The sequence below is a fragment of the Frigidibacter sp. MR17.24 genome (genome assembly GCF_037095655.1).
Classification (GTDB): domain Bacteria; phylum Pseudomonadota; class Alphaproteobacteria; order Rhodobacterales; family Rhodobacteraceae; genus Frigidibacter.
Map to the genome: position 1 here is coordinate 1 of NZ_JBAWKE010000001.1, position 53756 is coordinate 53756.

Sequence of the window (53756 nt, forward strand, 5' to 3'; positions counted from 1 at the left end):
GCAGGGCGCGGTCTCGCGGGCATGCTCGAAGGATCTGCGCATCTCGCGCAGGAGGTCTCCGAGATGTCCGGCCGCCTGCCACTCGCCATAGGAGGCCTGGACGCAGCTGATCCCGGCGGCATTCGCCATGGCGCGCGCGAGCCATGTCTTGCCAGTGCCGGGCGGGCCGTAAAGGAGGAGCGAGCGGCTCAGCTCCGACCAGGCGACCTCGCCCCGCTGCCAGCCCTGCAGGTCGCTCACCATCCGGCGCGCGGTGGTCAGTGCCTTTGATGTGCCGGTCATCGCGTCGAGATCGGGCCCGGATCGCGGTGCGGTCGGCGCGGAGTTCCGCAGGAGTTGCGCGATGCGTTCGGCCACGGTGTGTGCGGTCTCGGCGCGCAATGCGATCTGCAATGCGCCGGGCGTGAGGGTCGCAAGTGCCGCGTCATCGGGCAGGGCCGCACGCACCGTGACCTCGTCGATGCGGCCCGTTGCGGAATGGGTGTGCCGAAGCAGTGTGATCAGGATGTCTGTGTCGAGATCGGGAAGTTCCTGAACCGGGGGAAGAAGTTCTGCGACCTTGTTCGGGATCCTGTAGCCGGAGGGCAGGGTGATCAGCACCGGGCCGGCCTCTTCCAGCACGCGGCCGATGGCGGCGGTGAAGCGAGCCTCTGCGGGAGTCGTCACATGGCCCGAGCCCTGCACCTCGGGCGCGGCCACGAAGAGCGTCGGCTTCGTCGGATCGCCGTCGTCCTGATAGCGGCTCGCCCGCCAGGTCTCTGGTAGGAAGGCCTGGCGCAGAAGCTTCTTCAGCGCGCCTGCGTCGTCGATCCCGGCAAGGATCGTCACCGCGCCCGGGGCGAGCCACCGGGCCAGCGCGCCTTGCGTGCCGATCAGGGCCGCGATCCGGATCGCGAGCAGCAGCCGGTGCGGATGCACCCAGACGCCCGGGCGATGTGCGCCCGAGGTGAGATCGATCGCCTCGGGATCGGCCCCGCTCTCGCGCAGCGCCGCGCGGTCGTCGGGGTGATGGCGGTCGATGGCGCCGCTGGTCACCAGCATCTCGGTCAGCAGGCGGCCACGGGGCGTCAGTTGGTAAGGCGGGCGCTCGCCGTCATCCTCATCGGTGTCCCTGTCTCCGTTGGCGTCCTTGTCCTTGTCGGTGCCGCGCAGCGGCTCGTGCCGGCGCAGCCGCGCGATGGCGCTTTCCGCGAGCGGCAGCCAGATCGGCGGCGGAAGGGAAGTCTGTTCGGGCATGGGCAGTCTCACTCTCTGTCAGGGGGCATCTTCGAAGAGGTCGGGGCATCTGTTCCCGTCAGCGGGTGAGCCCGGAGTTCTCGAGGGCATCCAGCATCTGCAGGATCACCTGGCCGAGGCGGGCGTCGTAGATCTCCGATCCGACGCGCAGGACGTCGCGGTAGCGCTCGGGTGCGACGACGGCCTCGGGCGAATGCTGGCGCAGCTTGCGGTGCATGCGCTTCTCGATCTGCAGCGCCCGGTGGCCGGTGCGGACCGGGATCCGACGCAGGATCTCGGCGTCGAGGTCGGGCCGGCGCTTCAGCTGGTAGTGCAGCCGCGAATGGGGATTGCGGCTGTAGCCGAGCTTCACGAACTCGGCCCCGTCCGGGTGGCGGATGCGCATCGCGTAGATCCAGCTTGGCGAGGCGGACCATCCGGTGCTGCAGGACGTGCACTGCACGCGCTGGGACTGCATGTTCGCGCGGGCGATCCGCTGGCGATGGCCACAGCGTTCGGGCCCCTCTCCGACATGGGTGTAGATGCGGTAGTTCGGGTCCTTGTCAGGGTCCGCGCCGACGAGCTCCCAGCCGTGCACCTGCGCCTCGGCGGCCTCCTTCGCGTCGTGGCAGGTCTCGCATCGGAGGCCGGTCTCGCCGCGGGCGGCGCGGCCGACCAGCTCGAACTGGCGGCGGGCCGTGTGGCCGCAGGGCATGCGGTAGTGGCCATAGTGGCGGTCGTCGGGATCGCGGTGCAGCCAGGTCAGGCCCGCGGCGTCGGCCTCGGTCCGCCACGCGCTCTCGAGGCAGTTCGGGCAGAGCGGCTGGGCCGTCCGCAGCGTGAAGATCTTCGAGACGCTGAGAGCCGCGCAGGTGTGGCAGCGCAGGGCAAGGTGGAAGCGGTCGCGGACCCGTGCGGTGATCTCGAAACCCTTGTCATGGGCGATGTCGATCCAGCTCGGCGTGAGCGGCATGTCGAGGATGGGGAGGATCTCGCCGTTGATGGTGAGCGTCTGGGGCAGGGGGATCTTGGTCATGGGCCTAGGGCTCCTGAAGAGGATGCGGGCGATCCGTGCAGGCATGGGGGTGCCGTCGCGCGGGCAGGGGATGCGGGCGCGGTTCGGATGGCCGGGGTCTGGCTCCCGCGCATGCGCGCGGGAGGGACCGGGTCGGCGGGCTGTCAGGGAAAGAGCGAGCCGGGGTTAGCCGCGCGGCAGCTTGGGTGCGCTGACCGTGTCGGCCTCAAACAGCTCGGTGATCGCCGGCGAGAGCGCGTCGGGGAGGTAGATGTCGAGCGAGGCCATCGTCTCGAGCCGTTGCGCCGCCGTCAGCAGCATCCGGTCGACGCGCAGCGCTGTGGCAGTGGTGCCTTCGCAGCGGAACAGGTGCTCGTAGTGCACGACCATTGGGTGCAGGCGTTGGAACGTCCCGGGTTCTTCGGATCCGGTCATGCCCTCGATCAGCATCGCCATCCGCCGCAGGGGCTCGTCCTCGTCGCGGGTCTCCTCGGCATCGGTCAGCGCGAGGACCTGGCGCGAGAGCCTGGTCTGGATCTCCTCGGCGTCGCGCAGCCAGTTGGCGAAGGCCGGGTCCCAGATGTCGACATCCTCGATGTCGCGTTCGGCCTCGATATGCAGCGCGAGCGTGCCGAGCAGCGCGCTGAACGCGATCGAGATCGGCGAGGGCACGTAGCGGTCTTCCGAGCCGGGCGTGATGGTGGTAGCGGTGAGCGTAGCCATTGGTCGATCTCCGGATACGAGATGGGTCTTGGTCAGAGCGGGGCAGGGTGCTCGAACACCTTGCCTTCGCTCGCTCAATGTGGCATTGAAGCATTATGATGTCAACATCAAAATGCAAGGAAGTTGCCATGGCTCCCCCGAAGAAGGACACCGAGGCCCTAACTCTCAGGCTGCCGCGCGAGATAATTGAAGCGATCGACGACCAGCGTCGTGAAGAAAAGGATCTGCCGACCCGTCCTGAAATGATACGCCGCGCGCTGGTGGAATGGCTCGCGGGGCGGGGCGTTCAGGTCTGAGAGCAGGCCGACAAGCGAGGGGTGGCGGGTGTTCTCGGTGGAGACGGAGGGCCAGCGCTGTCGGGTTCTCTGTGGGGCGTCAGGGCTTCATTGCGAGGCAAAGTGATCCCCTTGCCTCGTCAGTGGGGCGGTAATCTCTCAGATCGCCCATACCCCAAGAATCGTTGACCTTTCCGCGTGTCGTCAGCTGCCCGATAAAATGAACTGGGGTCACTTACTCCATATTATCGGGCAGGTCCTGCGCGTGACGGCCTGCCCGATAATATGGCAGCGGCTGAGGGCACCGGGCGGTGGTCATGGTCCGCGATCAGACTTCCAGCGACATCTTGGCGGCGGACGATGAGACGACGCTGGAGGCGGTTGGCCCACCCGTTGTGCGAGCCTCGAACCCGGCATGACTGCCGCAGGTGACCCCGGCAGGGTGGGCTAGGACCGAGACCTGTTCGTCGCTGGAAGACAGGCAGAGGGGGAAGGGTGGCTCCGGCCGAGAAGGCAGGCCCGGAGTGCCAGGTGATGTCTCCGTCGAGGAGGGCTGCCTTAGGCTCAAGGTGCTGATGACCATCTCAGTCCGAAAGGCCCTCCTCTGGGCAGGTTGAAGAGATGCCGAACCGGCGACCGGGATCTGGTTCTGTGCGTCTTCCTCTGTTCTTTGGTTATCTGGAATGGTCAGGCCGCCTATCGGCCTCTGGTTTGCCTGATGAAGGATCGTGGTCGCGTTCCGGCCGCGCCGGCTGGCTGGGCCGACGGTGTGGGTTCGGGCCGGCGGCATGTTGCTGCGGCGGGTTCCGGGCGTGGCGAGGATCGTCTCAGCGTCCGGGGCGGGCATTCGATGCATCTGGCGGGTGTCTCTCGCGCACCGCCGCGGGGTTGCTCTCCGTATCGTGGGCAGTCGCCCCTGCATTTGTGGGAGATATCTCAGGGCGTTGAAGCCGGGCGTCGCCAGAAACTCCGCCCAAATGGCGAACCGCAGCCAGACAGTGTCGGTCGGGCTGCGGTTCGGAGAGCCGGTAGGCGTGTGGCCCTTCCGGGCCGTGCCGTCGGTCAGTGTGCGAGGGGTTGCGCCTGCATCGGGGACGCATTCCTCTCGTCATTCGCGCTGTCTGCGTCGGTCCCGTCCGGTGCCATCGTTACGGGCGTGCGTTCCGCGTTGCGTGCGACCTTCCGGTCCATCGTCTTCAACTCGCGCAGGTAGCTCGCCAGCGTCCCGGCGGTGATCTTCATGCCGTTGGCGGCGAGGCGCTCCGCGATGTCCGAGAGGCTGTAGCCGAGTTCGGTGGCGGCGCGGATGTCGTCTGCCACGGCGTGCACCGTCTCACGTGCGGTGAAGGCGGTCTTCGGCTTCGGCTTCAGCGAGGTCAGCATCTCGCGGATGGAGGTGACGGTCTCGATCGAGACCTGCAGCGGTGGCGTCTTCATGTCGGCATTCCTTCTGTTAGGGCCGACAGTATTAGTAATCAGGTTTGCACCGGGTGTCGCAGCAAGGTTCGCGTAATCCACAGGTATGGGGGGCCGGAGGCGTCGAGGCATTCGGCGCAATGCATTCGCTCGCCGGCGGCAGGTGCCGGGGATGGTGTTCGGGTTCGGCAGGCCACGGTGGCATTCTTCAATCAGGATCGGCCACAGGGTAGGTGCCTTGCCGGGTCATTGCCGAGGGGCTGACACGCTGTATGAGCCCTGCATCCCATCTATAGCGAACCGATCCTGTCCGCAGCGCGCTTGACCCCTCAGCCCGGGTCAAATGTAGACGCCGAACTCCATCCTCACGAGCAGGTCTGAGACCTCTTTGAGACCTTCGGCGGTCTCGAGCATGTTCGCAGGACTGCGCCCGCCCAATGCCAGAGCGGGCTCTGCGAGCCAATCATCGGCGGCCTGAGGTGATCCAAGAGCCGAAGCCGCTTGCTCGCGGATGCATGCGATATTGATATCGTGGGGGGCACTCATGAGGCCGAGACTGCGTGCAACGACGTGCGAAGTCAAAGGGGCAAGCAGCGAACTCTGAGATGCCTGGTCAACGTCGAGGATAGTCGCCCTGATCTGAGACGGTCTGCTGCCAAGCAATAGCGAGCAACTTATGACGTATGGTGGATGATCTTTCGTTAGCGGATCGCGGCGAAAACGCATAGCCGCGTCAATTTTCCAGATCGCGTGGACACACAGGCCGTTGCTGGGTCGTGGCACCGGCCAAGATCAGCCCTGCCACAAAAGGCTACAATCTTTGCGAAAGCCGTAGCAGACTCGAGGCAGAGAGCATAGGTTTCGTTTCCAATGATGCGCGGAAGGTGGATTGTTATCATGATGCTTGCGCCGCTTGCCCTGCCTGCAGCGTCGAAGCCCCTCGTTTGCACCCATTAATGGCGTGCTGTGATCGATCCTTGTGATCCGAAACTGACAGGCGAAACGGCGAATGCGTGCGCCCGCCGAACACGGTAGGACCTTTCGGCCTGATGCCTTGGTTCGTGGCATTTGTGCGTTCCGGGCACGCGGCAGGCTCAGAAATCGTCCTGCCGGCCACGCAGGCGGATCTGCATCAGCGTGCCCTCGCGCCGGGCACGCGCGGTGCGGCCGCGCTGGAGGAACCAGCGTCGCAAATGTAGAAAGGCCATTCCGCCACCTGCCAGCAGGCCAAGCGTCGGCGCCCAGCGATCCAGTCGGCTGGCGCCGCCATCGGCCATCGCGTAGCCCATCAGGGCCGTCGCAGCGGCGAGTCCGAGACACCAGGCGAGGTGCCTGTCGCCCACGGCGCGACGAAGAATCGGCACACTGCCAAGGCCGTAGCCGAGACCCGAAGGGGCGAGGAGAACCACGAATTCATCGGTCATGGCGGCGATCTAGCATCCCGCGACGCAGACCGGGAGTGGGTTCTCGACGGCCGTCGCCCTGATCACGCGAACTCGACGGAACTGCGCCAGCGCCCTCTGCGCTGTCTACGGAAGCGCAGTGCGGTGCCTTTGTTGAGAAAGGCGCGACCGATCCCCATCGAAGGAGTCCAGCCATGTCCGATGACAAGCCCGATCTGGCAAAAGGTGTGAAGGCCGAAGATCTGCGTGAGGCAAGCCCGATGATCGGGCTCTATGAGGGGCAGGAGGTGATCCTGGTCCGTCACGGGCGCGAGCTTTCGGCACTCTCCGCGAAATGCACCCATCTCGGAGCCTCCCTCGAAAAGGGGCTCGTCGTGGAAGGGCAGGTCAGGTGCCCGTGGCACCATGCGCGCTTTTCGCTGGCGGACGGGACTGCCGAAGGTGGACCTGCAATCCAGTCGCTGTCGTGTTTCCGGGTCGAGGAGACCGATGGGCTGATCCGCGTGCTTGGCAAGAAGGCCGCGCCCTCGCCAAAGTCCAAGGCCAACGCAGAGCGGATCGTCGTCGTGGGCACCGGAGCCGGCGGACATGCACTTGCCGCTGCGCTCGGCCGCGCTGGCCGCGGCGCCGACGTGACGCTCATCGGTGCAGAACCGGACGCGCCCTATGACCGGACCTTCTGCTCGAAGCAATATCTTCAAGGCGGTAAGAGCCGCGACGAATGTTTCCTGCCCGTGGAAGGGTTGGACCAGGTGAAAATCCGGACCGGCACCGAGATCACGGGAGTCGATGTTCAAAGCCGTGAACTCGAGACCGCGCTGAGCGCATAGGTTACGACCGGCTGGTGCTGGCCACCGGCGCCTCGCCGAAAAGACCCGACTTCCCGGGCGCGGAACAGGGGCACCTCCTGCGCAGCCTCGCCGATGCGGATGCCCTCATCGCCGCTGCGACGGCCGCGCGCACGGCGGTCGTTCTTGGGGCAAGTTTCATCGGGCTCGAGGTGGCCGCGGCGCTGCGTGCCCGCGACATCGAGGTGACAGTGGTCGCACAGGGCACGTTGCCATTGGCCCGGATCCTCGGCGATGAGGCGGGGCGCCACATCATGAACCTGCACATCGACAAGGGCGTCCGCTTCCGGATGGGCGAGACGGTCGCCTCCTTCGAAGATGGCACGGTCGTCACCGACACAGGCGCGCGGATCCCCACGGATCTTCTGGTGCTGGGCACCGGTGTCGCGCCGCGGATCGGTCTGGCAGAGGCGGCCGGGCTGGATATGGCCGAGGGCGGCGTCGCGGTCGACGCGACGCTGCGCAGCTCGGATCCGGCGATCTGGGCAATCGGCGACATCGCCGCCGTGCCCGTTCCCCTGTCCGGGCAGCGGCAACGGATCGAGCACTGGGTTCATGCGCAGCGCATGGGCGAACATCTCGCGCAAGACTTCCTTGCCGGGACTGCGACCCCATTCCGGGCGGCGCCGTTCTTCTGGACAGGCTTTTACGGAAAGCAATTCCGCTATGTTGGCCATGCCCGACCCGAGCAGGTCGAGGTCGACGGCGACGTTCAGGGCGGAACCTTCGCAATCCGTTACCGGGACGCATCGGACTCGGCCCTTCTGACGAGCGGGCGCGACATGCTCGCCCTGGAGGACGAACGGGCCCGCGAAGTCGCGGCGCGGTCGTGATCCAAACATGCCTCGGACAGGTGGTTAGGAACCAACCGCGTCCCGGCGGGTTCGCTCGGCAGCATCCGCGGTAGGTTGCCTGTCGGTCGGGTCACCGGCGATCTGGGGGGATCATGGACATCTCGGAACTTGCGCATGCAACGCCAGATCGGGCGGCGCCGGAATGGTGGCTGAACAAGGTCAGGGCGGCGAGGATGCGTCTCGACCAACCCCGGGTTCTGTCTTCCTCTATCCGTCCGTCTGGGTCCGACGCCGCCGCGGAACCACCGGAAGAGGTGTGAGGTCAGCGGTAGTCATAGGGTCGGCGCCTTCGGCCGGATCGGTCCGTGGCGCTGATCACCATCCCATGCGAGGCTAGCAGATGACCGACAGTGAAAAGCGCATCCACACCCCGACCGGCCACGACAAGGGCACCCCGGTCTACGACCATCCGACCGGCGGCTGGGGATCGCTGCGCGGCGTGTCGCAGGTGTTCCGCGAGGCGGAGGCCGGCAGCGAGGCGATCGGCATCCTCGGCGGGCTGAACAAACCCAAGGGCGTGATGTGCCCCTCCTGCGCCTGGGCCAAGCCCGCGAAGGCCAAGACCTTCGAATTCTGCGAGAACGGCGCGAAATCCGTCCTGTGGGAGCTGATGCGCGACCGCGTCGGCGCAGAGTTCTTCGACGCGCATCCGCTGTCCGAGCTGCGCGGCTGGCATGACCATGACCTCGAAAAGGCCGGCCGCCTGACCGAACCGGTGCGCTACGATCCCGCCTCGGACCGCTATCGTCCCGTCGCCTGGGCGGATGCATTCGCCGAGATCGGCGCTCATCTGCGGGCCCATGATCCCAAGACCTCGGTCTTCTACGCCTCGGGTCACGCCGGGCTCGAGGCCTCGTATCTCTATGCGCTTTTCGCGCGTGCCATGGGGCACCAGAACCTGCCGCAATCGTCGAACATGTGCCACGAGACGACCTCGGTGAACCTCAAGCGCGTGATCGGCACGCCGGTCGGCACCTGCACGCTCGAGGATTTCGAAGTCTGCGACGCGATCTTCTTCTTCGGCCAGAACACCGGCACCAATTCGCCCCGCTTCCTGCACCAGCTGAAGGCGGCGGTGGATCGCGGCTGCCGGATCGTCACCTTCAATCCGCTGCGCGAGCGCGGGCTGATCGAATTCGCCGATCCGCAGAACCCGGTGCAGATGACCTTCGGAAAGCCCACGCGGATTTCCGAGAAATACTACCAGCTGCGTCCGGGCGGCGACGTGGCGGTGCTGGCGGGCATGATCAAGCACGTTCTCGCCGCCGAGGACGCCGCCCCGGGGACCGTGCTCGACCACGCGTTCCTTGACGCCGAGACGCACGGCGGCGGCGCGGCGATGGCGGCGATCCGCACCATGGGCTGGGACGAGATCGAGACGGTCTCGGGTCTCACGCGGGCGATGATCGAGGAGGCTGCCGACATCTATCTGGGCGCCGAGCGGGTCATCGGCATCTACGGCATGGGCCTGACCCAGCATGTGCACGGCTGGCTGAACATCGGCATGCTGGTGAACCTGCTTCTCTTGCGTGGCCACATGGGGCGGCCCGGCACCGGCATCTCGCCGGTGCGCGGCCATTCCAACGTGCAAGGTCAACGCACCGTCGGCATCGGCGAAAAGTCCGACCACATGCCCGCCGACCGGCTGCGCGCGCTCTTCGGGATCGAGGCGCCGAACGAGGACGGCATGAACGCGGTCGAGGCCTGCGAGGCCTTGTTGGAGGGCCGGCTGACGTCGATGATCTGTCTGGGTGGCAATCTCGTGCGGGCGCTGCCCGACAGCGAGCGGATCGAGGCCGCGTGGTCCACGCTTGGCCTGACGGTGCAGGTGGCGACCAAGCTCAACCGCTCGCATCTGGTGCCGGGGAAAGTGGCCTATCTGCTGCCCTGCCTCGGGCGCAGCGACGCCGACCTGCAGGACGGCATCGAGCAGGCGGTCTCGGTCGAGGATTCGCTGAGCCACATCTACGGCTCGATCGGCACCGCGACGCCCCCCGGCGAGCGGGTGCTGTCGGAGCTTGCGATCGTGGCCGGAATCGCGGCGGCGACGCTCGATCCCGATCCCCGGCTCGACTGGGACGGCTGGCGGCGCGACTACGCCCGCGTGCGCGACCTGATCGAGCAAACCTTCCCCGACCAGTTTGACCGGTTCAACGAGCGCCTGTTCCAGCCGGGCGGCTTCTACCGCGGCAGCCCGGTAAAGGACCGGATCTGGAAGACCGAAAGCCGCCGGGCCGAATTCACCACGCCCGACCGTGTCAGCGCCTTGGGCGTGGCACTGCCGGCGCGGGATCCGTCGCGGGCGATGACCCTCATCACCCTGCGCTCGAACGACCAGTTCAACACCACGATCTACGGCTTCTCCGACCGTCTGCGGGGTCTCGAGGGCAGCCGCGAGGTGGTGCTGATCAACCGCGACGAGATCGCGCGGCTGGGTCTGTCGGAGGGTCAACGCGTGGCGCTGGTCTCGACGGTCGAGGATGGTGTGCAGCGCCGGGTCGACGGATTGGCGGTCACGGCCTTCGACCTGCCGGAGGGCTGCGTGGCGGGATACTACCCCGAACTCAATCCGCTCATCCCGCTGGACCTGCACGAGCGGCATTCGAAAACGCCCGCCTACAAGGGCGCACCGGTTCGGATCGTCGCAGAATGATCCAGAGGAATTCACGGCAGGATCCGCGCCCCTTCCATCCGCAGACGCGCGGATGAGGCGCAAATCCGATCTGCCGAGCAAGCATTGCCCCGTCTGCGGCAGGCCGTTTCTCTGGCGCAGGAAATGGGCGCGCGACTGGCAGAATGTCATCTACTGTTCAGAGCGCTGCCGGCGCGCGGGGAAGCGGCCTCAGGCGGAAGGCGGGCAGGGAACGTCGCGACCGCCAGGCTCCAGCCATCCCTCGTAACGCACGATGAGGCCCCCGGTCACCGGAGCCTTCAGCGTCACGTCGAAATGGAAACGCCCGTCGCGGGCGCGTTCGCTGGCGTCGGAACCGGGCAGGAACGGTAATCATCCCCGTTTTTGACGGGACGATTTCGTAGAACTCACGCGACGAGTTTCAGCTTCTGGGCGGGTGTGATGCCGCCGATGCCCATGTTGGGGCGTTCATTGTTGTAGGTCCAGAGCCATTCGGTGGCTGCCATCTGGACCTCCTCGGGGCTGTCGAAGATGTAGAGGTCCAGCCACTCGTGACGGACCGTCCGGTTGTAGCGCTCGACATAGGCGTTCTGCTGGGGCTTGCCGGGCTGGATGTAGGTCAGCGCGACGCTGTTCTTCTCGGCCCACTCCATCAGCGTCGAGCTGACGTATTCGGGTCCGTTGTCGACCCGGATCGACAGCGGCTTGCCCCGCCACTCAATGATCTGGTTCAGGGCCCGGACGACGCGCTCGGCCGGAAGCGAGAGGTCGACTTCGATGCCGAGCCCCTCTCTGTTGAAGTCGTCGAGGACGTTCAGAAGCCGGAACTGACGGCCATCCGCCAGGCGGTCTGCCATGAAGTCCATAGACCAGACCTGATTGGGCATATCGGGAACGCTCAGGGCCTCAGGCTTCTCGCGTCGGATGCACCGCCTCGGCTTTATCCGGAGGTTCAGCTCCAGCTCGCAGTAGATCCGACGGACCCGCTTGTGGTTCCACGGATGCCCCTGGACATTGCGCAGGTAGAGAAAGCAGAGCCCGAAACCCCAAGTCCTGTGCGCCCGCGTCAGGCCCACCAGCAGGTCGGCGATCACATCGTTCTCTTCATCGCGCTTCGGACTGTAACGAAAGCAGGTCTCGCTGACGCCGAAGGCACGACATGCCAGCGCGATGCTGACCCCTCGTGTCGCCACAGCCTTCACGGCCAACTCGCGGCGTTGAGCTGGCCGCACTACTTTTTTCTCAACGCTTCCTTCAACAGGTCGGCCTGCATGCTGAGATCCGCGAACATGCGCTTCAGCCGACGGTTCTCGTCCTCGAGCGCCTTCATCTGGCTCATCATCGAGGCATCCATGCCGCCATACCTGGACCGCCACTTGTAGAAACTGGCCGTGCTGATCCCGTGCTCGCGGCACAGCTCGGGCACGGCCACTCCGTTCTCAGCCTGGCGCAACACCGCCATGATCTGCGGCTCAGTGAAACGGCTCTTCCTCATCCGAATCTCCTCGGCTTGCGACGCGAGAAAATTCTATGATCAAAGCCCCTTAACCGTGGGGATGATTACCGAACCACCCGGGCAGAGGCAGCGGCCCGAGCCGGCCGGCGATGACCGGATATTGCAACGCGCCATCGGTCGTCACATGCGGGCCAAGTCGGAACGTGAACGGCCCGAACCGTTCGGTCATTCCGGCCGGGGTCGCGGAAAGTTGGGATCGGAGGGTTTTTTCGCCGAACCGACGGTCCCAGATCTCACCCCTTGGCACCGCCGTCTTGACAACCCTGACCTCCACATCCGGCGCTTGCCGGGGAAATCCGAAGATTCGCGCGATCAGCCGGGACCAGGGCCCGCCACCGCGTTCCACCGACCCGCGACCGACCCATTCGCTGCGGTCGCGCGTGAGATGCGTCTCGCGCACCTCACGCGGCAGCGTCGCGAAGGCGGGTCCGAGGACGCGCGGGAACGGATGGCGCCCCACGGCCATGTGCATTGGCGCCATTGCCTTCAGCGCGGCACATCCTCGTCGCGCCCCTGGCCGGACGCCGGCGGGCCGAGGGGGATGTCCTTGTGCACGGGCGCCCTGTCCGCGGGATCCCCCACCGGATCGGTGCGGCGGCCGTCGTAGGGGAGTGCCTCGATGTCGGCCGGAACGCCGGACCGGACCGGCCCCGTCAGGTCGACGCTGTCTGCGACCACGCGGACCGGCTTCATGGCCGCATCCGCACGGGCGATGCGACCCATGTCCTCGACAGGTTCGCGCATGAGCGGGGTTTCGGGGCTTGCACCGATCCGGCTGTCGTCGCCGTCGATCATCCGTCCTGCCGCCATGTCGACAGGCTTCTTCTTCGGGGCATCGGCATCGCCGAGCAGTTCGCGGTTCGCAGCCATGGGGTTTCCTTCGCTTGGTCTTTGAAATGCGAGGAAACAACGAGATGCTATGCTGCCGCGTTCCGATGCTGGCGACAGCCTCTAAGCCTTGTGATGACGCTTGCTCATGCGCTCGCCAGTTAAACGGATATCTTTACCCTCAAACCGGGCTTATTGTCCGTTTCGTTCAGTGTTGCATCAATCCGCTGAATCATTGCTTGCATCAGTGTCGTGCCGTAGCCACCCCCTCGGACACAGTCACTCTTGCCTATTCCGCGGTCAGCCACTGTGAGATCGAACCCATCACCGTTTGGATGCAGCGATACCTCGATCGGCCCCGGTTTGCCATCGTATGCGTATTTTTCAGCGTTGGTAATCAACTCGTTGACGATAAGACCTACCCCAACCGCAATTTCCGATGCTACATCGATAGGAGAAAGATCGAGGACAACCTGATCCTGCCAAATCGGGTCGACGCTGTTCAGCATATCGTCCATCAGTTCTTGTAGGTAACGAGCTAGATCAACTCGCTGCGCGCTATCCGGCTGATGGAGCCGGCGGTGCACGAGTCCAATCGCGCTGATGCGTCTCTGCGCCTCCGAAATCACTTCTTGGGCAGAGCGGCCATCACTGGCTCGCAGTTGCATACGGAGAAACGAACCCACCAACGCCAGCGAGTTCTGAATTCGATGGTTGGCTTCGTCGAGAACCTCGTCTTTCTGCTGAAGCAGAAGCTGATTATCGTGAAGCGCCTTCGTAAGTTCGGCATTCAGGGCTCTGGTCCGCAGATGCTGATGTGCCTCGGCTACAGCCTTTGAGATCCTGGTAGCTGCTTCCACTTGGCCGCGCGACCAGTCTTCTGATCTGCCGCGCACTGTCTCTGCCCATGCTTCGAATGAGGCTCGCGGCGTAAGAGCCGCCTGCGGGTCGCCACCGGCGTCCTTGTGCGGATTGCCTGCCCACTCGATCGATTGCAGGCGCTCTGCTCGAAGCCACAAAAAGTGCATCGGTTGTTCGAGGTTGATGCGAGTATAAAGAAGGCCGCTGGCTATCTCCCTACAATCAGCCGCAGCAGGCAGTTGCTCTGATAGCCGGTCGGTATGAACTGCGGCCAGAGACTGAAAGCCTCCGGCCCAGTCGATCATTTTCCTGATATGGTCACGGGATGGCGTAACACCGTCTGCGAAGACGTTAGCATCGCCCTGAAGCACGATTAGCCCATCGGCAGCGATAACCTTGCGCAGCACAGAGCCTGATCGCGCGAGCAATGTCTGCAGATCCTGGGCACCCGTCAGGTCGCGCAGGATACTGTCTTGCACATTACGCTGGTTTATACGTTCGCGGTAGGTGCGGGCCTCTTCCATAGCTGCAACCTGTCGCGCGAAGCTGCCGGCAAGTGTCCGCGCGGCAAGTCGGGCTCCCAGTGGGATTGGCCTAGGTTCGGTATGATGACAGGCGACCAATCCCCACAATTGACCATCGCGCACGATCGAAACAGATGCAGAAGCTCGCACGCCCATGTTTGCTAGGTAGGTCAGGTGGACGTGTGCCACGCTGCGCAACGTGCAGTCTGACAGATCGAGCTTGGGAAGTGCAGGATCGTTGCCGCGTAGCTGTTCAGGATTGTAAAAAGCATCAGGAATCACCCGGACCCGGTTGCGCACATAAAGCTCACGCGCCTGACGGGGAATGTCGCTTGCCGGGAAATGGTGATTGAGGAATGAGCGAAGAGCGTCTTCCTTTGCCTCGGCAATCACCTTCCCCGTGCCGTCCTCAAGGAACTGGTAGATCATCACCCGTCCATACCCGGTGATATTACGAAATTCTTGCGCGGCTGCGTCCGCCAACGTCTCGAGCCGAGTATGGCGGGCAAAGGTGGCCTCGGTCCGCTCGAGCGCTGCCAGCACCGTGTGCGCGGGAAGGACCTCTACGCCCTGCGGCTCCAGTTCGACAATGAGCCTTGGCGCGCCGCTGCTGTGTCCCACATCCTCTGTCCGCGACAGGTGGGCAGTAGCGAGAAACATCTCGTGCCGACCTTCGACTGCGCCAATAACGACGAGCGGATTCTCGGTGCCAGTTGGCTCTGTGACGAGCGCCGGAATAGGCAGCGAAAGAAGTATAGACAGGTCGGCTCCCAGCCAGTTGTCGGTTAGACGATCCTCGATCCGACCTGCACCGCCTTCAACGCGCAGTGTCGCGGGGTCGGCAACCAAGAGTAGTCCATGAGGTTGGATCGAACCCGGGATGTGAATGGGAGCTGTGTCGCAGCGCGCCAATTCGGCATTCGTCTGCATGTCGCGGCGGCGCATTGCGGGATCCTTGCATTTGGCTGGGGGACGCAGGTCCCTTGGCGTGACTGCCCGGATCTAACGCTAAAGGACAGCTCACGATCTTCGCGGAACGATCAGATGTCAATGCAACATTCCGCCTTTACGCGATCGTGCACGCCCTCCAGCTGCATGATTTTCGGGTGGTTGAGGGGGCTGCCAAGCCGTCAACTCGTCAGTCGATGCTCGACAACCTCCCGGTCAAGTGAAGCGTTTGGCTGGTGACGGATGTGCATTTGCCGCGCACCAGATGGACATAGTCCGAGCCGGTGGGCACCGCTGACTACTGGGTGGCGACCACCCGAGATTACTCTAGTCGATCAGGCCTATGATAGCAAAGCCAGCGACGAACTTGATGCGAAAAAATAGGCTGCGCATATTTATAGCAAATGGCAGTTGTGTTAATCCCAGCCGACTTGATATTTATTTGTAGATTGAGCGTGGAAAAATTCCAGCACTTAAGCCTCGCGCCTCCACCGCACCGCCTGCATTATCATCACCCTGTCGAAAGGATGAATCATCGCGGTTACCAGAGTAAAGGGTTTAACGGAATTTGGCTTAGAGGATATTTGGATGCGTCTCAAGCCTCTGCGGCAAGCAACGCAAATGCATTAACAAGATCAGCCTCAACGAATGGCTTCGGAACAACAACTGCCCGCTGAGATAATTCTGGGTAAGCCGAGGTTTGCCCCGACACTATCAGCGCGCGAAGGCCTGCTGTCTCAACATCCCCCAATAAATAAAAGCCAGATGGACCATCGCTGAGGTCAAGATCAATCGTCACCAAGTCTGGGCGATGCAATGTTATTCCTGTATTTGCTTCGGCCCTCGACGCAGCGGTCCCGACGACTTCATGGCCAAGTTCTTCCAATGTCATTTCAAGATCCATAGCGATCACAGGGTTGTCTTCACAGATCAGAATGCGCATTTTCGCTCGCCATTGTGTGCCGAAGATTATGTAACTCGCTGCGGCGGCTTCGGTTCCAGCTGAAGTCAGTTAGTAGAGCAGGTAGCGTCCTGGCCCGTGGGCCGTCAGTGAAATGCCGGTCGAATGGAAAGCTAATTCGGCCCGCCCTTCGAAGACGCTTGCTAGCGCGGAACGAATGAATTTCGAACCATATCCTGTGCGCTTTGGCTCGGCTACCGTCGGCCCTCCAGTCTCGCTCCATGTGAATATCTTTTCGTCATGTTCTGCGACTAGAGAAACTTTGACCTCGCCGTTAGGGGTGGAAAGAGCCCCATATTTAAGTGCGTTGGTTACAAGCTCATGCAAGACAAGAGCAAGAGTGCGCGCTGCCTCGGGCCTGAGAGCGGCTTCGACGTCGCCGGATAGTCGGAATTGGTGTCGGACTTCCGAGCTGTAGGGTGCAAGAAGCTCATTGCATAGTGTTTCGAACTGTATAATTTCGTCAGCACTCTTGTGAAGTTGGTCGTGGACCCGCGCGAGAGCGGAAAGACGCGCAATAAAATCGTCAACGTGCGGTCCTCCAACTTGTCGCTTGAGTGTCATTCCACAGATTGACTGGACCGTGCTGATGATGTTCTTCACGCGGTGATTCAGTTCCCGACGAAGGACGTCCTCGCGTTCAAGTTGATCTCGGATCCGAAGCTGTCGTTGCCGACTTGCCATAACTGCGTGGACAACGCCTTTAAGTTCCGTCAGAATAACGGGGCGCCGCATCGCTGTAACTCTTGCGTGCAGCAGCCGTGCCGCTGTTCTGCTCTGTAGCCGGTTAAGGTCCGCTGCCTGCTCCACTAGAATTATGACTGGCAGTTCTGACCAAGCCTCTTGACCGACCATGGCTTGCGAAAGTGAATCCAAAAGAGGACTTTCCAAGCTTTCTTGCATCAAGATCAGACAGCCCATGTCTATCAACGGTATGGATTGCCATTCGTTCGGACTGACAGCTTCGACTCTAAGTCCGAGGGCGTCGTAGAGGCTGCCCCATACTTCACGGTCTGCTCGCCTGTCACCGATAAACACGCAGCGCAGCGTCGGCTCCGACGCTGTGTCCGCGATCGGTGATGTGCTGTCATCCATCAGCGTTACCTTCTCGAGTCGGTTGAGATGTCGGTGACCTCTTCACCCACATCGACAATGCCGGGTTGTATGATGAGCTCTCTGACGTTCAGATCATGGGGTCCGTGCCGCTTCTTCACAGCTACAATCCGTCTGCGTATCCGCCCATGGTGGTCGTCGATCATCAACAACAATACCGTGTCGCCTAAGAAGCTTAGGTCGAGCGGCAGTGCCCGGTTCTCTCCTAGCAGACCTTGTTCCGCTACGATAAGGATCGTGAGAATGTTGCGCCGAGCTAAATATTTCAGCAAAGATTGAATATCGAACAGGGCTTGTTTTTGGTTCGACAGCGCGCTGACATAGCCCGTGAAACTGTCGATGACGACTACACGCAACTCGTCGCTCTCGGCTTCTCTCTGGACCATCTGTCCAAACTCGCCTGCAGAAAGTTCATCAGGATTGAAGTCGTAAAGCTTCAAGCGCCCGTCGGCATAATCCTGGCGTAGATTCATGCCCAGACCTTCACTGCGACGGAAAAAAGTCTCAACTCTCTCCTCAAACAGGAACAGGGCAACCTTTTCACCTCGCCGCAGGGCAGACTGGGCGTAAAGCGAGGCAATTGTGGATTTTCCCACGCCAGTTTGTCCGACGACCATCGTCGTCGTCCCGGGCTCCATTCCACCACCAAGAATGCCATCGAGTCTTTCCAGACCCGACTGAACCAGACCACCTCGTTCAAAGTTCTGCTTCAGGTCAACGTCTTCGGAAGGGACGGTGCGTGGGAATACAGTAACGCCGCTGCCCGTGCGGATATCCATGTCGTGCCAGCCGTCGCGAATGGCAACACCACGCATCTTTGCCACTTCAATACGCCGCCGAGCCCTACCGAATTCGGGAAGGGTTTTTTCTAGGGTGATGATCGCGTCAACGATGCCCCGTGCCTCTGTGTCGTAATGAGGGTCGCCTGCGGGTGCTGCATCGAGAAGCAGTGCTGTGATCCCCTGATCCTGAAGATGCTGACGAAGGCCTATTAGTTCGCGTTGATAACCCTGCTGGTCCGCCGTCAGGAGACGCACCTCCAACAGCGAGTCATACACCAGTCGTGCTGGCTTAACGGCATCAATCAGTCCATCGATACGCTCTCGCGTCCGATCCAAATGCAGATCCGAGGTGTGAAAGATCGACTGAGCCTTGCTTGGGAGGCCGTGGTCACGCGAGATATCGACGATATGAATGCCATCAAGCGACCATCCATGAGAGGCAGCTATCTTCCGCAGCTCAGCCTCCGTCTGACTGAGGCTGACATAGAGGCCGGTCTGCCCCTTTTCGGATCCATCCCGTAAGAACTGAAGCGCCAGCGTTGTCTTTCCTGTGCCAGGCGACCCTTGGATTAACGTGAGGCTCCCTGCGGTTATGCCTCCTTGGATGATCTTGTTGAGCCCTGGCGCGCCGCTCGACAACTTCTCGATCATGGAGGTCTCCTGCGTGTCGAACCTAAAGAGTGTATGCCGCTCCTCGGTTCCCCGGGAGACATCTTTTGCATGGCGAAGTGCCTTCGGGGGCCGTTCGGTAGCCAGCAACTATAGGAGCTCAGTTAACTCACGTCCCCGGCGCTCAGCACCAGCTGCCGACCGCGGGTGAACTCGATCTGCCTTTCTTCCGGAACGATCACCGGGCAGCACGCCCGACAGCGGCCTGTGTCCGCGCAACCATTCGGGGGCTCGCAGCGTTTCCGCCCAGTCCTGATGGGAGGAGCGAGGTCATGGCATCGCGTGCGGTCTGGAAGGGACAGATGCGTCTGTCGCTGGTGTCGATCCCGGTCGAGGTGCATCCGGCGGTGAAATCCGGTGCGCGGCTGTCGTTCCGCCAGATCCACGGCCCCTCGGGCAAGCCCGTGCGCTACGAGAAGACGGTGCCCGGCATCGGCCCGGTCAAGACCGCCGACATCCTGAAGGGCTATGAGCTTGGCAAGGACGAATACCTGCTGATCGATCCCGACGAAGTCGACGAGATCCGGCTGGAAACCAAGAAGACCTTCGAGCTGGTGCAATTCGTCGAGGAGCGCGAGATCCCGCCGCTCTATTACGACAAGCCCTATTACGTCGTGCCGACCGACGACCTGGCAGAGGATGCCTATCGCGTGGTGCGCGATGCGCTGCGTCAGGCGGGCAAGGTGGGGCTCGGGCAGCTGACGATGCGCGGCAAGGAATATCTCTGCGCGGTCAGGCCCTGCGGGGATGGCCTGCTTTTGGAAACGCTCCATTACGCCGACGAGATCCGCAATGCCGAGCCGCTCTTTTCGGGGATCGAGGATGATCCCGCCGATGACGAACTGCTGTCGGTCGCGACCCAGCTGATCGAGCGCAAGTCGGCGCCGTTCGACGCCAAGGCCTTCGAGGATCACTACGACACCGCGCTCAGGGGGCTGATCGAGGCGAAGCGCAGGAACCGCAAGACGCCGCGCGTGCAGACCGGGGACGAGCCGTCGCGACCGAAGGGCACGAATGTCGTCGACCTGATGGAGGCGCTGCGCGACAGCCTGAAGGCGGGCGAGGGCGGATCGAAATCCGGCTCACGCGGCGCGTCTTCGCGCGGGGCAGGGGCCAAGTCCGGCGGTGGCCGCGCGACGCGCGCATCGAAATCCACCACCAAATCCTCTGCGAAGACCTCGTCGAAGTCGCCACGCAAGTCCGCCTGATGGACCGCCTGGCACGCTACAACGAACGTCGGGACTTCACCTCGACCGCCGAGCCGGAAGGGGTCGCGGCACGGTCTGGCCCCGCGCTGCGCTACGGGATCCAGATGCATGCTGCCTCGCGGCTTCACTGGGATCTGCGGCTGGAATGGCAGGGCGTGCTGCTGAGCTGGGCTGTGACCCGCGGGCCGTCCAACGACCCCGCCGACAAGCGCCTTTCGGTCCGGACAGAGGATCACCCCGTCGACTACCTCGGGTTCGAGGGCACGATCCCGCAGAAGGACTATGGCGGCGGCACCGCGATGCTGTGGGACATCGGCTGGTGGCAGCCGTTCCACGACGTCGAGGACGGATTGCGCAAGGGTCATCTGCATTTCGCGCTTCATGGTCGGCGCGCGACGGGGAGCTGGTCGCTGGTCCGCCTGAAGGGCAAGGGCGAAGCCGCCGAGAACTGGCTTCTGGTCAAGGATCGCGATGCCGCGGCGGTGACGGGCGGCACGCCGCTGGCCGAACGCTTCGATCGGTCGATCCTGTCCAACCGCAGCCTGTCCGAGATCGCCCGGCGCGCGGAGCCGCGCGCCTTCGGCCCCGTCCGGCGCAGAGCCATCCCGCGCTTCCGTGCCGTGCAGCTGGCAGAGCTGCAGGATGCCCCGCCCGCGGGCGAAGGCTGGCAGCACGAGATCAAGCTCGACGGCTACCGGGCGCAGATCGCGCTGGGCAAGGGCGGGGTGCGGATCCGCACCCGCAATGGTCACGACTGGACAGACCGCTTTGCCGAACTGGTCCCACCGCTGGCAGAGCTGCGCTGTGACGGGGCGCTGATCGATGGCGAGATCGTCGCGGGTGCGGGCCTCGAGGGGTTCGGCGCGCTGCAGGACGCGATCAAGACGGGCGGCCCGTTCCGCTTCGTGGCCTTTGACCTTCTGGCCCTCGACGGGCGCGATCTGGCCGACGAGCCGCTGTCCACTCGGCGCACCGCGCTCGAGGCGCTGTTCGCCGGCCAACCCGCGCGCGGCCTGCTGCGGCTGTCGCCCGCGATCGACGACGATGCCGCCGGCGCGCTTGCCACGGTCTGCGGCGCGGGGGGCGAGGGGCTGGTGTCGAAGCGCCTCGATGCGCCCTATCTGTCCGGACGCGGGCCAACTTGGGTCAAGGCGAAATGCGTGCGACGGGCCGAGTTCCTGATCTGCGGCTGGCAACCCTCGGACCGGCGGGGCCGGCCCTTCGCCTCGCTGCTGCTTGCGACCTGTGAGGCGGGGCACCTGACCTATCGCGGCAAGGTCGGGACCGGTTTCGACGAGGCGTCGATGGCCGAGCTTGTCGCCGCGATGAGGCCGCTTGGGCGAAAGACCTCGCCGCTGGACGCGCCGCCGCCCGAGACGCGGGGCACGCGCTGGATCAGGCCCGCGCTGGTGGCCGAGATCGCCCATGCCGAGGTCACGCGTGACGGCCAGTTGCGGCACGCGCGTTTCGTGGCGCTGCGCGAGGACAAGCGGCCCGCCGAGGTGGTGATGGACGTTCAGGTGGAGGTGGAGATGGCGCGCGGCGACCGGGTGACGGTGGCGGGGATTGGCATCAGCCATCCTGACCGGGTGATCTTCCCGAAGCCGAAACGCACCAAGCTCGACCTCGCGCGCTACTGCGACGAGATGGCGGACCGGTTGCTGCCGGGGCTGGCCGACCGGCCGCTGTCGCTGTTGCGACTGCCCGAGGGGCTGGAGGGCGAGCGCTTTTTCCAGAAGCATGCGGGCAAGGGGTTCCCGAAGGCGATCCGGTCGGTGGCGATCACCGAAAGCGACGGCAAGACGGCGGACTACATGGCTGTCACCGATGCCGCGGGTCTCGTGGCCGCGGTGCAGATGGGCACGGTCGAATTCCACCCCTGGGGCGCGCGGCGCGACCGGCTCGACCGGCCCGAACGGCTGGTCTTCGACCTCGACCCCGACGAGGGGCTGGGCTTCGCCGCCGTCCGCCGCGGCGCCTTCGAGCTGCGCGATCGGCTCGACGCCATGGGACTTGCCGCCTATCCAATGGTCTCGGGCGGCAAGGGGATCCATGTGATCGTGCCGCTGACGCGCACGATCGGCTGGGACAGCGCGAAGATTTTCGCCCAGCTTCTGGCCACGGTGATGAGCGAGGCTGCGCCCGACCGCTACACGGCCACGATGTCGAAGGCAGCGCGCGAGGGGCGCATCTTCATCGATTGGCTGCGCAACGAGCGCGGGGCGACGGCAATCGCTCCCTTTTCGGTCCGTGCCCGGCCGGGGGCGCCGGTCGCGGTGCCGCTGGCCTGGGACGAGCTGTCGCGCCTGCGCCGCGCCGACGGCTTCGACATGGAGCGTGCACGCGAACGGACCTGGTCGGATCTCGAAGTTCCGCCCCCGCAGGTGCTGAACCGGCGCGTGCTCGATGCCTTGCAGGATCAGAAGGGGGAAGCGTGATGAGGCGGATGGCGATGACGGCTCTCGGGGGCCTTTGCGCGGCGGCGCTTCTGGCCGGGTGCGGCGGCGGACCGCACGACGTGGCCGGGCAGGAGACCGGCGCACGCCCTGCGCTGCCCGCCCCCACGCGCGCCGCCCTGCCGACGCTGAACATCGCGCCCGCGACAGGCTGGCCCGCGGGAGAGGCGCCGCGCCCCGCCGCAGGGCTTGAGGTTCAGGCCTTTGCCACCGGCCTCGACCATCCCCGCTGGCTGCATGTCCTGCCGAACGGCGACGTGCTTGTCGCCGAAAGCAACAAGCAGCCGTCGGCTCCCAAAAGCCTGCGCGGCCTGGTGCAGAAGCAGGTCATGCGATTGGCCGGGGCGGAGGTTCAGAGCGCCGATCGCATCAGCCTTCTGCGCGATACCGATGGCGACGGGGTGGTCGACCTGCGCTCGGTGCTTCTCGCGGGTCTCACCTCGCCCTTCGGCATGGCGCTGGTGGGTGACCGGCTTTACGTCGCCGAGACGGACGCACTGACGATCTTCCCCTACCACCAGGGCCAGACACGGATCACGGACCCCGGTCGCCGGGTGCGGGCGCTGCCCGCCAACGGCCCGAACCACCACTGGACCAAGGGGCTGGTCGCCGCGCCGGATGGCACGCTGTTCGTCTCGGTCGGGTCCAACAGCGATCATGGCGAGGCTGGAGAACAGGCCGAAACGTCCCGGGCGGCGATCTGGCGCATCGATCCCGCCCGGGACCGGGCCGAGGTCTATGCCAGCGGCATCCGCAACCCGGTCGGCCTGGCGATCGAGCCGCGGACCGAGCAGCTCTGGACCGTCGCCAACGAGCGTGACGAGCTTGGCGACCAGTTGGTGCCCGATTATCTGACCTCGGTCGGCAAGGGGCAGAGCTTTGGCTGGCCTTGGGTCTACTACGGTGGCTCGCCCGATCCCCGTGTCGACTGGTCTTCAGGCCCGCCCGATGACGTCTCGCGCCCGGATTATGCGCTTGGGTCGCATGTCGCACCTCTGGGGCTCGCCTTCGCCCATGGATCGGCGCTCGGCGCGCGTTGGACCGAGGGCGCCTTCATCGGTGAGCATGGATCCTGAAACCGCCGTCCGGCGGCCGGGTATGCGGTCGTCTTCGTTCCGTTCCGCAATGGACATCCCGCGGGGCCGCCGGTCGAGATCCTGGGCGGTTTCCGGACAGAGACGGGCCTCGCCCGCGGGCGACCGGTCGGCGTTTCGGTCGCGCGCGACGGCGCGTTGCTGGTCGCCGATGATGTGGGGAACACGGTCTGGCGTGTGTCGCGCCAACCGCGACCCTGACCGGACCCCGCGGATGGCAGCAAACAAGCGTGCCTAGGGAACATCTGGCTTGGATCCCTGTTCGAGACGACCCCAATCAAGGAGGCTCCGATGCCCGCCAAGACGCTCGACATCCTGTTCCATGACACATTGCGCGACATCTACTATGCCGAACGCAAGATCCTGAAGGCGCTTCCCAAGATGGCGCGCGCCGCGCAGAGCGAGGATCTGCGCGCTGCATTCGAGCACCACCGCGAAGAGACTGAGGGCCAGATCGAACGGCTGCAGCAGGTGTTCGACCTGATCGGAAAGCCCGCGCGCGGGAAGACCTGCGACGCGATCGAGGGGATTCTCAGCGAGGGCGAGGAGATCATGGAGTCCTTCAAGGACAGCCAATCGCTCGATGCGGGCCTCGTCTCCTCCGGACAGGCCGTCGAGCATTACGAAATGGCGCGCTACGGCACACTTGCCGCTTGGGCGCGCGAGATGGGCCAGATGCAGGCGGCCGAGCTGTTGCAGCAGACGCTGGCCGAAGAAGAGAATGCTGACAAGTCCCTGACGAAGCTTGCCAAGTCCGCAATCAACCTTGCCGCGCAAAAGAACGCGGCCTGAGCCTGGAGGATACGGTCATGCCCAACAGCGAAAAGTCCCGCGCAAAGGCCCCGGATGTCGAGCGGAAGAACGCTCAGGATGATCATGAGGGCTCTCCCCACGATCCCAGCGAGTTCTTGCCCGACACCGGTGAAACGGCGGATGATGACGCAGCCGGTCTAAGCGTCGCCGAGCGTGCGCATGCGATCTGGGAGCGCGAAGGCCGCCCCGACGGACAGCATGAACGTCACTGGCGCATGGCGGAAGAGGAGCGGGATCAGACGACCAAGCCCTCGCTGCGCCCTGAGGCAGCGGGTGGGCCTGGCGAGCCGATCCCGATGTCGGGCACGACGCGCCAACCTGCGGTGGCACGTCCGGAAGGGCCGGGGGCTGCGTCGGGCGATCCGACCGAGTGAATCGCGGGGTCAACGCATCCGGCTGACGCCCCACAGGGTGACGGGCCCTCGGCCCAGGTGATCCAGCGCGGCGCATGGAACTGGTCCGGGCCGGTGTCACACCGGCCCGGAACGCGTCTTCAGTCCTCCCAGTTGAATTCGGGAGCGTTCTCCAGATCTTCGCGCGTCGAGGTGAAGACCACGTAATAGTCTCCATCCGCGTCGTTGCCGCGCACCATGCGCAGGTTCTCCATCGAGACCGCGACACGCTTCTCGCCGATGCCCAAGAAGCCGCCCATGTCGACGACGACCGCGCGCACCTGACCCTCGGGCGAGATCACGAGATCCTCGATCTCGCCGACATCCTCCCAGGCGGCATCGGGCTCATCGAACATCGCGTCGCGCCCGACGTCGGTGTCGCTGACGTAAAGGTTCCGGTCCGTCAGCTCCTCTGCCGACAGATCTCCTTCGGCACGCTGATAGCCGAACGGGCCGCCCGGCGTTGGCATCGCGGTGTCCCCGCCCGTCATCGAGCGGCCGGGCTTTGCCGCAGGGGGCGATCCTTCGGCGGCGTCCTGCGTTCCAGTGTCGGAGCCTGCGCTGTCAGGCGCTGTGCTGCCTGATCCCGCCGTGGTCCCCTCGGGCATGTCGCTTTGCTGCTCCGTGGCGCCACTGCCGGTCTCTGGGGGGCTTTCGGCCATCGTGCCGCCCTGTGTGACCGTAGAGCCGCCTTCGCTCGACTGGGCCTGGGCCGTTCCGGCGGCGAGGGCGGCGATCGCGCAGGCCTGGAAAAGACTGGAAAGGTGCTTGGTCATGTCGTCCTCCTCTGCCACAGCCGTGATGGCCGTGCTGGGAGCGTCGAACAGTCAGGCAGCCGCATGGTTCCCCGGAAATCCCAATTCGCGCGCTCTCACGGTGGCCGGTCGACTGGCAAGATCCAAGTGGGGAACAAGTGCTGCCGGTGGTTGTTGAGGAAACCGGCGGCGGCGCGAGGCCGACCGTCCTCGACACCCAAACATCCGCTTGGGAGGTTCGCATGGCCCTGTTCTCCAAAGACATCCGCTCCATGGACCAGCTCTACCTGCACATGCTGCAGGATATCTACTATGCCGAGCAGCAGATCGAGAAGGCGCTGCCCAAGATGATCGAGAAGGCTGGCGACCAAAGCCTGCGCGACGGTTTCACCGCGCATCTGGGCGAAACGCGCGAGCACATCTCTCGGCTCGAGCGCGTGTTCGGGCTGATCGGCCATCCGCCGAAGGGGACCGACTGCCCCGCCATCGACGGCATCCTGAAGGAGGCCAACGAGATAGCCGGCGACATCGAGGGGCAGGAGGTGCTCGATGCCGCGCTCGCGGCCGCCGCGCAGGCGGTGGAGCACTACGAAATCACGCGCTACGGCACTCTTATCGCCTGGTCGAAGGAGCTTGACCACGGTGAATGCGCCGAGATCCTCGAACTGACGCTGGCCGAAGAGCATGGTGCCGACGATTGGCTCACCGCGCTTGCGCAGGAGCGGCTGAACGCCGCCGCAGCCTGATCCGTGGCCCTTCCCCCCGATCTCGAGGCGCGCCGTCGCCAGACGCGGCGCTCCTTGTTCATCGCGGCGCTGGTGGCGTTGATCCTTGCCGCCTTGACGACCTACGGCTGTGCCTGGCGGGGCGCGGGCACCGGCGCACCGGATCCCGAACTGCTGGACACCCCCGACCTCTGATCCAGACCTGAAGGAGAAACCGCAATGACCGCTGCCAAGACCACGCAGGACCATGACACGATCCGCAACTGGGCCATCGCCCGTGGCGGGCAGCCCGCTAGGGTCGCCGGCGAAGACATCCTTCGCATCGACTTTACCGATCCCGGGGGGGAGGCCGAGGATGGACTCGAAGCGATCGACTGGGACGCGTTCTTCCGGATCTTCGACGACCGTGGTCTTGAGTTTCTCTATCAGGACATGACGTCGTCAGGCGATGAAAGCCGCTTCTGCAAGTTTGTGCTGCCGGACCAAAGCATCCACGCGACGCCCGTCTGAGCCGGGAAGCGGGGGGGGGGGGGGGGAGGGGGGGAGGGGGGGNGTTTGTGCTGCCGGACCAAAGCATCCACGCGACGCCCGTCTGAGCCGGGAAGCGGGCCGTCCCGAGGGACGGCCCGCTTTCGACTTCAGATCATCGGTTGCCCGCCGTTGACCGCGATGGTGGCGCCCGTCGTGTAGGAAGAGGCCGGGTCGGCCAGCATCACGTAGGCGGAGGCGAGCTCCGCCGGCTGGCCGGGTCGACCCATCGGCGTCTGGCCCCCGAAGCTCTCGACATCATCCTCGGGCATGGTCGAGGGGATGAGCGGTGTCCAGACCGGACCCGGGGCCACGCAGTTCACCCGAATGCCGTCACCCGCCAGCAGTCCCGCAAGCCCCACGGTGAAGTTCTGGATTGCGCCCTTCGTCACGGCATAGGCCAAAAGCCCGGGGTTCGGTTTGTCCGCGTTGATCGAGGTCGTGTTGATGATGGTGCCGCGGCTCTCCCGTAGATGCGGCAGCGCGGCCTTCGCCAGCCGGAACATCGCCGTGACGTTGACGCGGAAGGTTGTGTCCCATTCCTCGTCGCTGATCTGCTCAAGACTGTCGAATCTTGCCTGGTGAGCGGCGTTGTTCACGAGGATGTCGAGCTTTCCGAACGCCGCGACGGTCTTGTCGACCAGCATCCGGCAATGCTCGGCGCCGCCGATGTCGCCCGGCAGCAGATGCGCGCGACGCCCCGCCGTTCGCACCAATGCCGCGGTCTCTTCCGCCTCGGCATCCTCATCGAGATAGGCGATGGCGACATCGGCACCTTCGCGCGCGAAGGCCAACGCCACTGCGCGTCCGATGCCGCTGTCGGCCCCGGTGATCAGCGCGACCTTGTCGGCCAGTCGCCCCGAGCCGCGATAGCTGTCCTCGCCGTGGTCGGGGCGCGGGGTCATCCTGTCGGTCGCGCCCGGCATAGGCTGGGATTGGGCGGGGAAGGGCGGTGCGGGATGGCTCATGGCAGGTCCATTCACTGGGTCAACGGCGGGCCGCGCGGGGCATGCCGCTGACGATTGAGCATGACGCGCCTCGAACAGGCGAACCACCAGAAGGTTCCGGAATTATCGTCGCGCCGGGAGGGGGCGGAGCCGTGTGGTGAAAACTGGCGTTTCGACTCGGATCCGACACCGGCCCCATTGACGGTAGGATCACGCGATGCAACGGGCTAGAGTGCTGCAGGAAGCGCGGATGTCCTCCAGCAGGAGTGCCAAGGGCACACATGGCCAAGAAAGACCCGAAGAAGCCGAGCAGCGCCCCGGAAGCCCAGCTTGGGGAGACGCAGGACATGCCCGTAGCGCCCGACCGGATGATCGAGCTGGCACAAAGGCTTCAGGACCGGCTGTGGGCGCATCTGTCAGAAACGAAGGACCTCGCCACTCGCGGTCCAAACGGCAAGCCGATGCGTTTGCACAGACTTGTCAGGCACTCAATTCAACAAGCCGCTGCCTCGCCTGCGATGTTCGCTCCGTAAAAGCCGCGCCAGCCAGACCGCCACCGGCTCGGACCTGTCACGATCGGCGGCAAGACGGATGGCGCGCTCGAGCGTCGCCTCGACCAACCGGTCCGCCGCCGCGCCGTCTGCCAGCAGACGGCGTGCCTCGGCCCGCAGAAGCGGCAGCGCCGCCATCGGACCCGAGGGGGCTGAAAGCGGACGCCGCGCGCCCTGTCTTTCAAGCTCGGTCAACAGGCAGCGGGCGCCCGTGGGCTTCGAAAAGCGCGGGACGTCGCTGAACCGGATCGGCAGCGCGCGATCCGTGCCGGAGTAGAAAAGAAGGGGCACCCGTCTTGCCATCAGCCGCTCGGCCAGCGCGAAAGACGTGCCCCGAACCAGCTGGATGTCGAGGATCGCGCCGCCGGCCTCGTCCGCCGCGGCCATCGCGTCGCCGTCGCGTCGGAACGGTCCGATGATCCGCGCGCCAAGACGGGCCAGCTCGGCGCTGAGTCCGGTTGCTAGGATGTAGTCATCTTCCACCAGCAGGATCCGCACGGCCACCCCCCAAGGATCCGGTTTCGGTCACGAAATCTTTGCCCAGCCTAGGCTCTCGCCCGTCCCGGATGAACCCGCAGCTTGACACGACTGCGCTTTCCGCATCATCCACCCTCAAGCCACGCGTGCAAATGGGTCCGCAAACCGGCCTGCCTGGCATCGGCGGATTTCAGCCCGCGCGACGGTGTCGCGCGCGGGAAAATTTGCGCGCGCCCTTCTCCTCATGATGCCTCAACACAGGGAACGCCGATGACCGATGACGGCTACACCCCGCCAGTGCCACCGCAGACCCAGAACCCCGTCGAGACCGGCCCGGGGGGCGAGCTGCACCATCGCCACGGCCGGGACATGGCTCACCCGACCACCTTGCAGGGCGCGCCGATTGCCGGCGACGACGCGGCGCAGGGCGCTGGCGACTTCATCACCCGCTGCGGTGCCCTGCGGGCCTGGGCGCGCGAGGTCTGAGGCGCGGAAACCCGGGAACGTGGGCATGTCGGCGGCGTTTCGAAACCATGGATCTGGTGATGTCGGAACTTTCGATCTCTTTCGCGGCCACCCCGCCCGGGGTGGCGCTGCTGCGCGTGATGCTCGCAATCCTGCTTGGCGGCGCGATCGGGTTCGAGCGGGAACTGCGCGACAAGGCGGCGGGCCTCAGGACCCATGTTCTGATCGCTGCGGCCAGCTGCCTGTTTGCTCTGATCGCACTCGAACTGATCGCGGCGGCCGACACGCGCGGGGGCGCGGCGGACGAGCGCATCGACATCCTGCGTCTGATCGAGGCGGTGACGGCCGGCGTCGCCTTCCTGGCTGCGGGGTCGATCATCACCTCCGGCGGGCGAGTGAAAGGGCTGACGACAGGGGCCGGGATGTGGATGGCCGGTGCGGTCGGACTTGCTTGCGGCGTTGGCCTCGCCGGCCTTGGCGCGATCGCGGCAATGACCACGATCGTCGTGCTGTGGGCCTTCAAGCTGGGTGCCGACCGGGTCGACGCGCGGGGGCGAGATCGCAGTTGATGCCCCGGGAACATCCACATGGCCCGCCTGTTCTGGAGGCTTCCCCTTCCAGAAAGGCACGACATGACCAGAAGATCCGGCAGCAATCATCCGCATTCGGCACCTGGCCAGAGCGGCGAAGGACAGCCCGAGCGGTCCGATCGCGACGTGAACAAGGCTGATCCAGCGCGCGAAGGCTGGCGCATCAAGCGGTCCGAGACGGACACGCCCCTGACACCCGAGGAGAAGGTGTTCGATGAACAGGACAGGGCCCGGCGACGGCGCGAGAGACGACAGGCGCAGTAAGCGGGGCGACGCGGACCCTCATGCACCTGTCCCGCAGGTTCGGCAGGATCACCCCGGCGACGGGGTCGAAGAGCTGGAAACGCGTCTTCCCTCGACCTCGGCCGCGGTGCACGAGGTCATCCGCCGCGACGGCGACAAGGAACTGAACCGCGAGGTGATGGCCCTTCTGTGGTCGGCCGTCGCGGGCGGGATCACGATGAGCACCTCGTTCATGGCCCGCGGCATCCTGCGCGCGAACCTGCCCGAGACCGACTTCGGCTTTCTGTTCGAGGCCATGGGTTACACTGTGGGCTTTCTCTTCGTCATCGCCGCGAACCAGCAGCTTTTCACCGAAAACACGGTGACGGCGGTGCTGCCGTTCATGACCCGGCCCGACCGGCGCAACCTGATGCGCCTGCTGCGGCTTTGGGGCGTGGTGCTTGCGGGCAACACGCTGGGCGGCCTGATCGCCGCGGCGGTCTTCGCCTTCATGCCGGTCTTTCCGCCGGACGTGGGCGAGGCCTTCGTCGAGATCGGTCACCATCTCGTCGAGAAGCCCGCGCTGCAGATGCTGGGAGGGGGCATCATCTCGGGCTGGCTGATCGCCACGATGGTCTGGGCGATCTACGCGACCGGTCAGGCCAAGCTCGCGATCATTTTCCTCGCGACCTATCTCATCGCCATCGGCGACTTTCCGCATGTCATCGTCGGCACGGTCGAGGTGCTTCACCTACTGATGCTGGGTGAAACCGCGACCGGAGCCGCGATCTTCCGCTTCTGGCTGCCGGTCCTGGCCGGCAACGTCATCGGTGGCACGCTGATCTTCGCGCTGATCAGCCATGCACAGGTGCGGGCCGATCACGACAGCGGCACGGACGAGGACGCGACCGCCGGGCGCTGAGCCGGCCTGCGCCGCCCGCCGGGAACATTCCTCCGCCTTCGCCATTCAGCCCCCTCGACAAGGCAAGGCACAGGAAACCCATGGCATTCGAACCCGCCCCCGACGACTGGTGGAAGGGCGCGGTGATCTACCAGATCTACCCGCGCAGCTATCTCGACACGACCGGCAACGGCATCGGCGACCTTCGGGGCATCGCCGAAAAGCTCGATCACGTGGCCTCGCTCGGGGTCGACGCGATCTGGATATCGCCCTTCGTGAAATCGCCGATGAAGGACTTCGGCTACGATGTCGCGGACTATCTCGCCGTCGATCCGCTGTTCGGCGACCTGCAGGATTTCCGCGATCTTCTGGAGCGCGCGCATGATCGGGGCCTTAGGGTCATCATGGACCAGGTGCTGTCGCATACGTCCGATCAGCATGCGTGGTTCCTGGAAAGCCGCGAGGGGCGCGCAAACGCCAAGGCCGACTGGTATGTCTGGGCCGATCCGAAACCCGACGGCGGTCCGCCCAACAACTGGCTCTCGGTCTTCGGCGGCTCGTCCTGGCAGTGGGAGCCGCGGCGCAGCCAGTATTACCTGCACAATTTCCTGCGCGAGCAGCCGGACCTGAACTACCATTGCCCGGCGGTGCAGCAGGCTGTGCTGGACACCTGCCGCTTCTGGCTCGACATGGGGGTCGACGGCTTCCGGCTCGACGTCTGCACCTTCTACGCCCACGACGCCGAGCTGCGCGACAATCCCCCGAACCCCGACATCCCCGAAGGAGAGGCCTTCGAGTTCAATCCCTATTCGCGCCAGCTCCACATCCACGACATCGTCCGCCCCGAGACGGTGACCTTCCTCGAACGGCTCAGGGCACTTTGCGACGGCTACGGCGGTCGCGCGCTCCTGGGCGAGCTGAACCAGTCCGAGGCGGTGCGGGTGCATCGCGAATACACCGCCGTGAAGCGGTTGCAGCTGGCCTATGGCTACTGGCTTCTGGGCGCGCACCACGTTTCGCCGGGCGTTCTGCGCGAGGTCGCGCGCGACCTTGGCCATGATGAGGATGCCGGCTGGCCGGCCTGGGCGCTCGACAACCACGACTTCACCCGCGCGATCACCCGCCTCGGGGCCGAGGAGACGCCCGATGCCGTCACCGTGCTGATGGCGGCGCTCGCCTGCCTGCGCGGGGCCTTCTGTCTCTACCAAGGGGCAGAACTCGGCCTGCCGCAGGCCGAGCTGCCGCAGGACCGCGTCGTCGATCCCTACGGCCGCGAATTCTGGCCGGCCTACAAGGGGCGCGACGGGGCACGCACGCCGATGCCCTGGACCGGCGACGCTCCCTCGGGCGGCTTCTCGCAGGTCGAGCCCTGGCTGCCGGTGCCGCAGGCGCATCTCGAACGTTCGGTCGCGGGGCAGGACGCGCTTCCGGGCTCGACCCTGAACCGGCTGCGCCGCTTCCTGCGCTGGCGGGGCGAGCAGCCCGCGCTGCGTCAAGGCGGCATGGAATTCTTCGAGACCTCCGGGGAGATCCTCGGCTTTCGACGCATTTTGGCCGACGGGGCGCTGACCTGCGCCTTCAACCTGTCGGACGCCGAACAGGTGCTCGACCTGCCCGCAGCCGAAACCGGGCCCGAGATCACGGGCCACGGCTTCGGAGGCATCCGCCGCGGGGACGAGATCCACCTGCCGGCCTGGGGGGCGTTCTTCGCCCGCGCCGCGCCATGACCGGCGCGCCGATGGCCCGGCCGGGGCCTTACGAGCCCTTGGCCGACGGCTTTGCCGCCGACTGGTGGCGGGGCGCGGCGATCTATCAGGTCTACATCCGCAGCTTCCGCGACGCGAACGGCGACGGGATCGGCGATCTGGGCGGCGTGCTCGCCGGGCTCGACCACATCGCCGATCTCGGGGTCGACGCGGTCTGGCTCTCGCCGTTCTACAAGTCGCCGCAGAAGGATTTCGGCTACGACATCTCGGATTTTCGCCTCGTCGATCCGACCGCCGGCAGCATGGAGGATTTCATGCGCCTGCGCGACGCGGTGCATGACCGCGGGATGAAGCTGCTACTCGACTTCATTCCCTGCCATACTTCGGACGAACATCCTTGGTTCGCCGAAAGCCGCGAGGGGCACGACACGCCCAAGGCCGACTGGTATGTCTGGGCCGATCGCGCGCGCGACGGCAGCCCGCCCAACAACTGGCTGTCGTCCTTCGGCGGGCCCGCCTGGACATGGGAGCCGCGGCGGTCGCAATACTACTACCATCCGTTCCTCGCCTCGCAGCCGGCGTTGAACCTGCACAACCCGGCCGTTCTGGACCAGCTGATCGCCGAGATGAGCTATTGGAGCGATCTCGGCGTCGACGGCTTCCGCATCGACGCGGTGCAGTGTCTGTCCTGGGACCGCGACCTGCGATCGAACCCGCCCGTAGGGCGCGAGGGCTCGAACGCGCTGATCGGCGGCGGGCCAACCAATCCCTTCGCCGCGCAGCTGCATTATTTCGACCGCGCCGCCGAGGGCACGCGCGCGATCCTCGAACGCTTCCGCGCCTTCGCCGATGCCAACGACATCGTCCTGATCGGCGAGCTGGCCGACATCGACACCTCGCAGGCCGCGGCCGAGTTCACCGAGCAGGGCCGCGCGCTGCACGCGGTCTACGATTTCGGGCTGATCAACTGCCACCCCGAGGTCGACTCGATCACCGCTCAGCTGGAGCGGCGCGAGCGGCTTCTGGGCAACGGCTGGTTCTTCAACGTCTTCACCAACCACGATACGATCCGCGCGGTCAGCAACCTCACCCATTTCGCGGGCGCGGAGCTGCGCGAGGCGGCGGCGAAGATGCTTCTGTTCACCCAGATGACGCTCAAGGGCGGCTGCATCCTCTATCAGGGTGACGAGTTGGGCCTGCCGCATCCGCATCTGGATTACGACCAGATCGTCGATCCTTGGGCCAAGGCGTTCTGGCCGACCTTCGAGGGGCGTGACGGCGCCCGCACGCCGTTTCCTTGGAACGACCGGCAGAAGAACTGCGGCTTCAGCAAGGCGACCCCCTGGCTGCCGGTGATGGCGGAACACGCCCGTCTCTGCGTGCGCCGCCAATGTGATGATCCCGGAAGCGTCCTGTCCTTCACGCGCGATTTCCTGGCCTGGCGCCGGACGGAGCCCGTGTTGCGCCTGGGCGAGGAGCGAATGGCGGGTGGTGAACGTGCCCCCATCATCTCCTGGACCCGGGCCTACAAGGGTGAGGAGCGGCGCATCGTCGTCAACTTTTCCGAGGACGACGCGTTCATGCCCGTCTCGGACCGCTGGAGGATGCTCACTGCCCCCGGCTGCACGACGCGCCGCGAGGGACATGGCATCGCGCTCGGACCGCTCGCATTCGCCATCCTCGCCCCAGGATCCTGAGCTCGTCTAGCGGGGCAGGGGCCGCGGGTGGCGGAACATCCCCGCCACTCGTCTGTTCGACAGCTCTCGCGGCCAGGAGGTTTCTCATGTCTGACGACGATGTTGCAGCACTGTGCTGGCTCAGCGCGCGGTTCCTGATCGGTCTCGCTCTTGGGACGGTCTTCCTGATCACCGGCTTCGCGCTGACTGGCGAGGCGACAGGATCAAAGGTGCCGTCTGCATTCGCCGACCTCGGTTTGCTCGCGGCGGCCTGGGTCAGCTGTGTCGGTCCCTTCGCCGTGGCCTTTGTCGGCACGGCGCTCGCCTTCGCGGACTGAAGATCTTGGGTTCCGTGTCAGGTGCAGCAGCCGGGAACATTCGATGGCGCCCGCTGTTCGAGCATGCGGAGGCCCCCAGGCCTCCGTTTCCTGCAGTCCCCTGCTACCTGTGGCCGGTCCGGAGATTTTCGGGCCGGCCGATCTAGCGTTCCCGGCCCAAATGCAACCCATGGGATGACTGGGTGGACTGGCCATTGCTTGGGCCCCGATGCCATTGGACTGATCCGACTGCCTCCGCGACGCGTAGACTCTTCGCAAATGAGGCGTGGGCGCGTTGCGCCGCCACAACGACGGAGCAAGCGCATGCCGGAAGACGACAAACGGGCGAAGCCTTTGCCGCCCCAGTTCCTTCAGAACGACGAAAATAGTGGGGAGATGCCCGAGCCGCCTCAGCGGCTTGTCGATCTTGCGAAGCAGCTGGAAGAGAAGCTTCAGCGGCGACGGCCCGGGTCCAAGGCCGACGGCGCGTCCCAGATCCGCGGTCCTCGGCTGCATTGACAGCGCGGGATCAGCCGGCGGGCGGCGCTGGAAAGACTAGGGTGTAGACGAGACCTTCGGACATTAAATCTAGACTACTCGTGCCATCGAGATCCCAAGCCACCCCGGTTTCCAGCAGGGCTGATCCGAAGCCTCGGGCTTTTGGCTCCGATGGAGCTGGACCTCCGGTCTCTCGCCAACAGAGGCGGAGTTTTTCCCCCTCTCGTGTCCAAGCGACGACCACCTTGCCGCCCGCCCGCGACCATGCTCCGTATTTCAGCGCATTTGTTGCAAGTTCGTGCAGTGCGAGCGCGAGCGTCATCACCGCAGCCGGTGGCAGCGTCACCGCCTCTCCCTCGGTCAGAAGCCGTCCCTCGCCCCTGCGCAGTGCCCCTGCCGTCCTCTCGATCAGCTCGGCCAGGTCGGTGCCGGTCCAGCTTGAGCGGGTCAGCGTGTCCAGCCCCGCTGCCAAGGCAGAGAGCCGCTGCTCGAATGCCCGGCCAAAGCTATTAAGGTCGGTGCTGCCCCGGCGGGTCTGTGCGGCGATCGACTGGATGACGGCGAGCAGGTTCTTCACCCGGTGGTTCAGCTCTCCAACCAGCATCCGCTGGCGCGCCTCCCAACGGCGCAATTCTGTGACGTCGCGCACGAGCCCCGTGCCATGCGCCGCCGATCCCTCGACGCCGCTCTGGAACATTCCGGTCGCATGCACGATGCGACCGGCGGCCGGTCCACTCTCGGGCTGGAATTCGATCTCGAAGGGGCGGCCTTCGCGCAGGCTGGCTGCGATCTCGTTCTCGATTTCGGTGCGATCCGCCTCGGACACGCGCGCCATCCAGTCGCCGATGCGGTTCTCGCCATCGGCCAATCCGACGATCTCGCGCGCACGCGCATCCCACTCGGCCACGCCCGTGGCATAGTCCCAGCTGCCCCAACCCAGCCACGAGGCGCGGGTGGCCAGTGCCAAGGCATCGCGCGCGGCGCGCAGGTCTTCCTCGTGACGACGGCGCGCGGTCTGGTCCGACATCGCGCCAAACCATTCGATGATCTCGCCGCGGTCGCCCAGAATGGGAACTGCTCGGGTCTGCGCCCAGCCTATGCCTCCGTCCCTGATGCAGATCCGGTGCTCGATCGCAAGGATCCCCCGGTCACGCATCGCACCGAGGATCGCCGCCTCGAGCCTTGCGCGGTCCTCTGGTGGAACGAAACGCACCAGCCAACTGCTTTCGGCGGTGGTGACATCGGCAACGAAACCGCCACCCTTCATTTCGCGCAGCTCACCCCAATCGGGCGACATGCGGAAGGTCGCCTGCGCAGTCGCCGTGGCGAGCCCACGGAAGCGTGCCTCGCTGTCACGCAGACGGGTAAGGGCCTCTCGACCCGCCGTCACATCGACAAAGGTCAGCACAACGCCACTGATGTGATCGTCGAGTGTTCGGTAAGGACGCAACCGCATCTGCAGCCAGCGCCCATCGGTCGCCGACAGCTCGCGCTCGATCGGCTGCAGGTCGCATAGCACCTGCATAACGTCTTGCGCCAGCCGGTCGTAGCTCAGCCGGTGACTGAAGTCGGTGATCGGGCGGCCGACATCCGCCTCGGTGACATTAAAAAGCTCTTTTACCCGCGGCGTCACCATCCGGATCTTCAGGTCGGTGTCGAGAAACAAGGTGCCGATGTCCGACGCCGAGATGACGTTCTCGAGGTCGCTATGCGCGGCCCGGATCGACAGAAGATTGTCCTCGAGTTCGCGGTTCAGCGCTTCGAGTTCCACGTTCGTCGACTGCAGTTCCTCGCGCGAGGCTTCAAGCTCTTCGGCGGTCGAGCGATATTCCTCGTTGACCGACTGCAGCTCCTCATTGGCGATGCGCAGGTTTTCCAGGGTCACTTCGTATTCGCCGCTGACCGCCACGGCACGTGCCTCGGCGCTTTCCAGTTCGGCCCGCAGGCGGCGGATCTCGGTGCCCGCAGGCTGGTCTGTCAGCTCGCCGAAGTTTCCGGCAGGCACGGGCCCGCCGTCGAGGAACAGGATCAGAATGGCTGGCTGACCTTCGGAGCCGGTTGCCGGTGTGACATGCAGCGCGACCGCCCGCGTTCCGCCATCGAAAGCGACCGTCACCGGTGCCGTCAGCGTCGGCTCGCCGCGATCGGTTGCCCGCCGGATGGCGCCGCGCAGGTCGAGCCGCAGCTCGGGCCGCACGAGGCTTGCGATATTGTTTTTCAGCGGTCCCGCCGAGGGCAGCAGGTAGTGCCCGGCCTGCGGCGAGAGGTTCAGCACCGACAGGTCCTGTGCGATCAGGACGCTGGGCGGCGCGAGCCGTTCAAGAGCCGCAGCATGGCTTTCTGAAAAGCTGCGCTCCTGGCTCTCGCGCGAGCGGGTTCGGCTGCTGTCGATGGCGCGTGGCCATTGCCCCTGCGGACTGGCATTGCGGGCCGGGAAGTGCCGCACGGCGCGGGTGCGCAGCCGGTAGACGCGCGAGCTGCGCTCTACCGACAAAAAGTCGTCCGACAGCACGTCGGGGTTCTCGGCCAACCCCAGAAACAGGTAGCCGTTGCGCCTGAGCCCGTAGGCGAACGTGCCCAGCGCGTCGCGCTGCGCCTCGCGGTTGAGATAGATCAGCAAGTTTCGGCATGAAACGAGGTCGAGGCGCATGAATGGCGGATCGCGCATCAGGCTGTGGCGGGCGAAGAGCACGCTGTCGCGCAATTCCTTGCGGACGCGGTAACCCTCGCCGTCACGGTCGAAGAAGCGCCGCAGCCTCTCGTCTCCGACATCGGCGGCGATGCCCGCGCCATAACGCCCCTCGCGGCCGAAGACGAGCGCCGTCTCGTCGACATCGGTGGCGAAGATCTGCACCGGCAGGTTCATTCCCCGCGCTTCCATCGCCTCCCGCAGCAGGATGGCGAGACTGTAGGCCTCTTCCCCAGTGGCGCAGCCGACAACCCAAGCGCGGATGCCGTTCTCGTCCGCTGCCTCCAGGATCTGCGCGACCGCCTCGGCCGAGAGCTGGTCCCAAGCGGCTGGGTCACGGAAGAACGAGGTGACGGAGATCAGCAGTTCCGAGAACAGCTCCTGCGCCTCGTCGCCGTTCGAGCGAAGGCGCTGCGCATAGTCGGCGAGGCTCGCGCTGCGGGTGATCTGCATCCGCCGCGCGATGCGGCGCCGCACGGTCGCGTCCTTGTAACCCAGGAAATCGTGGCCGGTCCGATCGCGCACAAGGGTCAGTATCTCGCGGAAAATGGGTTCGGCGGCTTCGGGCGCCGTCTTGCGAAGGCTGTGCTTGGTCGCGGCGACCTCGGAAATGCGCAGCGCAAGGGTGGCAATCGGTCCGACAAAATCCGTGCCGCCCCCGAGGATGACGGCGCGCGGCATCATCGGGAACTCGGCCTCGTCCGGTTCCTGTGCGAGGATCACGCCGCCGGCCTCTTTCACCGCCCGCGCGCCGGCCGCGCCGTCCGCTCCGCCTCCGGACAGCAGCACCGCCATGCCGTCGCCGCGGCCCTTGGCGATCGATCGGAAAAACCGATTGATCGGCTCTCTCTGGCCGCGTGGCTCGATGAACTCGCGGGTGGTGACTGCGTCGCCTTCGATCACCAGTTCATTGTCGGGCGGAATGACGAAGACTGTGTCGGGGCGCAGCTCGGGCGTGTCGTCGACCTGCACCACCGGCATGCCGGTGACTTCGGAAAGGATCTGGTGCAGCTGGCTGGGCTGGTCGGGCGGCAGATGGACAATGACCACATAGGCCAGCCCGAGGTTTGGCGGCAACTGCGAGAAGAGCGCCCGCAAGGCCTTCACGCCACCGGCCGATGCACCAATCGCGCAGACCGGCACAGTGGAGGGGCCGGGTGGGGAAGTCTTGTTCGTCATGGGCCCCGTCGGCTCTTTCTCGCTTCGGCGTTGAACCATAGGCGGGCCCGGTCGCGATGTCACGACCGGGCCTTCAGCACGCAAAGCGCCGGTGTCAGGGCAGCTTGTAGGCGATCAGGTAGTCGCCGGTCGGCGTCTCCATGAAGTGGTGGCCGGTGGCCGCGATCAGCACGTATTGCTGGCCGTCGACCTCGTAGGTGATCGGGTTGGCCTGTCCGCCGGCGGGCAGCACGTCGGACCACAGGGTCTCGCCGGTCTCGATGTCGATGGCGCGGAACAGGTCGTCGGTCGCGGCGCCGATGAAGATCAGCCCCGATCCGGTCAGCACCGAGCCGCCGTTGTTCGGCGTGCCGATCTTCATCGGCAGGTAGGAGGGGATGCCGAACGGGCCGTTGCGGCGCGCGGTGCCCAAAGGCTGGTCCCATAGTGTCTCGCCGGTGGCAAGGTCGATCGCACGGATGCCGCCATAGGGCGGAGCAGTGCAGGGCATGCCGGTGATGTCGTTGCGCCAGCCTGCGTTGACCTCGATCGCGTAGGGCGCGCCGGCCTGGGGGTCGCCCGCGCCCTCGGCGTTGCTGCCGCCGTCGCCGCCGCTGACCTGCTCGGTGATCGGGCGCAGGTTGCGCGCGTCGGCCTCTTCGCGCGGGATCAGGCGGTTGTGGTTCGGCACGTCGTTGTAGTTCGCGACGATCACCCCGCGCTCGACGTCCACCGCGACCGAGCCCCAGTCCGATCCGCCGTTGTAGCCCGGATACTGGATCCAGTGACGATCGCTCGAGGGCGGGGTGTAGAAGCCTTCGTAGTTCGAGCGGCGGAACTGGATCCGGCACCAGAGCTGGTCGAGCGCGGTGAAGCCCCACATGTCGCTTTCCTTGAGCGGGTCCTTGCGCAGCGTGTGCCATTCCGACACCGGCTGGGTGGGCGAGATGAAGTCGGGCTCGACGCTGCCCGCTGTCGGTGCCTCGATCTCGCCCACCGGCGTCAGCGGCTCGCCCGTGCGGCGGTCGAGGATGTAGAGATCACCCTGCTTTGAAGGCAGGAGAACCGCCGGCACCTCCTCGCCCTCCGGACCGGGATAGTCGATCAGCGTCGCCTGGCTGCCGAGGTCGTAATCCCAGACGTCGTGGTGCACGGTCTGGAAGTGCCAGACCGGCTCGCCCGTGGTCACGTCGAGCGCGACGAGAGAGGTGGCCCATTCGTTCTCGCTCTCGATCCGGTTCGAGCCGTAGTAGTCGACCGAGGAATTGCCCATCGGCAGGTAGACCTGGCCCAGCTCCTCGTCGCCGGTGGCGGTGGTCCACATGTTGGGCGTGCCGCGGGTGTAGGTCTCGCCCTCTGCCGGGCCGTCGGCATTTTCGGGATTGTCCATGTCCCAGGCCCAGAGGAAGGCACCCGTCACCGCGTCGAAGCCGCGGATCACGCCCGAGGGCGCATCCTCGGCTTGGCCGTCCTTGACCTGCGCGCCGGTGACGACGACGCCGCGCACGATGGCGGGGGGCGCGGTCACCGCATACCAGCCGGGCACGCGCTCGCCGATGTCGGTCCAGAGGTCGACGACACCGTTTTCGCCGAAATCCTCGCAAGGCACCCCGGTCGCTTCATCGACGGCGACGAGCTTGGCGTCGATCGTGCCCTCGATGACGCGGGTCTTGCAGATGTCGTCCTCGGCCAGTTCGGGCGCGGTGTAGACCGAGACCCCCCGGCACGAGGCGGAATACGGAATGGCCTCGTCGGGCACGCCGGTATCGTAGCGCCAGTTCTCTTCGCCGGTGGCGGCATCGATGGAGATCAGCACGTTCTTGGCAGAACACATGACGAGGCTGTCGCCGACCTTGAGCGGCGTGGTCTCGGCCGCGTATTTCCCCTCGGCCGCGGCAGAGGGCATGTCACCGGTCCTGTAGACGAAGGCGCGCTCGAGCCCGCCCACGTTGTCCGGAGTGATCTGTGCCAGCGGCGAGAAACGGCGCGCATCGGCACCACCGCCCCAGTAGGGCCAGTCTGCGCCGACCTGGCGCAGCGGGCGGGGATCACGCCCGGCCGGGGCCTCGGCAGGCGGGCCCTGTTCCTGCACCGTCGTCGCATCGGCAGGCGGCGCTGTCGAAGTATCGGCGCCGACCTCTACCCCAGGATCGCTCGGGGCTTCGGCCGCCGGCCCTGTGGCGTCGGGTTCGGCCTGGCTGCTCTCGGGCGCGGGTTCGGTGCGCGCGCCGGGGGCAAGCCGCTCGGGCACGGCGGGTTGCGGCACCTGCTGGGGTGCGTCCTGGGCGGCCAAGGGGTTGGGTGACGCCAGGCCGGGAAGCGCCAGGCAGACGACGAGCGCGGCGGAGCTGCGCGGACTGCGGGTGAGACGGTGCGTCATGGTGTCTCCTTTCTGGCTCCAAGTCGATTGGCTCGTGGGCTGTGCAGGGCGGGGATCATGATCAGCAGGATCATCAGGATCACCGTGGGCGCGACGAGGCGCGGCACCTGCGCCCACCAGTCGGCGCCGACTTCCCAGAAGGCCCAGGCAAGCGTAAAGAGCCAGGTCACCAAGTAGACCCGCAACGCCCGCGCATCCTGCATCCACAGCAGCGCGGCGGTCGCAGCGAGCCCCAACCCGGCGATGGCGTAATACCAGCTGCCGCCGAGCAAGATGAGCCAGATCCCCCCGGCGATCAGCGCGAGGCCGATCGCTCCGATGACGGCCGAGACGACGCGGGCCGCGATCCTCCAGCCGCCGGCTCTTGAGCCGGCAGGCTTCGGAGGTGCCGCGCCTGCGGCGGATGTGGCATATGTCATGGGACCTCCTTCCTTGATGTCTCGGGTCTTGATCGCCGGGCAGTTCGTCTGTCAGGCGGTGCGGACCGAAGGCCGGTGAACAGCCGCTCTGTCCTTTTGTTCCCGACACTTCCGTGTAGGCGCGCCTACAAATGCAGGTGCGGCAGGCGAGCGAGGCGCTTCGACGGGGAAGTTGCGGGGGGCAGCGAGTGCCGGAACATCTTGGGTGCCGGCGCGTTTCCATTCGTCGGACAATTCCGACCTGATTGGGGGAAGCATGACGAGGCAGGAGGACGCGGCAAGCTGCCGCGAGATCATCGTGCAGCACGACATCCTCGAGCTGCTGCCGGTGCTGCGCCGACGTGCCTGGCGTCTTACGCGGCAGTGGGACGCAGCCGACGACCTCGTGCAGAGCACGCTTCTGCGGGCGATCGAGAACATCGAGAAGTTCGAACCGGGCACCAACCTGCGCGCTTGGCTGTCGATCATCATGCGCAACATCTTCTACAACGAAATCCGACTTCGACGTCGCGAGGCACCGGGACGGGCGGATTGCGTGTCGGTGTCGTCGCGCGCCAGTGTCGCGCCGACGCAAGAATGGGTGCTGCGCGCGGACGAGGCGATGCGGGCTGTCGGACGACTGCCCGAGCCGTTCCGCGAGATGTTCCGGCTGGTTGTCATTCAAGGCGAGAGCTACGAGACCAGCGCGCGGATCTGCGACTGCGCGATGGGCACGGTCAAGAGCCGGGTCAACCGCGCCCGGCAGATGATCATGGAGGACATGGCGGATCGGTCGATCTGATCGGGGGCTTGGCCCGACGCATTGCTGCTCTTCTCTGAAGCCGATCTGCTTCGGAACATCCGACGGCTTTTCCTGTTCGAAACTGTCACGCGGCCCCTGTCGGGGGCCCGTGACGCGAGGAGGGAGAGACTATGCCAATCATCCGCAGAACCCGCCACGCCCAGTTCGTTATCGCTATCTTGATGACGGTTCTGATCTGCGCCGAAGCGTCATTTGCGCAATCGCCCGATCCGCCCTCGATTGGCGCATACGACGCCCCGATCCTCGAGGGGGCAAGGAACGCCCCCCAAGACGCGGATTCCCTTCTTGGTTTCGTCGAGCAGATGTCGTCCTACCTGCAGCTCCAAATAAGGGCCTCGCATCTGGCACTGGCACAGTCCGGAGATCCGGCGTTGCGTCAACTCGCGCGCGACACGCTGTCCCTCCACGAGAAATTCGAGCATCGACTCGCTCTCTTGGCCGACGACACGGATATTCCGCTGCCGGAGGGGCTGCTCCGGAAGGATGCGGTCGATCTTTACACGTTGCGTGCCGCAGAGCTTGGCCAGCCGTCCTATGGCACTCCGGCAGCAAGCCCCTTCGACCGCAGCTACATGGATCTCGAGGCGCGCATCATCGCGCAGGTCACGGGCCTCATGGCCGCGGCGGCCGACGGCGGTGCAGCACCGGTCGCGGAGTTTGCCAGATCGCTGCAACGCGACCTCTCGCTCCTGAAGCGCAAATTTGATGGTTACCGGCGACCGGGTGATTGAGACAGCCGGCCGCACGAGCGTAACATCCGCGGCCGGGACGCCCGCGCTAGGGAATCAACGCCTCTGCGTCGGTGGCCAGCGCTTGCGCCAAACGGCCCCGCTGAGAGGTGTCCGGCACGAGGAGCCCGTCCTCGATAGACGCGACTTCGCGTGGCGTCAGGTCCGCTCGCTCGGCAAGCTCTTCGCGCGAGATCTCGCGCCGCTCGCGCCAAGCGGCAACAGGGTGAAGCCCGTCGCCGATGCGACGCGCGACAAACTGGTGGTCGCGCTGCAGTCTTTCGGTGAACTCGTTCATACGGGCCTCCTGCCGGTCAGGGTTCAGTTCGCAGGGCTGTGCCCGGCCTCGTTCGCGGGGCTGCCCTCTGGCGAGGTCTGCGGCTCGCGCAGTGAGGCGAGCAGAATCAGGATTACGAGGACGAGCCCCGCTGCAATCAGCGCCGTCGCCGTGCCGCGGGTCCTCCAGTTGGATTTCGTCATCGTGACACCCTGTCAGGATCGAGCGCGGGGTCTGAGGACCGGACAGCATCCGGGGAAGGCAGAGCTTCGAGATCTTGCTGCTCGTTCTGGACCCGCCAGTGCGAGATGACATTGCCGATGAAGAACAGGGCGATGGTGACGAACAGGATCACCACGACGGTGATGCCTGCGCGGGTCTTGCGTCGGGCGCTGGGATGATCGCGGGACATGGCCGTCCTCCGTTTTCGTCAGCCCGTAGCGGTGCCGCCGAAGCTCGCGGCGCAACGCGGGCAGGTCAGCACCTCTGGGCGGTAGGTGAGCAGCGCGACCTCGCCGTCCTCGATCCAGCATCTGGGACAGTCTAGGCGCCCCTCCTGCAGACGCGTCAAATAGGCGAGAAGCCTGTCGGAACGGATGGTCAGCGCCCCCGCCTCGACGTCGATCTCGCGGACGCGGGCGCGAAGCTCCGCCTGTTCGGCGCGCAGCTCGCGTTCGCGGGCCGCCGCCCCCTCGGCCCGTCGCCGCGCATCGTCTCGCAGCACGGACGGGGCTTCGTGCGAGACCGTGCTTGGGGCAAGAGTTTGTTCAGTCATCGCGGGACCTGTCCCGGGGCTGGCGGCTTTCTGGGTGATCCTTGCGTTGCAGGGTCTTGATCCAATGACCGTCGCGCCCGCCTGCATGGGTTTCACCCTGCGCTTCGTCCCGGTTCGAGAGCGGCGCGTTCGCGGGGATGTTCTCGACATCGACGTGGCTTGCGGAACCCGACGCGTCGTTCTTGCCCTTCGCGCCGTGCCCGAAGTGCTTTCCGGAGGCATGTGCCATTGGTCTCTCCCTTATTCGCAGACCGGACGTTGCCGATCGCAGGGCGGAAGAACAGGCAGCTTGGCCAGATGTTCCCGGCCCGCACCGCATGGCCGGGAACATTCGGGTCTGGCGACGGTTCGACGCCGCATGACATTTCCCAAGCTTTCGGGCCGCGATCACACATCTGCCTTTTTGCGCGAGGGCTACGCCTTCATCGGCAACCGCTGCGACAGGCTGGACACGGACGCATTCCGGGCGCGGCTGATGCTGCGCCCGGTGCTTTGCCTGCGCGGACCCGAAGCGGCGGCGCTGTTCTACGACGGTCATTCCCTGACCCGTCGCGGGGCGATGCCGGCCACGGTTCTGCGGCTCCTGCAGGACAAGGGCAGCGTGCAGGGCCTGGACGATGCGGCGCATCTGCATCGCAAGGCGATGTTCGTGCGCCTGCTGATGTCCAGGGACGGCATCGACAGCTTCCTGGCGATCTTCCGCGAGCAATTGCGGCAGGCCGTCGAGATCTGGGTCCGTCTGGGCGAGATCCGCCTTCACGACGAGCTGAGCGAGCTTCTGGCGCGCAGCGCCTGCCGTTGGCTGGGGCTGCCGGGCGAGAGCTGGCCTGACTGGCAGGTGCTTGCCATGATGATCGACCAGGCTGGGGGGACCGGGCCCGGCGTCGCGGTGGCGCTGTTGCGGCGCGCGCGGCTCGAGGCGCGTCTCAGGTCGCTGGTCAGGGACTGGCGCCGCAAGGGCGGTGGTCCGCCCGAGGGCTCACCCGGACGGGAGCTCCTCGAGCACCGCGGGGCGGACGGGCAGCGCATCCCGACCGCCTCAGCGGTGGTCGAGCTGCTGAACGTTTTGCGCCCGGTCACGGCGATCGCGCGATACATCCAGTTCGCCGTCCTTGCGCTCGAGACCGCGCCGGAGGCGCGGGACCGCTTGGCGGGGGCCAGCGACGATGTGCTCGACGCGGCCCTGCAGGCGCATTGCGAGGAGGCGCGACGCCTCTGCCCGTTCTTTCCGGCCATCGGCGGCATCGCCCGCACAGGGCTGATCTGGCAAGGCCACCAGATCGCGGCGGGCAGCTGGCTGCTGCTCGACATCTACGGCACGCTTCGCGATCCCCGTCTCTTCGAGCGGCCGCTGCAGTTCGATGCCGGGCGCGGGCTCGACTGGCGGCGCGGGGACCACGGATTCATCCCGCAGGGCGGCGGACGGGCAGAGACCGGCCACCGTTGTCCGGGTGAGGCGATGACCCTCGCCGCGATGACCGAGGCGTTGCGCTGCTTTGTGCGGGAGCTCGACTGGCAACTGCCGGTTCAGGACCTGTCGCTGCCCCTGCGTCCGATGCCGGCGCGCCCGCCGGTGCCGATCCTGCTGTCGGGGATCCGGCGCAGATGATGGGCGCACTGCCGCTCTGGGCACTGGCCGGGCTTTTCGTGCTGTCGGCGGCGGTGATCGCACTCGCGGGCACGCGGCTCGCGCATGTGGCCGACGCGTTGGCCGACCGGACGGGCCTGGGCGAGATCGTCGCGGGGGCGCTCTTCGTCGGGGCCGCGACCTCGCTGCCGGGTGCGGTGACCTCGGTCACCACGGCGCTGCAGGGGCAGGCGGGGATCGCGATCGGCAACGCGCTGGGCGGGCTGACGGCGCAGACGGCGTTCCTGGCCATTGCCGACATCTGCTATCGCCGCGCCAACCTCGAGCATGCCGCGGCAAGCCCGGTGGGCTTGGGGCAGGGGGTGCTGCTCATCGCGCTGCTGACGTTGCCGCTGCTGGCGACCAGTGAGCCGGGCTGGACCCTCGGGGGCGTTCATCCCGTCTCGGTCGTGATCATCCTGGGCTATCTGTCGGGGCTCAGGCTTCTGGCCGCGATCCGCGCCGAGCCGATGTGGACGCCGGTCGCCACCTCCGAGACCCGGCCCGAGCAGTCGCCCCCCGGCGAGGCGGCCGAGGGTGCGGCAGACGGGCGGGCGCTCTGGCTGCGGTTCGCGGTTCTGGCGGCGCTGACCGCCATCGCGGGCTTCGGCATCGGAGAAGCCGGCAGCGCGCTCGTCGAGCGTGGCGGGCTCAGCGCGAGCGTCGTCGGCACGCTGTTTGCGGCGATCGCGAACTCGCTGCCCGAGTTGGTGACAGCGGTGGCCGCGGTCCGCATCGGAGCGGTCAGCCTCGCCGTCGGCGACGTGATCGGGGGCAATGCCTTCGAGGTGATGTTCCTCAGCCTCGCCGATTTCGTCACGCCCGGCTCGATCTACGCCGAATTCATCCCCACGGACCGCTCGACCGGTCAGATCGCCATCCTGATGGTCACGGTGCTGATGCTGGGCATGATCCGGCGCGAAAGGCGCGGCATTGCCGGGATCGGCTTCGAGAGCGCGCTCGTGCTCGCACTCTATGCGCTCTCGGTGGCCTTCGTGCTGGCCTGAAGCTTTAGCCCTTCTCGCCTGATTCCGGGTCGGTGCGCGGCAGCCCGAACGCCTCGGGCGTGAGGCCGGGATCGCGGCTGCGGGCGGCCCGGAAATCGCGCCAGCGCTCGAATTCCGACACGCCCCACTGGGCACGCAGGATCCAGACGTCGAAGGAGCCATCGACGAACACCGCGTCAAGGCCGGCGCTGTGGCGCAGCCAGTCGGAGACCCGGGCCACCTCGTCGCCGCGCGTCTCGAGCGATCCCCAGCCGAAATGGTGCAGATCGCTTGCGAGGTGCTGCAGCTCGGTTTCGGTGATCCGCGGTTCTGGGTCGGTCATCGTCTCTCTCCCTGTCTGTCGGCATGGGCCCGGAACATTGCGCTAGGCCGGATGTTCCTGGTGCCGTCAACATGGGAGGACATCATGCCGGCGAAATCCAAGGCGCAGCAGAAGGCCGCGGGGGCCGCGCTGGCGGCGAAACGCGGTGAGACGCCTAAATCCGCACTCAAAGGCTCGGCGCGCGAGATGGAGCGCTCGATGTCCGAGCGCGAATTGCGCGACTTTGCCGCGACCCCACGCAAGGGCAAGCCCGAGCACGACCACGAGGGCTGAGGCTGCGCAGGCGGGAACATCCGCGGGCGTGGTCTGTTCGGAAGCCTCGCAGCAGGAACGGAGGACCTCATGCGGAACATCATCTACATCGTCGGGCTGGTCGTCGTCGTCCTGTTCGCCATCAACCTGATCACCTGAGAAGCGGAGGGAGCCATGTCACGTTCCGGCGATAGCACGATGGACGATTTTGGGGCCGAAGCCCGGCAGGCGGCCGGGCGTTTCGCCCGCGGGGCGCGCGATGCGGCCGAAACCGCGGCCGACGAGGTCAAGGGCGGCGCGCGGCGCGGTGGCCGGCGGATGCTTGGCAGCCTTGTCACCGAGATCGCCGACCTCGCACGCGCGCTCGACGCCGCGGGGGCGGAGCTGCGCCCGGGCTCGCCCCAACAGTCGATTGCCGACAGCCTGTCACGCAGGCTCGATCGCACGGCCGATCGGATCGACAGTCGTCCGGTCGACCGGCTGGTCGAGGATGCCGGCCGCCTCGCCGTCCGCAATCCGCTGCTCTTCCTGAGCGGCGCGGCGCTCGCGGGGTTCGTCGCGACCCGCATTGCCCGCCTCGCCGTCTCGCGTGACGACGTAGGCGAAGACGAGAGCGATGGCGATTGGCAGGCCGGTCCCGATGCCGCCGATCCTGCGACGAGCCCCGATGCCCTGCCCGGCGGCACCCAGACCTATGCTCCGCCGTCTCAGGTCGAGGACGAGCCATGAACCGAGAGCGCCCGCGCGGCGGACACCGGCTGCGCGACGCGGGCGGACTTGTCGGTCTGGCGCTGGAGCAGCTCGGCACGCTGGTCCGCGGCGAGCTGGACTTGCTGCGCACCGAAATAGACCGCGCGGCGCGGCAGGTGGCGGTGGCGCTGGCATGCCTTGCCGCGGCGCTGGTGTTGCTGATCGTTGCGCTGAACACGCTGGTTGCGGCGAGCGTCGACGGTCTCGCGCAGCTGGGCCTGGATCCCGGCTGGGCGGCACTGATCGTCGGCGCGGCGCTGACGCTGGTAGCCCTGGCGATGGCGACGAAGGGCTGGCGCGGCCTGCGGCTGGTGTCGCTCGCGCCCGCGCGGAGCTTCAGGTCGCTGCGCGCAGATGTCGAAACCCTGAGGAAGGAGCCCTGAGATGAGAAATCCGAACGAGATCGAGGCGGAGCTTGATCGGGAGCGCGCCGCCCTCGGCGGCACGCTGCATGAGCTGCGCGAGACCTTGGACCTGGGCAATTTCGGCCGCCGGATGACTGACCGGCTGGCGCTGGCCGGGGACGAAGTCGTCCGGGCCGCGTCGGCGCACGCCCGGCGCAATCCGCTGGCGGTCGGGCTGACAGGGGCAGGTCTTTGCCTGCTGCTTGCGGGTAAGCTGCGAGGTGGCACCGGCGATCAGGGGCCAAGCCGGGGGCGGATGAGCGAGGCCGAGGCCCTGCGCGGCGATCCCCACGCTGCGGATCGGCACTGGACCTCGCGCGCCAGGGATCTGGCGGGGCGGCCCATGCGGGCGGCGGTCGGGACGGCGCAGGCGCTGCGCGAGCGCTCGGGCGAGATGGCGGGCACCGCGTCCGAGCAGATGTCGCAGGCGCGCGACAGCCTTGCCGAGATGGGCGGCCGGGCGCGCCATCACGCGCGGCACATGGCCGACGAGGGGGCGGCGCTGCCGGGCGAGCATCCCTTCGTCGCGGGCGCGCTGGCCTTTGCGGTCGGGGCGCTGGCGGCCCGGATCCTGCCGCGGTCGCGTATCGAGGCCGACATGCTCGAGGACGACGCCCATCGCCTGCGCGAGATGGGTCATGCCGCGGCCGACGAGGCGCGGGCCGCTGTGCGGGACGCGGGCCGCGCAGCCGCCCAGATGGGCGAGGCGGCGGTGGACGAGATGGCCGAGATCGGAGCCTCCGCGGGGGAGGCGGCCCGTGACCGCGCCGCGACCGCTGCAAGGCGGGTCGGCGAGGCGGGCACCGAGGGACGGGACCCCGAAGACGCGGATGCGCAGGGCAGCGCGGATCGCTGAACGGTGATCGGGCCGCGCTCCCTGTCGGAGCGCGGCCCGGCATTGTGCCATGTCATCGGGGTGTCAGGACGACGGGCGCGCTATTCGGCGATGCATCCGCGCGAGCAGCAGGTCGGGCAGGAACCTGGCCGCAAGCCGCTGCAGACGGTTCGCCGCCCCGGGTATGACGGCGCTCTCGCCGCGCAGGAGCGCCGCGTAGCCCGCTTCGGCGACACGGGCCGCATCAGCCTTGGCAGCTTGTCCGACCGCCGTCCGCTGCATCCCGGCGCGCTGGAAGAAGCGGGTCTCGGTCGGGCCGATCATCAGGCAGGTGACGGTGACGCCGCTGCCTTGCAGCTCGTCGCGCGAGCAGGCGGTCGGGACCCTCGCGGGCCGAGAGGTCGGCCTCGACCGGCCGAGCGCGGGGCTGGGTGGCCGCGACATCGTGGATCGCGGGCTCGTCGGCGCAGAGCAGAAGCGGCCAGTCGTCGCGCGCGGCCAGCAGGGCGAGTTCGCGCCCGATGCCCGACGCGGCGCCGGTGACGACGACGATCGGATCCGCCCCGTCCTGTCTCATGGACGAAGAACCACCTTGGTCCATTGGTCCTGGTTGCCGCTGAAGCCCGCGTAGCCGCGCGGCGCCTCCTCGAGGCTCAGCCGGTGGCTGATGAGGAAGGTGGTGTCGATCTCTCCCTCGCCGATGCGGCGCAGGAGCTCTTCGGAATAGGTCTGAACATGGGTCTGGCCGGTCCGGAGCTGCAGGCCCTTCTCCATCAGCGCACCGAGGGGAAACTTGTCGGCGAAGCCGCCGTAGACCCCGGGCACCGAGACCCGCCCACCCTTGCGCACCGCCATCAGCGCCATGCGCAGCGCATGTGCGCGGTCGGCGCCCACGCCCACCTTCTGCTTGACCGTGTCGAGCAGGTTGTCGGGCGAGAAGCCGTGGCTTTCCATGCCCACCGCGTCGATCACCGCGTCGGGGCCGAGGCCGCCCGACATTTCCATCAGTGCGTCGAGCACATGGGTCTGGCGGTAGTCGATCACCTCAGCCCCCAGCCCGCGCGCGAGCGCGAGGCGGTTCGGGTGATGGTCGATCGCGATGACCTTCGCGGCCCCCATTAGTCGCGCCGACTGCACCGCGAACAGCCCGACCGGCCCGCAGCCCCAGACCGCCACCGTGTCGCCCGGGCCGATGTCGGCATTGGCCGCCGCCATCCAGCCGGTGGGCAGGATGTCGGACAGGAACAGCACCTGCTCGTCCTCGAGCCCATCGGGGATCACGATCGGGCCCACGTCCGAGAAAGGCACGCGCACGTATTGCGCCTGGCCGCCGGGATAGCCGCCGGTCAGGTGCGAATAGCCGAAAAGGCCGCTCATCGCGTGGCCGTAAAGAAGCTCCGATGCCTCCTGGGTCTCGACCGGGTTCGAGTTGTCGCAGGCCGAGAACTGGCCGAGCTGGCAGAAGAGACACGCGCCGCAGGAGATGGTGAAGGGCACCACCACCCGCTGCCCGGGAGTGAGGCTCGAGCCGGGCCCGGTCTCGACCACGCGCCCCATGAACTCGTGGCCGAGGATGTCGCCCGCCTTCACGCCCGGGATCACCCCGTCGTAAAGATGGAGGTCGGAGCCGCAGATCGCGGTGGCGGTGACCTCGATGATCGCGTCGCGGGGATTGACGATCTGGGGATCGGGGACGGTGTCGACGCGGACGTCATGGGTGCCGTGCCAAGTGAGGGCGCGCATGTCAGGCCTCCTGTGCGGTGGGGGTGCGGCGGTTGGAACTGGTGGCGATCTCGCCGGTCTCGATCAGCATCTTCAGCCGCTTGAGTTCCTGCCGCCCTTGGACCCCGGGAGAGCGACCGAAGGCCTTGGCGATCCAGTGGCCGGCAAGGCCGCCCGGCGGGCGATAGGCGACATGCGCCTCGATCACAGTGCCGCGCTCGGCGGGCGCGTCGCGAAGCATCACTTTTCCCTCGGCCTCGACTTCGGATTCATCGGTCGAGACCCAGGCGATGGTGCGGCTTTCCTCCTCGCGGCAGATGCGCGCGACGACGCGGGCTTGGCCGAAGGGCGTGTCGAGGGTCCAGCCGAGCGTTCCGTCTGGAAGATGCTCCGGGTCACGCAGCGTCTCCATGAAATCGGGCCAGCGGTCGGTGTCGCGCAATCGATCCCAGACCGCCCGTCGCGGGGCGGCGATGGTGACGCTGCGCCCCTCGACCACCCGGTCGCCGAAACGCGCGCGGCGGGCGGTGCGGCCAGGGGCGCTGTCGGGCGGGCGATGCGCCTCGCGCGGCAGCAAAAGGGCAAGCCCGGCCACCGCCGCAGCGACGCCGATCGCGGGCAGGCAGTCGCGCAGGAGATCGCGCGATCTGAGGCGATGAGGGTCGCGGTGTCCGTCGTGGCGCGTGTCTGCGGGGCGCATGGGCATCCTCCCTGTCGGTGCGGGCCCATGAACAGGAAAAGCCGGTCTTTGTTCCGTGCATTTCGTGGCCATCGTTCTGCCAAGGCGGGAACCTCCTGTCCGCCCGTCTGTTCGCGTGCCTCGGCGATCAGGGTGGAAGGGGGCCAAGAGTGGGCTGGATGGAGACACATGCGGCGCTGTTGCAGGCAGCCTTCAGCGCGGTGACGGCGACGGTCTGGATCGTCTATCTGCACGGTTTTCTGACCAGCATGGGCCGGCACAGGCGCTCCGAGATCCTCGTCACCTCGGGGGCGGGGCGCGATCTTGCCGCGCGCTGCTTCGTCGCGAACCTTGGGCTCGAGCCGATCTATGTGCTCGACATCCAGATCGAGCTGTCCCAAGGCGCACGGCGCTGGACGATGGAGGTGACGGATGGCGAAGTGGGCGAAGGCACGGGCGAGGGGCTGGCGACGGCCCAGGGTCCGCTCGCGAGCGGTGCGCACCGCGACATCGGCAGCTTCGGCACGCTAATCCGGCGCGCGCTGTCCGGAGCGCAGGCGCCACCCGGCGAGCCCATGCACGTGTCTATCCTGGTCATCGCGGCCACGCCCGGGCGGGCCGTGATGGCCGCCGCGCGACGGGATTACGAAATGTCGGATCCTTCTGATCCGGAGGCGCGCATCACCGCCCGAGCGACCGGTGCGCATCAGATCCGCGGGTGGCGGCATCAGCAAGGCCTGCGCCGCAGGCTCGAGGCTAGTCTCGTGCGCAGTCACCGGGCTGAAGCTGCGCCCGCTTCGGTGCCGGCGATCTGAGTGTGCCGCTGCCCCATCGTTCAAACCGCGCAAGGAGACATTCCATGTCCTACATCCGCTTCTCGCTCATGATCCTGGCATCAACGCTGGTGATGTTCGGGCTGATGTATCTCAACACCTATGCGCTGGAGCACGTATTCTTCAGCGAAACCCGCGCCTGGATGGCGCTCGTCATGGGCGCGACGATGGTGCCGATCATGCTGGGCTTCATGTGGAGCATGTATCGCGGCCGGGGCGCGAAGATCGCCGTTCTCGCCGCTGCGGCGCTGGTCTTCGCGGGCGCGCTCTGGCTCGTGCGCAGCCAAGTGACGGTCGACGGCACGAGCTACATGCGAGCCATGATCCCGCACCACTCGATCGCCATCATGACCTCGAAGCGCGCCGGGATCACGGATCCGCGCGTGCGCAAGCTCGCCGACGGGATCATCGAGGCGCAGGAACGCGAGATCGCCGAGATGCGCTATCTGATCGCCGAGCTTGGGCGCGGGCACGAGGTTGACGCGATCTACCGCGATCCCGAGCCGCGACCGGGAAGCGTGACCGAGGCCCTTGCCGCCACCCGGCTTGCCGGTCTCGATCCGGCACAGATGTCCGAGGACGAGATCGCCCGCATCGTCGCAGCGCCCCGGTGCCGGTTCCGGCAGACGGCCTCGGCACCGGCGATCCTCGCCACCGGGGCCGAAGGTGGGGGGCTCTTGCTCAACGGCGTGCTGGTGCGGCTGCTGCCGGAAGGCGCGACGGCTTGGGCCACAGAGGGGCTGCGGGTCGAGGTGACCCCCGACGCCGACCCCGGTGCCCGGGCGAATGCCGAAATGGTGTTCGCCCTCGCCGACGGGCCGCGCATCGGCTACCGGGGCTTTTGGTCCTGCGAGCGTTGAGCGCAGTCGCTTCAGCCGGCCAGAGCGCGCCAGATCACTGCCGCCAGGGCCAAGAGCGGCAGGGAGGCCAGCGTCACCAGCGCCCCGTCGCGCACGAGAAGCCCCGCCGCGACGAGCGCAACGACCGCCGAAGCCAGTGACCCGGAGAGCGGGATAACCTCGAGAAACGGCATGACAAGCGCCAGCGCCATGACCAGCGCAAGCGGCAGGACGACCCAAGGACGGTGGCACAGGGCCTTGAGCCGTGGTCGCAGCACCCGGTCGAGCCAGCCCACCGGGCGGCGCAGCCAGCGCGCGCCTTTGCTCACCGCTCCCCGTGGAACACGGCGCGAC

The 53756-nt window shown here is 66.4% G+C and carries 61 protein-coding genes (1 of these 61 running past the window's edge); 31 read left to right on the forward strand and 30 right to left on the reverse strand.

Features of this window, described 5'->3' with window-relative positions; all coding sequences use genetic code 11:
• From V8J39_RS00005 to V8J39_RS00015, 3 genes are all read right to left on the reverse strand, one after another.
• The coding region (locus V8J39_RS00005) for an AAA family ATPase (RefSeq protein ID WP_336458825.1) at window positions 1–1236 on the reverse strand (1236 nt) is incomplete at its 3' end.
• Between the two features lie 58 nt (window positions 1237–1294).
• A complete protein-coding gene (locus tag V8J39_RS00010) occupies window positions 1295–2251 on the reverse strand; it encodes a GIY-YIG nuclease family protein (RefSeq protein ID WP_336458826.1) in 957 nt (318 codons plus the stop codon).
• Between the two features lie 165 nt (window positions 2252–2416).
• A complete protein-coding gene (locus tag V8J39_RS00015; RefSeq protein WP_336458827.1) occupies window positions 2417–2953 on the reverse strand; it encodes a hypothetical protein in 537 nt (178 codons plus the stop codon).
• 128 nt (window positions 2954–3081) lie between these two features.
• Between V8J39_RS00015 and V8J39_RS00020 the strand changes: the two genes are divergently transcribed.
• The gene (locus V8J39_RS00020; RefSeq protein WP_336458828.1) at window positions 3082–3249 is read left to right on the forward strand and encodes a ribbon-helix-helix protein, CopG family; all 168 of its coding nucleotides are present in this window, start codon (window positions 3082–3084) and stop codon (window positions 3247–3249) included.
• A gap of 1041 nt (window positions 3250–4290) precedes the next feature.
• On the opposite strand, the gene V8J39_RS00025 is transcribed toward V8J39_RS00020, so the two are convergent.
• The 3 genes from V8J39_RS00025 to V8J39_RS00030 all read right to left on the reverse strand — a co-directional run bounded on the left by V8J39_RS00025 (window position 4291) and on the right by V8J39_RS00030 (window position 6068).
• Entirely contained in the window at window positions 4291–4665 is a 375-nt protein-coding gene (locus tag V8J39_RS00025; RefSeq protein ID WP_336458829.1) for a hypothetical protein, read from the reverse strand.
• Between the two features lie 318 nt (window positions 4666–4983).
• Entirely contained in the window at window positions 4984–5370 is a 387-nt protein-coding gene (locus tag V8J39_RS23535) for an antitoxin Xre/MbcA/ParS toxin-binding domain-containing protein (RefSeq protein ID WP_442902536.1), read from the reverse strand.
• Window positions 5371–5738: 368 nt separating this feature from the next.
• Entirely contained in the window at window positions 5739–6068 is a 330-nt protein-coding gene (locus V8J39_RS00030) for a hypothetical protein (RefSeq protein ID WP_336458830.1), read from the reverse strand.
• A gap of 173 nt (window positions 6069–6241) precedes the next feature.
• Between V8J39_RS00030 and V8J39_RS00035 the strand changes: the two genes are divergently transcribed.
• From V8J39_RS00035 to V8J39_RS00050, 4 genes are all read left to right on the forward strand, one after another.
• Complete coding sequence (locus V8J39_RS00035; protein WP_336458831.1) at window positions 6242–6877, forward strand: Rieske 2Fe-2S domain-containing protein; 636 nt, start codon at window positions 6242–6244, stop codon at window positions 6875–6877.
• Window positions 6878–6891: 14 nt separating this feature from the next.
• Window positions 6892–7728, forward strand: coding sequence for an NAD(P)/FAD-dependent oxidoreductase (locus tag V8J39_RS00040; protein ID WP_336458832.1), 837 nt, complete (start codon window positions 6892–6894; stop codon window positions 7726–7728).
• 361 nt (window positions 7729–8089) lie between these two features.
• Window positions 8090–10402 carry an FdhF/YdeP family oxidoreductase gene (locus V8J39_RS00045; protein ID WP_336458833.1) on the forward strand — a complete coding sequence of 771 codons (2313 nt, stop codon included), beginning with the start codon at window positions 8090–8092 and terminating at the stop codon, window positions 10400–10402.
• Window positions 10403–10454: 52 nt separating this feature from the next.
• On the forward strand, window positions 10455–10649 hold the full coding sequence (locus V8J39_RS00050; RefSeq protein WP_336458834.1) for a DUF2256 domain-containing protein: 195 nt from the start codon (window positions 10455–10457) through the stop codon (window positions 10647–10649).
• Here V8J39_RS00050 and V8J39_RS23540 read toward each other — a convergent pair.
• The 8 genes from V8J39_RS23540 to V8J39_RS00085 form a co-directional block, all read right to left on the reverse strand.
• Entirely contained in the window at window positions 10592–10744 is a 153-nt protein-coding gene (locus V8J39_RS23540; RefSeq protein WP_442902552.1) for a DUF4166 domain-containing protein, read from the reverse strand. The two genes, V8J39_RS00050 and V8J39_RS23540, sit on opposite strands and share 58 nt — an antisense overlap.
• Window positions 10745–10788: 44 nt before the next feature.
• Window positions 10789–11876, reverse strand: a protein-coding gene (locus V8J39_RS00055; protein WP_336458835.1) for an IS3 family transposase whose coding sequence is annotated in 2 segments (ribosomal slippage) — window positions 10789–11624 and window positions 11624–11876 — 1089 coding nt in all. Because the reading frame shifts where the segments join, the coding sequence is not laid out codon by codon here.
• Between the two features lie 49 nt (window positions 11877–11925).
• Window positions 11926–12369, reverse strand: a complete 444-nt coding sequence (locus V8J39_RS00060; RefSeq protein ID WP_336458836.1) for a DUF4166 domain-containing protein — start codon at window positions 12367–12369, stop codon at window positions 11926–11928.
• Window positions 12370–12383: 14 nt separating this feature from the next.
• Window positions 12384–12767, reverse strand: a complete 384-nt coding sequence (locus tag V8J39_RS00065) for a hypothetical protein (RefSeq protein ID WP_336458837.1) — start codon at window positions 12765–12767, stop codon at window positions 12384–12386.
• Window positions 12768–12886: 119 nt separating this feature from the next.
• The gene (locus V8J39_RS00070) at window positions 12887–15055 is read right to left on the reverse strand and encodes a histidine kinase dimerization/phosphoacceptor domain -containing protein (protein ID WP_336458838.1); all 2169 of its coding nucleotides are present in this window, start codon (window positions 15053–15055) and stop codon (window positions 12887–12889) included.
• 598 nt (window positions 15056–15653) lie between these two features.
• Window positions 15654–16001, reverse strand: coding sequence for a response regulator (locus tag V8J39_RS00075; protein ID WP_336458839.1), 348 nt, complete (start codon window positions 15999–16001; stop codon window positions 15654–15656).
• Between the two features lie 69 nt (window positions 16002–16070).
• Window positions 16071–17114 (reverse strand): sensor histidine kinase, encoded by a 1044-nt coding sequence (locus tag V8J39_RS00080; RefSeq protein WP_336458840.1) that lies wholly within the window; start codon window positions 17112–17114, stop codon window positions 16071–16073.
• A gap of 5 nt (window positions 17115–17119) precedes the next feature.
• A complete protein-coding gene (locus V8J39_RS00085) occupies window positions 17120–18565 on the reverse strand; it encodes an ATPase domain-containing protein (protein WP_336458841.1) in 1446 nt (481 codons plus the stop codon).
• A gap of 290 nt (window positions 18566–18855) precedes the next feature.
• On the opposite strand from V8J39_RS00085, the gene ku reads away from it, so the two are divergent.
• The 5 genes from ku (at window position 18856) to V8J39_RS00110 (ending at window position 24528) form a co-directional block, all read left to right on the forward strand.
• A complete protein-coding gene (gene ku / locus V8J39_RS00090) occupies window positions 18856–19791 on the forward strand; it encodes a non-homologous end joining protein Ku (protein ID WP_336458842.1) in 936 nt (311 codons plus the stop codon).
• On the forward strand, window positions 19791–22229 hold the full coding sequence (gene ligD, locus V8J39_RS00095; protein ID WP_336458844.1) for a DNA ligase D: 2439 nt from the start codon (window positions 19791–19793) through the stop codon (window positions 22227–22229). Before ku ends, ligD begins: the two co-directional genes overlap by 1 nt.
• An 8-nt stretch (window positions 22230–22237) precedes the next feature.
• Entirely contained in the window at window positions 22238–23323 is a 1086-nt protein-coding gene (locus V8J39_RS00100) for a PQQ-dependent sugar dehydrogenase (RefSeq protein WP_336458845.1), read from the forward strand.
• 309 nt (window positions 23324–23632) lie between these two features.
• The gene (locus tag V8J39_RS00105) at window positions 23633–24133 is read left to right on the forward strand and encodes a YciE/YciF ferroxidase family protein (RefSeq protein WP_336458846.1); all 501 of its coding nucleotides are present in this window, start codon (window positions 23633–23635) and stop codon (window positions 24131–24133) included.
• Between the two features lie 17 nt (window positions 24134–24150).
• Window positions 24151–24528 carry a DUF2934 domain-containing protein gene (locus V8J39_RS00110; protein WP_336458847.1) on the forward strand — a complete coding sequence of 126 codons (378 nt, stop codon included), beginning with the start codon at window positions 24151–24153 and terminating at the stop codon, window positions 24526–24528.
• Window positions 24529–24647: 119 nt separating this feature from the next.
• Here V8J39_RS00110 and V8J39_RS00115 read toward each other — a convergent pair whose 3' ends face one another.
• Complete coding sequence (locus V8J39_RS00115; RefSeq protein ID WP_336458848.1) at window positions 24648–25322, reverse strand: PRC-barrel domain-containing protein; 675 nt, start codon at window positions 25320–25322, stop codon at window positions 24648–24650.
• Between the two features lie 221 nt (window positions 25323–25543).
• On the opposite strand from V8J39_RS00115, the gene V8J39_RS00120 reads away from it, so the two are divergent.
• From V8J39_RS00120 to V8J39_RS00130, 3 genes are read left to right on the forward strand one after another with little or no spacing between them, the layout of a single operon-like run.
• Window positions 25544–26047, forward strand: coding sequence for a YciE/YciF ferroxidase family protein (locus V8J39_RS00120; RefSeq protein ID WP_336458849.1), 504 nt, complete (start codon window positions 25544–25546; stop codon window positions 26045–26047).
• Between the two features lie 3 nt (window positions 26048–26050).
• Window positions 26051–26221 (forward strand): hypothetical protein, encoded by a 171-nt coding sequence (locus V8J39_RS00125; RefSeq protein ID WP_336458850.1) that lies wholly within the window; start codon window positions 26051–26053, stop codon window positions 26219–26221.
• Window positions 26222–26245: 24 nt separating this feature from the next.
• Window positions 26246–26536 (forward strand): hypothetical protein, encoded by a 291-nt coding sequence (locus tag V8J39_RS00130; protein WP_336458851.1) that lies wholly within the window; start codon window positions 26246–26248, stop codon window positions 26534–26536.
• A gap of 128 nt (window positions 26537–26664) precedes the next feature.
• Here the strand turns inward: V8J39_RS00130 and V8J39_RS00135 are convergent, their stop codons facing one another.
• Entirely contained in the window at window positions 26665–27522 is an 858-nt protein-coding gene (locus V8J39_RS00135; protein ID WP_336460160.1) for a glucose 1-dehydrogenase, read from the reverse strand.
• Window positions 27523–27989: 467 nt separating this feature from the next.
• Entirely contained in the window at window positions 27990–28550 is a 561-nt protein-coding gene (locus tag V8J39_RS00140) for a response regulator (protein ID WP_336458852.1), read from the reverse strand.
• 249 nt (window positions 28551–28799) lie between these two features.
• Between V8J39_RS00140 and V8J39_RS00145 the strand changes: the two genes are divergently transcribed.
• From V8J39_RS00145 to V8J39_RS00180, 8 genes are all read left to right on the forward strand, one after another.
• Window positions 28800–29015, forward strand: coding sequence for a hypothetical protein (locus V8J39_RS00145; RefSeq protein ID WP_336458853.1), 216 nt, complete (start codon window positions 28800–28802; stop codon window positions 29013–29015).
• Window positions 29016–29062: 47 nt separating this feature from the next.
• Window positions 29063–29563: an MgtC/SapB family protein gene (locus tag V8J39_RS00150; protein WP_336458854.1), complete on the forward strand. Its 501-nt coding sequence runs from the start codon at window positions 29063–29065 to the stop codon at window positions 29561–29563.
• Between the two features lie 63 nt (window positions 29564–29626).
• A complete protein-coding gene (locus V8J39_RS00155) occupies window positions 29627–29848 on the forward strand; it encodes a hypothetical protein (protein ID WP_336458855.1) in 222 nt (73 codons plus the stop codon).
• A 106-nt stretch (window positions 29849–29954) separates the two neighbouring features.
• The gene (locus V8J39_RS00160) at window positions 29955–30728 is read left to right on the forward strand and encodes a formate/nitrite transporter family protein (RefSeq protein WP_336458856.1); all 774 of its coding nucleotides are present in this window, start codon (window positions 29955–29957) and stop codon (window positions 30726–30728) included.
• Between the two features lie 80 nt (window positions 30729–30808).
• Window positions 30809–32434 carry an alpha-glucosidase gene (locus V8J39_RS00165; RefSeq protein ID WP_336458857.1) on the forward strand — a complete coding sequence of 542 codons (1626 nt, stop codon included), beginning with the start codon at window positions 30809–30811 and terminating at the stop codon, window positions 32432–32434.
• A complete protein-coding gene (locus V8J39_RS00170) occupies window positions 32431–34110 on the forward strand; it encodes an alpha-amylase family glycosyl hydrolase (RefSeq protein WP_336458858.1) in 1680 nt (559 codons plus the stop codon). Before V8J39_RS00165 ends, V8J39_RS00170 begins: the two co-directional genes overlap by 4 nt.
• Window positions 34111–34196: 86 nt before the next feature.
• On the forward strand, window positions 34197–34427 hold the full coding sequence (locus V8J39_RS00175) for a hypothetical protein (RefSeq protein WP_336458859.1): 231 nt from the start codon (window positions 34197–34199) through the stop codon (window positions 34425–34427).
• A 303-nt stretch (window positions 34428–34730) separates the two neighbouring features.
• Complete coding sequence (locus V8J39_RS00180) at window positions 34731–34925, forward strand: hypothetical protein (protein WP_336458860.1); 195 nt, start codon at window positions 34731–34733, stop codon at window positions 34923–34925.
• 10 nt (window positions 34926–34935) lie between these two features.
• Here V8J39_RS00180 and V8J39_RS00185 read toward each other — a convergent pair whose 3' ends face one another.
• The 3 genes from V8J39_RS00185 to V8J39_RS00195 all read right to left on the reverse strand — a co-directional run bounded on the left by V8J39_RS00185 (window position 34936) and on the right by V8J39_RS00195 (window position 41550).
• Window positions 34936–38772 carry a chemotaxis protein CheB gene (locus tag V8J39_RS00185; RefSeq protein ID WP_336458861.1) on the reverse strand — a complete coding sequence of 1279 codons (3837 nt, stop codon included), beginning with the start codon at window positions 38770–38772 and terminating at the stop codon, window positions 34936–34938.
• 94 nt (window positions 38773–38866) lie between these two features.
• The gene (locus tag V8J39_RS00190) at window positions 38867–41131 is read right to left on the reverse strand and encodes a pyrroloquinoline quinone-dependent dehydrogenase (protein ID WP_336458862.1); all 2265 of its coding nucleotides are present in this window, start codon (window positions 41129–41131) and stop codon (window positions 38867–38869) included.
• Window positions 41128–41550 (reverse strand): glucose dehydrogenase, encoded by a 423-nt coding sequence (locus tag V8J39_RS00195; RefSeq protein ID WP_336458863.1) that lies wholly within the window; start codon window positions 41548–41550, stop codon window positions 41128–41130. The genes V8J39_RS00190 and V8J39_RS00195 overlap by 4 nt, the downstream gene beginning before the upstream one ends.
• Before the next feature lie 256 nt (window positions 41551–41806).
• Between V8J39_RS00195 and V8J39_RS00200 the strand changes: the two genes are divergently transcribed.
• The gene (locus V8J39_RS00200) at window positions 41807–42331 is read left to right on the forward strand and encodes a sigma-70 family RNA polymerase sigma factor (protein ID WP_336458864.1); all 525 of its coding nucleotides are present in this window, start codon (window positions 41807–41809) and stop codon (window positions 42329–42331) included.
• 131 nt (window positions 42332–42462) lie between these two features.
• Window positions 42463–43083, forward strand: a complete 621-nt coding sequence (locus tag V8J39_RS00205) for a DUF4142 domain-containing protein (RefSeq protein WP_336458865.1) — start codon at window positions 42463–42465, stop codon at window positions 43081–43083.
• A gap of 46 nt (window positions 43084–43129) precedes the next feature.
• Here the strand turns inward: V8J39_RS00205 and V8J39_RS00210 are convergent, their stop codons facing one another.
• Genes V8J39_RS00210 through V8J39_RS00230 form a run of 5 tightly spaced genes read right to left on the reverse strand, consistent with a single transcriptional unit; the run spans window position 43130 to window position 44361 of the window.
• Complete coding sequence (locus tag V8J39_RS00210) at window positions 43130–43378, reverse strand: helix-turn-helix domain-containing protein (protein ID WP_336458866.1); 249 nt, start codon at window positions 43376–43378, stop codon at window positions 43130–43132.
• Between the two features lie 23 nt (window positions 43379–43401).
• On the reverse strand, window positions 43402–43560 hold the full coding sequence (locus V8J39_RS00215) for a hypothetical protein (protein WP_336458867.1): 159 nt from the start codon (window positions 43558–43560) through the stop codon (window positions 43402–43404).
• On the reverse strand, window positions 43557–43769 hold the full coding sequence (locus tag V8J39_RS00220; protein ID WP_336458868.1) for a hypothetical protein: 213 nt from the start codon (window positions 43767–43769) through the stop codon (window positions 43557–43559). Before V8J39_RS00220 ends, V8J39_RS00215 begins: the two co-directional genes overlap by 4 nt.
• 18 nt (window positions 43770–43787) lie before the next feature.
• Window positions 43788–44081 (reverse strand): hypothetical protein, encoded by a 294-nt coding sequence (locus tag V8J39_RS00225; protein WP_336458869.1) that lies wholly within the window; start codon window positions 44079–44081, stop codon window positions 43788–43790.
• A gap of 43 nt (window positions 44082–44124) precedes the next feature.
• Window positions 44125–44361: a hypothetical protein gene (locus V8J39_RS00230; RefSeq protein ID WP_336458870.1), complete on the reverse strand. Its 237-nt coding sequence runs from the start codon at window positions 44359–44361 to the stop codon at window positions 44125–44127.
• Window positions 44362–44490: 129 nt separating this feature from the next.
• Between V8J39_RS00230 and V8J39_RS00235 the strand changes: the two genes are divergently transcribed.
• Together V8J39_RS00235 and V8J39_RS00240 are read left to right on the forward strand one after the other, a co-directional pair.
• The gene (locus V8J39_RS00235) at window positions 44491–45741 is read left to right on the forward strand and encodes a cytochrome P450 (RefSeq protein WP_336458871.1); all 1251 of its coding nucleotides are present in this window, start codon (window positions 44491–44493) and stop codon (window positions 45739–45741) included.
• Window positions 45738–46766: a sodium:calcium antiporter gene (locus tag V8J39_RS00240; protein WP_336458872.1), complete on the forward strand. Its 1029-nt coding sequence runs from the start codon at window positions 45738–45740 to the stop codon at window positions 46764–46766. The genes V8J39_RS00235 and V8J39_RS00240 overlap by 4 nt, the downstream gene beginning before the upstream one ends.
• 4 nt (window positions 46767–46770) lie before the next feature.
• Here V8J39_RS00240 and V8J39_RS00245 read toward each other — a convergent pair whose 3' ends face one another.
• Window positions 46771–47088 (reverse strand): hypothetical protein, encoded by a 318-nt coding sequence (locus V8J39_RS00245; RefSeq protein WP_336458873.1) that lies wholly within the window; start codon window positions 47086–47088, stop codon window positions 46771–46773.
• Window positions 47089–47172: 84 nt separating this feature from the next.
• Between V8J39_RS00245 and V8J39_RS00250 the strand changes: the two genes are divergently transcribed.
• From V8J39_RS00250 to V8J39_RS00265, 4 genes are all read left to right on the forward strand, one after another.
• Window positions 47173–47361, forward strand: coding sequence for a DUF3008 family protein (locus V8J39_RS00250; RefSeq protein ID WP_336458874.1), 189 nt, complete (start codon window positions 47173–47175; stop codon window positions 47359–47361).
• A gap of 153 nt (window positions 47362–47514) precedes the next feature.
• Entirely contained in the window at window positions 47515–48069 is a 555-nt protein-coding gene (locus tag V8J39_RS00255) for a hypothetical protein (protein WP_336458875.1), read from the forward strand.
• Window positions 48066–48473 carry a phage holin family protein gene (locus tag V8J39_RS00260; RefSeq protein ID WP_336458876.1) on the forward strand — a complete coding sequence of 136 codons (408 nt, stop codon included), beginning with the start codon at window positions 48066–48068 and terminating at the stop codon, window positions 48471–48473. Before V8J39_RS00255 ends, V8J39_RS00260 begins: the two co-directional genes overlap by 4 nt.
• 1 nt (window position 48474) lies before the next feature.
• Window positions 48475–49350 (forward strand): DUF3618 domain-containing protein, encoded by an 876-nt coding sequence (locus V8J39_RS00265; protein WP_336458877.1) that lies wholly within the window; start codon window positions 48475–48477, stop codon window positions 49348–49350.
• Window positions 49351–49413: 63 nt separating this feature from the next.
• Here V8J39_RS00265 and V8J39_RS00270 read toward each other — a convergent pair whose 3' ends face one another.
• The 3 genes from V8J39_RS00270 to V8J39_RS00280 form a co-directional block, all read right to left on the reverse strand.
• A complete protein-coding gene (locus V8J39_RS00270) occupies window positions 49414–49653 on the reverse strand; it encodes a hypothetical protein (RefSeq protein WP_336458878.1) in 240 nt (79 codons plus the stop codon).
• Between the two features lie 249 nt (window positions 49654–49902).
• Window positions 49903–51072, reverse strand: coding sequence for a zinc-dependent alcohol dehydrogenase (locus tag V8J39_RS00275; protein WP_336458879.1), 1170 nt, complete (start codon window positions 51070–51072; stop codon window positions 49903–49905).
• A 1-nt stretch (window position 51073) separates the two neighbouring features.
• Window positions 51074–51751: an SRPBCC family protein gene (locus tag V8J39_RS00280; RefSeq protein WP_336458880.1), complete on the reverse strand. Its 678-nt coding sequence runs from the start codon at window positions 51749–51751 to the stop codon at window positions 51074–51076.
• 158 nt (window positions 51752–51909) lie between these two features.
• On the opposite strand from V8J39_RS00280, the gene V8J39_RS00285 reads away from it, so the two are divergent.
• Together V8J39_RS00285 and V8J39_RS00290 are read left to right on the forward strand one after the other, a co-directional pair.
• Complete coding sequence (locus V8J39_RS00285; protein ID WP_336458881.1) at window positions 51910–52545, forward strand: hypothetical protein; 636 nt, start codon at window positions 51910–51912, stop codon at window positions 52543–52545.
• A gap of 44 nt (window positions 52546–52589) precedes the next feature.
• A complete protein-coding gene (locus tag V8J39_RS00290; protein WP_336458882.1) occupies window positions 52590–53423 on the forward strand; it encodes a DUF305 domain-containing protein in 834 nt (277 codons plus the stop codon).
• Window positions 53424–53434: 11 nt separating this feature from the next.
• On the opposite strand, the gene V8J39_RS00295 is transcribed toward V8J39_RS00290, so the two are convergent.
• Window positions 53435–53756: the 3' portion of an exopolysaccharide biosynthesis protein gene (locus tag V8J39_RS00295; protein WP_336458883.1), read on the reverse strand. The gene runs 269 nt beyond the window's last position; 322 of the gene's 591 nt are visible here — the last part of the coding sequence; its start codon lies beyond the right edge, outside the window — the gene reads right to left on this strand; its stop codon occupies window positions 53435–53437.

Coding starts and splice junctions, on each gene's coding strand:
- V8J39_RS00100 (WP_336458845.1), top strand. CDS start 22,238: ATGGCGATGACGGCTCTCGGGGGCCTTTGCGCGGCGGCGCTTCTGGCC.
- V8J39_RS00190 (WP_336458862.1), bottom strand. CDS start 41,131: ATGACGCACCGTCTCACCCGCAGTCCGCGCAGCTCCGCCGCGCTCGTC.
- V8J39_RS00180 (WP_336458860.1), top strand. CDS start 34,731: ATGCCGGAAGACGACAAACGGGCGAAGCCTTTGCCGCCCCAGTTCCTT.
- V8J39_RS00195 (WP_336458863.1), bottom strand. CDS start 41,550: ATGACATATGCCACATCCGCCGCAGGCGCGGCACCTCCGAAGCCTGCC.
- V8J39_RS00025 (WP_336458829.1), bottom strand. CDS start 4,665: ATGAAGACGCCACCGCTGCAGGTCTCGATCGAGACCGTCACCTCCATC.
- V8J39_RS00240 (WP_336458872.1), top strand. CDS start 45,738: ATGATGGGCGCACTGCCGCTCTGGGCACTGGCCGGGCTTTTCGTGCTG.
- V8J39_RS00260 (WP_336458876.1), top strand. CDS start 48,066: ATGAACCGAGAGCGCCCGCGCGGCGGACACCGGCTGCGCGACGCGGGC.
- V8J39_RS00280 (WP_336458880.1), bottom strand. CDS start 51,751: ATGCGCCCCGCAGACACGCGCCACGACGGACACCGCGACCCTCATCGC.
- V8J39_RS00285 (WP_336458881.1), top strand. CDS start 51,910: ATGGAGACACATGCGGCGCTGTTGCAGGCAGCCTTCAGCGCGGTGACG.
- V8J39_RS00245 (WP_336458873.1), bottom strand. CDS start 47,088: ATGACCGACCCAGAACCGCGGATCACCGAAACCGAGCTGCAGCACCTC.
- V8J39_RS00200 (WP_336458864.1), top strand. CDS start 41,807: ATGACGAGGCAGGAGGACGCGGCAAGCTGCCGCGAGATCATCGTGCAG.
- V8J39_RS00265 (WP_336458877.1), top strand. CDS start 48,475: ATGAGAAATCCGAACGAGATCGAGGCGGAGCTTGATCGGGAGCGCGCC.
- V8J39_RS00060 (WP_336458836.1), bottom strand. CDS start 12,369: ATGCACATGGCCGTGGGGCGCCATCCGTTCCCGCGCGTCCTCGGACCC.
- V8J39_RS00010 (WP_336458826.1), bottom strand. CDS start 2,251: ATGACCAAGATCCCCCTGCCCCAGACGCTCACCATCAACGGCGAGATC.
- V8J39_RS00175 (WP_336458859.1), top strand. CDS start 34,197: ATGTCTGACGACGATGTTGCAGCACTGTGCTGGCTCAGCGCGCGGTTC.
- V8J39_RS00135 (WP_336460160.1), bottom strand. CDS start 27,522: ATGAGCCATCCCGCACCGCCCTTCCCCGCCCAATCCCAGCCTATGCCG.
- V8J39_RS00230 (WP_336458870.1), bottom strand. CDS start 44,361: ATGGCACATGCCTCCGGAAAGCACTTCGGGCACGGCGCGAAGGGCAAG.
- V8J39_RS00150 (WP_336458854.1), top strand. CDS start 29,063: ATGGATCTGGTGATGTCGGAACTTTCGATCTCTTTCGCGGCCACCCCG.
- V8J39_RS00290 (WP_336458882.1), top strand. CDS start 52,590: ATGTCCTACATCCGCTTCTCGCTCATGATCCTGGCATCAACGCTGGTG.
- V8J39_RS00065 (WP_336458837.1), bottom strand. CDS start 12,767: ATGGCTGCGAACCGCGAACTGCTCGGCGATGCCGATGCCCCGAAGAAG.
- V8J39_RS23535 (WP_442902536.1), bottom strand. CDS start 5,370: ATGCGTTTTCGCCGCGATCCGCTAACGAAAGATCATCCACCATACGTC.
- V8J39_RS00250 (WP_336458874.1), top strand. CDS start 47,173: ATGCCGGCGAAATCCAAGGCGCAGCAGAAGGCCGCGGGGGCCGCGCTG.
- V8J39_RS00215 (WP_336458867.1), bottom strand. CDS start 43,560: ATGACGAAATCCAACTGGAGGACCCGCGGCACGGCGACGGCGCTGATT.
- V8J39_RS00220 (WP_336458868.1), bottom strand. CDS start 43,769: ATGTCCCGCGATCATCCCAGCGCCCGACGCAAGACCCGCGCAGGCATC.
- V8J39_RS00020 (WP_336458828.1), top strand. CDS start 3,082: ATGGCTCCCCCGAAGAAGGACACCGAGGCCCTAACTCTCAGGCTGCCG.
- V8J39_RS00085 (WP_336458841.1), bottom strand. CDS start 18,565: ATGATCGAGAAGTTGTCGAGCGGCGCGCCAGGGCTCAACAAGATCATC.
- ku (WP_336458842.1), top strand. CDS start 18,856: ATGGCATCGCGTGCGGTCTGGAAGGGACAGATGCGTCTGTCGCTGGTG.
- V8J39_RS00155 (WP_336458855.1), top strand. CDS start 29,627: ATGACCAGAAGATCCGGCAGCAATCATCCGCATTCGGCACCTGGCCAG.
- V8J39_RS00235 (WP_336458871.1), top strand. CDS start 44,491: ATGACATTTCCCAAGCTTTCGGGCCGCGATCACACATCTGCCTTTTTG.
- V8J39_RS00130 (WP_336458851.1), top strand. CDS start 26,246: ATGACCGCTGCCAAGACCACGCAGGACCATGACACGATCCGCAACTGG.
- V8J39_RS00105 (WP_336458846.1), top strand. CDS start 23,633: ATGCCCGCCAAGACGCTCGACATCCTGTTCCATGACACATTGCGCGAC.
- V8J39_RS00255 (WP_336458875.1), top strand. CDS start 47,515: ATGTCACGTTCCGGCGATAGCACGATGGACGATTTTGGGGCCGAAGCC.
- V8J39_RS00170 (WP_336458858.1), top strand. CDS start 32,431: ATGACCGGCGCGCCGATGGCCCGGCCGGGGCCTTACGAGCCCTTGGCC.
- V8J39_RS00270 (WP_336458878.1), bottom strand. CDS start 49,653: ATGATCGGCCCGACCGAGACCCGCTTCTTCCAGCGCGCCGGGATGCAG.
- V8J39_RS00210 (WP_336458866.1), bottom strand. CDS start 43,378: ATGAACGAGTTCACCGAAAGACTGCAGCGCGACCACCAGTTTGTCGCG.
- V8J39_RS00275 (WP_336458879.1), bottom strand. CDS start 51,072: ATGCGCGCCCTCACTTGGCACGGCACCCATGACGTCCGCGTCGACACC.
- V8J39_RS00075 (WP_336458839.1), bottom strand. CDS start 16,001: ATGCGCATTCTGATCTGTGAAGACAACCCTGTGATCGCTATGGATCTT.
- V8J39_RS00015 (WP_336458827.1), bottom strand. CDS start 2,953: ATGGCTACGCTCACCGCTACCACCATCACGCCCGGCTCGGAAGACCGC.
- ligD (WP_336458844.1), top strand. CDS start 19,791: ATGGACCGCCTGGCACGCTACAACGAACGTCGGGACTTCACCTCGACC.
- V8J39_RS00115 (WP_336458848.1), bottom strand. CDS start 25,322: ATGACCAAGCACCTTTCCAGTCTTTTCCAGGCCTGCGCGATCGCCGCC.
- V8J39_RS00205 (WP_336458865.1), top strand. CDS start 42,463: ATGCCAATCATCCGCAGAACCCGCCACGCCCAGTTCGTTATCGCTATC.
- V8J39_RS00165 (WP_336458857.1), top strand. CDS start 30,809: ATGGCATTCGAACCCGCCCCCGACGACTGGTGGAAGGGCGCGGTGATC.
- V8J39_RS00145 (WP_336458853.1), top strand. CDS start 28,800: ATGACCGATGACGGCTACACCCCGCCAGTGCCACCGCAGACCCAGAAC.
- V8J39_RS00110 (WP_336458847.1), top strand. CDS start 24,151: ATGCCCAACAGCGAAAAGTCCCGCGCAAAGGCCCCGGATGTCGAGCGG.
- V8J39_RS00120 (WP_336458849.1), top strand. CDS start 25,544: ATGGCCCTGTTCTCCAAAGACATCCGCTCCATGGACCAGCTCTACCTG.
- V8J39_RS00045 (WP_336458833.1), top strand. CDS start 8,090: ATGACCGACAGTGAAAAGCGCATCCACACCCCGACCGGCCACGACAAG.
- V8J39_RS00035 (WP_336458831.1), top strand. CDS start 6,242: ATGTCCGATGACAAGCCCGATCTGGCAAAAGGTGTGAAGGCCGAAGAT.
- V8J39_RS00080 (WP_336458840.1), bottom strand. CDS start 17,114: ATGGATGACAGCACATCACCGATCGCGGACACAGCGTCGGAGCCGACG.
- V8J39_RS00070 (WP_336458838.1), bottom strand. CDS start 15,055: ATGCGCCGCCGCGACATGCAGACGAATGCCGAATTGGCGCGCTGCGAC.
- V8J39_RS00030 (WP_336458830.1), bottom strand. CDS start 6,068: ATGACCGATGAATTCGTGGTTCTCCTCGCCCCTTCGGGTCTCGGCTAC.
- V8J39_RS00185 (WP_336458861.1), bottom strand. CDS start 38,772: ATGACGAACAAGACTTCCCCACCCGGCCCCTCCACTGTGCCGGTCTGC.
- V8J39_RS00050 (WP_336458834.1), top strand. CDS start 10,455: ATGAGGCGCAAATCCGATCTGCCGAGCAAGCATTGCCCCGTCTGCGGC.